The sequence below is a fragment of the Anaerolineae bacterium genome, assembly GCA_013178165.1.
Lineage (GTDB): Bacteria > Chloroflexota > Anaerolineae > Aggregatilineales > Ch27 > Ch27.
In genome coordinates, this window is record JABLXG010000016.1 from 1 (window position 1) to 57,671 (window position 57,671).

General features: G+C 60.8%; 44 protein-coding genes (1 of these 44 running past the window's edge). 12 read left to right on the plus strand and 32 right to left on the minus strand.

Annotated elements, in window-relative coordinates; all coding sequences use genetic code 11:
- Positions 1–161: 161 nt before the first annotated feature.
- Genes csm3 through csm5 form a run of 3 tightly spaced genes read left to right on the plus strand, consistent with a single transcriptional unit; the run spans position 162 to position 2,978 of the window.
- Complete coding sequence (gene csm3 / locus HPY64_11045; GenBank protein NPV67671.1) at positions 162–770, plus strand: type III-A CRISPR-associated RAMP protein Csm3; 609 nt, start codon at positions 162–164, stop codon at positions 768–770.
- Between the two features lie 3 nt (positions 771–773).
- Entirely contained in the window at positions 774–1,841 is a 1,068-nt protein-coding gene (gene csm4 / locus HPY64_11050) for a type III-A CRISPR-associated RAMP protein Csm4 (GenBank protein NPV67672.1), read from the plus strand.
- Positions 1,842–1,844: 3 nt separating this feature from the next.
- Positions 1,845–2,978, plus strand: a complete 1,134-nt coding sequence (gene csm5 / locus HPY64_11055; protein NPV67673.1) for a type III-A CRISPR-associated RAMP protein Csm5 — start codon at positions 1,845–1,847, stop codon at positions 2,976–2,978.
- A gap of 184 nt (positions 2,979–3,162) precedes the next feature.
- Here csm5 and HPY64_11060 read toward each other — a convergent pair whose 3' ends face one another.
- The 5 genes from HPY64_11060 to HPY64_11080 form a co-directional block, all read right to left on the minus strand.
- A complete protein-coding gene (locus HPY64_11060) occupies positions 3,163–5,160 on the minus strand; it encodes a beta-galactosidase (GenBank protein NPV67674.1) in 1,998 nt (665 codons plus the stop codon).
- A gap of 81 nt (positions 5,161–5,241) precedes the next feature.
- Positions 5,242–6,084: a carbohydrate ABC transporter permease gene (locus HPY64_11065; protein NPV67675.1), complete on the minus strand. Its 843-nt coding sequence runs from the start codon at positions 6,082–6,084 to the stop codon at positions 5,242–5,244.
- Positions 6,085–6,129: 45 nt separating this feature from the next.
- Positions 6,130–7,077, minus strand: a complete 948-nt coding sequence (locus HPY64_11070; protein NPV67676.1) for a sugar ABC transporter permease — start codon at positions 7,075–7,077, stop codon at positions 6,130–6,132.
- Between the two features lie 69 nt (positions 7,078–7,146).
- Positions 7,147–8,460: a sugar ABC transporter substrate-binding protein gene (locus HPY64_11075; GenBank protein NPV67677.1), complete on the minus strand. Its 1,314-nt coding sequence runs from the start codon at positions 8,458–8,460 to the stop codon at positions 7,147–7,149.
- A gap of 57 nt (positions 8,461–8,517) precedes the next feature.
- Positions 8,518–9,501, minus strand: coding sequence for a LacI family DNA-binding transcriptional regulator (locus tag HPY64_11080; GenBank protein ID NPV67678.1), 984 nt, complete (start codon positions 9,499–9,501; stop codon positions 8,518–8,520).
- Positions 9,502–9,612: 111 nt separating this feature from the next.
- Here HPY64_11080 and HPY64_11085 point away from each other — a divergent pair, with 111 nt between their 5' ends.
- The 8 genes from HPY64_11085 (at position 9,613) to HPY64_11120 (ending at position 23,494) form a co-directional block, all read left to right on the plus strand.
- A complete protein-coding gene (locus tag HPY64_11085; GenBank protein NPV67679.1) occupies positions 9,613–10,314 on the plus strand; it encodes a hypothetical protein in 702 nt (233 codons plus the stop codon).
- Between the two features lie 283 nt (positions 10,315–10,597).
- Complete coding sequence (locus HPY64_11090) at positions 10,598–11,584, plus strand: hypothetical protein (GenBank protein NPV67680.1); 987 nt, start codon at positions 10,598–10,600, stop codon at positions 11,582–11,584.
- Between the two features lie 147 nt (positions 11,585–11,731).
- Positions 11,732–17,347 carry a pyridoxal phosphate-dependent aminotransferase gene (locus HPY64_11095; protein NPV67681.1) on the plus strand — a complete coding sequence of 1,872 codons (5,616 nt, stop codon included), beginning with the start codon at positions 11,732–11,734 and terminating at the stop codon, positions 17,345–17,347.
- 259 nt (positions 17,348–17,606) lie between these two features.
- Positions 17,607–18,374, plus strand: coding sequence for an IclR family transcriptional regulator (locus HPY64_11100; GenBank protein ID NPV67682.1), 768 nt, complete (start codon positions 17,607–17,609; stop codon positions 18,372–18,374).
- Positions 18,375–18,438: 64 nt separating this feature from the next.
- Complete coding sequence (locus tag HPY64_11105; protein ID NPV67683.1) at positions 18,439–19,884, plus strand: aldehyde dehydrogenase family protein; 1,446 nt, start codon at positions 18,439–18,441, stop codon at positions 19,882–19,884.
- Between the two features lie 8 nt (positions 19,885–19,892).
- Positions 19,893–21,434, plus strand: a complete 1,542-nt coding sequence (locus HPY64_11110) for a sugar ABC transporter ATP-binding protein (GenBank protein NPV67684.1) — start codon at positions 19,893–19,895, stop codon at positions 21,432–21,434.
- Positions 21,421–22,416, plus strand: coding sequence for an ABC transporter permease (locus HPY64_11115; protein NPV67685.1), 996 nt, complete (start codon positions 21,421–21,423; stop codon positions 22,414–22,416). The genes HPY64_11110 and HPY64_11115 overlap by 14 nt, the downstream gene beginning before the upstream one ends.
- Before the next feature lie 124 nt (positions 22,417–22,540).
- Positions 22,541–23,494 (plus strand): substrate-binding domain-containing protein, encoded by a 954-nt coding sequence (locus HPY64_11120; protein ID NPV67686.1) that lies wholly within the window; start codon positions 22,541–22,543, stop codon positions 23,492–23,494.
- 197 nt (positions 23,495–23,691) lie between these two features.
- Here HPY64_11120 and HPY64_11125 read toward each other — a convergent pair whose 3' ends face one another.
- From HPY64_11125 to HPY64_11185, 13 genes are all read right to left on the minus strand, one after another.
- Positions 23,692–24,546, minus strand: a complete 855-nt coding sequence (locus HPY64_11125) for a carbohydrate ABC transporter permease (protein NPV67687.1) — start codon at positions 24,544–24,546, stop codon at positions 23,692–23,694.
- Positions 24,547–24,580: 34 nt separating this feature from the next.
- Entirely contained in the window at positions 24,581–25,516 is a 936-nt protein-coding gene (locus tag HPY64_11130) for a sugar ABC transporter permease (protein ID NPV67688.1), read from the minus strand.
- A gap of 111 nt (positions 25,517–25,627) precedes the next feature.
- Positions 25,628–26,899 carry a sugar ABC transporter substrate-binding protein gene (locus tag HPY64_11135; protein NPV67689.1) on the minus strand — a complete coding sequence of 424 codons (1,272 nt, stop codon included), beginning with the start codon at positions 26,897–26,899 and terminating at the stop codon, positions 25,628–25,630.
- Between the two features lie 62 nt (positions 26,900–26,961).
- Complete coding sequence (locus tag HPY64_11140; protein NPV67690.1) at positions 26,962–28,683, minus strand: hypothetical protein; 1,722 nt, start codon at positions 28,681–28,683, stop codon at positions 26,962–26,964.
- A 30-nt stretch (positions 28,684–28,713) separates the two neighbouring features.
- Entirely contained in the window at positions 28,714–29,745 is a 1,032-nt protein-coding gene (locus HPY64_11145; GenBank protein ID NPV67691.1) for a LacI family DNA-binding transcriptional regulator, read from the minus strand.
- Between the two features lie 270 nt (positions 29,746–30,015).
- Positions 30,016–31,182, minus strand: a complete 1,167-nt coding sequence (locus HPY64_11150; GenBank protein ID NPV67692.1) for a DUF362 domain-containing protein — start codon at positions 31,180–31,182, stop codon at positions 30,016–30,018.
- Positions 31,183–31,317: 135 nt separating this feature from the next.
- Positions 31,318–32,616, minus strand: coding sequence for a hypothetical protein (locus HPY64_11155; GenBank protein ID NPV67693.1), 1,299 nt, complete (start codon positions 32,614–32,616; stop codon positions 31,318–31,320).
- Positions 32,617–32,677: 61 nt separating this feature from the next.
- Positions 32,678–33,943 carry a DegT/DnrJ/EryC1/StrS family aminotransferase gene (locus HPY64_11160; protein NPV67694.1) on the minus strand — a complete coding sequence of 422 codons (1,266 nt, stop codon included), beginning with the start codon at positions 33,941–33,943 and terminating at the stop codon, positions 32,678–32,680.
- Between the two features lie 28 nt (positions 33,944–33,971).
- Positions 33,972–34,880, minus strand: coding sequence for a carbohydrate ABC transporter permease (locus HPY64_11165; protein NPV67695.1), 909 nt, complete (start codon positions 34,878–34,880; stop codon positions 33,972–33,974).
- 13 nt (positions 34,881–34,893) lie between these two features.
- Positions 34,894–35,808, minus strand: a complete 915-nt coding sequence (locus tag HPY64_11170; protein ID NPV67696.1) for a sugar ABC transporter permease — start codon at positions 35,806–35,808, stop codon at positions 34,894–34,896.
- A gap of 89 nt (positions 35,809–35,897) precedes the next feature.
- The gene (locus HPY64_11175; GenBank protein ID NPV67697.1) at positions 35,898–37,190 is read right to left on the minus strand and encodes an extracellular solute-binding protein; all 1,293 of its coding nucleotides are present in this window, start codon (positions 37,188–37,190) and stop codon (positions 35,898–35,900) included.
- A gap of 90 nt (positions 37,191–37,280) precedes the next feature.
- Complete coding sequence (locus tag HPY64_11180; GenBank protein NPV67698.1) at positions 37,281–38,276, minus strand: ATPase; 996 nt, start codon at positions 38,274–38,276, stop codon at positions 37,281–37,283.
- 3 nt (positions 38,277–38,279) lie between these two features.
- The gene (locus tag HPY64_11185) at positions 38,280–39,011 is read right to left on the minus strand and encodes a GntR family transcriptional regulator (protein ID NPV67699.1); all 732 of its coding nucleotides are present in this window, start codon (positions 39,009–39,011) and stop codon (positions 38,280–38,282) included.
- A gap of 127 nt (positions 39,012–39,138) precedes the next feature.
- Between HPY64_11185 and HPY64_11190 the strand changes: the two genes are divergently transcribed.
- Positions 39,139–40,380, plus strand: a complete 1,242-nt coding sequence (locus tag HPY64_11190) for a hypothetical protein (GenBank protein ID NPV67700.1) — start codon at positions 39,139–39,141, stop codon at positions 40,378–40,380.
- 138 nt (positions 40,381–40,518) lie between these two features.
- On the opposite strand, the gene HPY64_11195 is transcribed toward HPY64_11190, so the two are convergent.
- From HPY64_11195 to HPY64_11260, 14 genes are all read right to left on the minus strand, one after another.
- Positions 40,519–41,541: a Gfo/Idh/MocA family oxidoreductase gene (locus HPY64_11195; protein ID NPV67701.1), complete on the minus strand. Its 1,023-nt coding sequence runs from the start codon at positions 41,539–41,541 to the stop codon at positions 40,519–40,521.
- 24 nt (positions 41,542–41,565) lie between these two features.
- Positions 41,566–42,393, minus strand: coding sequence for a carbohydrate ABC transporter permease (locus HPY64_11200; protein NPV67702.1), 828 nt, complete (start codon positions 42,391–42,393; stop codon positions 41,566–41,568).
- A complete protein-coding gene (locus tag HPY64_11205) occupies positions 42,394–43,242 on the minus strand; it encodes a sugar ABC transporter permease (protein ID NPV67703.1) in 849 nt (282 codons plus the stop codon).
- Positions 43,243–43,393: 151 nt separating this feature from the next.
- Positions 43,394–44,890: an extracellular solute-binding protein gene (locus HPY64_11210; GenBank protein ID NPV67704.1), complete on the minus strand. Its 1,497-nt coding sequence runs from the start codon at positions 44,888–44,890 to the stop codon at positions 43,394–43,396.
- Positions 44,891–45,228: 338 nt separating this feature from the next.
- Complete coding sequence (locus tag HPY64_11215; GenBank protein NPV67705.1) at positions 45,229–46,200, minus strand: Gfo/Idh/MocA family oxidoreductase; 972 nt, start codon at positions 46,198–46,200, stop codon at positions 45,229–45,231.
- On the minus strand, positions 46,200–47,195 hold the full coding sequence (locus tag HPY64_11220; GenBank protein NPV67706.1) for a Gfo/Idh/MocA family oxidoreductase: 996 nt from the start codon (positions 47,193–47,195) through the stop codon (positions 46,200–46,202). The genes HPY64_11215 and HPY64_11220 overlap by 1 nt, the downstream gene beginning before the upstream one ends.
- Before the next feature lie 308 nt (positions 47,196–47,503).
- The gene (locus HPY64_11225) at positions 47,504–48,040 is read right to left on the minus strand and encodes a hypothetical protein (protein NPV67707.1); all 537 of its coding nucleotides are present in this window, start codon (positions 48,038–48,040) and stop codon (positions 47,504–47,506) included.
- 67 nt (positions 48,041–48,107) lie between these two features.
- Complete coding sequence (locus HPY64_11230; GenBank protein ID NPV67708.1) at positions 48,108–49,592, minus strand: hypothetical protein; 1,485 nt, start codon at positions 49,590–49,592, stop codon at positions 48,108–48,110.
- Between the two features lie 11 nt (positions 49,593–49,603).
- Positions 49,604–50,629, minus strand: coding sequence for a methylenetetrahydrofolate reductase (locus tag HPY64_11235; protein ID NPV67709.1), 1,026 nt, complete (start codon positions 50,627–50,629; stop codon positions 49,604–49,606).
- Between the two features lie 3 nt (positions 50,630–50,632).
- The gene (locus tag HPY64_11240; protein NPV67710.1) at positions 50,633–51,316 is read right to left on the minus strand and encodes a hypothetical protein; all 684 of its coding nucleotides are present in this window, start codon (positions 51,314–51,316) and stop codon (positions 50,633–50,635) included.
- 148 nt (positions 51,317–51,464) lie between these two features.
- Positions 51,465–51,893: a hydrogenase iron-sulfur subunit gene (locus HPY64_11245; GenBank protein ID NPV67711.1), complete on the minus strand. Its 429-nt coding sequence runs from the start codon at positions 51,891–51,893 to the stop codon at positions 51,465–51,467.
- A 19-nt stretch (positions 51,894–51,912) separates the two neighbouring features.
- Positions 51,913–56,427 carry an FAD-dependent oxidoreductase gene (locus HPY64_11250; GenBank protein ID NPV67712.1) on the minus strand — a complete coding sequence of 1,505 codons (4,515 nt, stop codon included), beginning with the start codon at positions 56,425–56,427 and terminating at the stop codon, positions 51,913–51,915.
- 60 nt (positions 56,428–56,487) lie between these two features.
- Positions 56,488–57,006, minus strand: a complete 519-nt coding sequence (locus tag HPY64_11255) for a hydrogenase iron-sulfur subunit (GenBank protein NPV67713.1) — start codon at positions 57,004–57,006, stop codon at positions 56,488–56,490.
- Positions 57,006–57,671, minus strand: partial view of a CoB--CoM heterodisulfide reductase iron-sulfur subunit A family protein gene (locus tag HPY64_11260; protein ID NPV67714.1) — the 3' end only. Its footprint extends 2,493 nt past the window's final position; only the last 666 of its 3,159 coding nucleotides appear in the window; its start codon lies beyond the right edge, outside the window; the stop codon is at positions 57,006–57,008. The genes HPY64_11255 and HPY64_11260 overlap by 1 nt, the downstream gene beginning before the upstream one ends.

Consider the following 57,671-nt stretch of genomic DNA (forward strand, 5'->3'; position numbering starts at 1 on the left):
GTCAATAGCCAGTTGGAGAAGATGGGTCTGCAACGCCTTCATGCTCGTACCAATGCTGGTGTTGCCCTGAAGGTCTTGGCCTCGCTCATCGCCTTGGCCTTGACCAACGCTAACTAGCAATCAAGGTACCATATATTCCGGGGTCAAGTCTGCGCGGCAAGATGCGCTCCTCGCTGGAAAAGGCGATGGGGTTACCTCTGAACCAGAAGATCGGGCAATGGGTCACAATCCATAGCGCGAAAAGTCAGCAGGATTATGACACCTCCCCCGTGTGCCAGCTCTTTGGCGTCACCGGCGAGAATGAATGGTCGCGCCCATCGCGCCTGCTGGTAAGGGACATACCGCTGTCAGAGGAAACGCGTCTGGCGATGGCAACGCGCCGGCTGGATATGCCCTTCACCGAAATCAAAGTCGAGGTTGCCATCGACCGGATAACGAGTGCAGCGGTGCCGCGCAACCTCGAGCGCGTGCCGGCGGGTTCTGTATTCGCGCCCGGGCAGATGGTGCTGAATGTCTACGAGAACGATCCTCCCGGTCTGTTCAATGTGCTTTACAACGGCATGCTGCTGGTTGAGGATGGATACCTGGGTGGCGGAGGATCACGTGGTAACGGTCAGATTCGGTTCCGCAACATCGTGATCAGCGCGCGCGCGACCACCGACTCCCAGGGTAAGTTGGCTTATGCGGAACGCAGAGAACTGGCCAAAGCACCTTCACTCGCCGATTTCGGCCCGGTGATGGACCTGCCGAAACTGCTCGGCGGAGGCTGAGCGATGGACGCACACGTCTACCGCCTGAAGTTCTCCGGCGGACTCCATACAGGGCGGCGTGGAGTTGGCCTGGAAGCGACCGATCATCGCCTGGCTTCCGATACAATTTTCGCCGCATTGCTCACGCAGCTCGCAGAGCGCCATCCGGCCCTCGCCGATGAGCTGGTATCAGCGTTTCCGCGTCGAACCGGGGCGGATGGCACGACCTATAAGGCAGGTGATGCGCCATTTCTGATCAGCTCGGCGTTTCCGTTTGCAGGCGATGTGCTGCTGTTCCCTATGCCGGCTATTTCAAGAGTATCAGCGCCCAGCGCTGATAAGACGTTGAAGAAGGTGCGATACGTCAGCCAGGCGATCTTCCGCGCCGTACTCAATGGCGCAACGCTAGCCGATTTCGGCACGAAAGCCAGATCATACCAGCATGGCACAGTCTGGATCGCGACCGGCGACGAGCCAGGATTGCCGGGTGAATTACATCCGCACGAAGAAAACATAGACATCTGGCGCGTACGGCAACGTCCACGGGTGGCCGTTGATCGAGAGAGCTGGCGTTCCGCCATCTTTCATCATGGGGAAACGGTTTTCCGCCAGGGATGCGGACTGTGGTTCGCCATCGCCTGGCGCGATCCTGACAAGCGCGTTGGGGGATATTCACTCCGTGACCTGGTCGATAGCCTTCTGCAGGACCTTCAGGCGTTCGGAATCGGCGGCCTGCGGAGCTGTGGGCTGGGCGCGTTTGAGTTCGGCGATCCGCTAGTCTTGAACCTGCCGGATCCTTCCCCTCACGATACGGTAGTGACCCTAAGCCGTTTTTACCCGGCGCCGGATGAATTGCACTACCTGGACCATCCGCAGGCGTCCTATCGCCTGACGCAAATTAGCGGCTGGATGCGGGCAGCCGGTGTCCCTGATCGTGAACGGCGCACGGTCACCATGATTGAAGAAGGAGCCATCCTGACCAGCGGGCCGAAGGGTGGTGGATGTCTTGTGGACATCAGCCCGGACGGCGCACCGCATCCAAGCTGGCGTTACGGGCTGATGTTTCCGGTCGGACTGGCGGGAGGGAACTAGACAATGAGCGCCATCCAGAAGATCTATCGCCATTTCGACGTAACACTGCAAGCAATCACACCGCTGCACATTGGCACCGGCAATGTGTTGATGAAGGGAATTGACTTCATTGACGATGGCAAGACCACCTGGCGGCTTGATGTGGATCGAATCCTGGCCGACCTGTGGGCGCCTGAATTCGGCAACGCGCATCCCGCTGAACTGCTGGAAAGCATCCCGCAGGCTGAACGGGACCAATACGTGATCTATTCTGCTAAGGGTGCGATCCGCGCCCAGCAGACGTCATCGAAACTCCGCGAGTGCATCAAAACCCCGGACTACCAGCCGTACATCCCGGGATCGTCGCTCAAAGGCGCCTTGCGCACGGCGCTCGCCTGGGCGGGATGGCCGGAGCAGGTAAAGGCAGTCCAGGCAAACGACATCAGAAAGAGCAAATCCTGGGCAGGGCAGACGCTCGAAGACCGCCTGTTTCGCCCAAAACGCAGTGATAAGGATGGCCCTAACAAGGATTTGCTGCGCGCGCTGCATATCGGCGACCTGCACCTCCAGACTGAGGGCGCGGTCTGGCAGATATTGAATATCCAGGTGGCCAAGAGTAGTTCCTTTGACAGTCCAATTGAGGTCGAAGCCATCGGCGCAGATACGGTATTTGCGGGGCGACTGACCATCGATGACCACCTGTTCCAGCCACAAACAGACAGTGTTTTGGGTCTACATAGTTTGGAGCCATGGATCGTCACCGAGCTGGCACAGCGGGTTAATCAACACACGCTGGATCTCCTAGATCGCCGCATAGCGCGTAGTAGTCGGATGCAGCAGAATGGTGCTGCTAATGTCCGAAGATTTTTCACCGATTTGCGTGGGTATGTAACTGGATTACCCGCTAATAAATGCGTTATCTGCCTGGGCTGGGGCGGCGGCTGGGACAGCAAAACCTTCGGCTCCCGCCTGCAAGGCAACCCAGCCTTCTTTGAGAAAGAGATCATCGACCGTTTCAAGCTGCACCGCGGCAAGGTAGCACGCAAAGCCGGTGATCCCTTCCCGCGCACACAGCGGCTGATCGTCCGCCAGCGGGATAATGCCACAACCATTCGGGGCGCACTGGGTTGGTGTCTTCTGACCCTAGTTCCGCACTAGCTGTAAGGTTTACAGCTATTCCTCTTGGGCAGAGTTTATCTGCCTTGTAAGGCACGCCGTTTTCAGTGGGCCTGCAACGAGAATCGGTTGGGCCGCGCATGTTTCGCGCGGCCCAACTGTCATTCCGCCAATTGGTCTATGCCTCTTTTCAACGAGTGGTAGCCTCACGGATTTCAGACTGCGCTCAAGATCGGGTTTCCCCTGGCGCCAGGATGGCCACGCCTTTCGGAGGCAGGGTTAGCACCGGGCCGACAGGCTGGTCGGTGATCAAGTCGACGTAGGGCTGCTCAAGGGCCACCTCGCGGGTGTCGCTGCTGTGGTTAAGCGCGAAGATCAGCGGTTGATCAGCCTGCCAGCGCAGAGCAATCTCAACGTCTTCGGGCGCCTTCAGCGGTGGGCGGATGTTGAGGGCGCTCAGCACATATCTCACCACCGAGTCTACCAGGCGTCGGTCACCGACTGTTCCTACATAGAACGCCCGCCCTTTACCATAGCGGTTGAGGGTAATGGCCGGGCGACCCATGTAGAAGTCGCTCCCGTATGTCGCCAGAACCTCTGCCGTTTCAGGAACCAGGATGTCACACCATACGGTTGCCGCGCCGGTGATGCCACTGTTTCCAGCCGCCTGGATCGGAATGCTGGAACCCTGGTAAAGCGAGTCGTATTCGTCCACTGTAGCTCCACACAGGGTACTGAGCAGGCCTGGCAGGGGCCGGTCAACGACGGTGTTATGGAAGTCCTTGACACCGCTTCTGGTGGTAAGCACCACTGTTCCCCCACCTTCAACGAAGGCCTCCAGTTTCTCTGCCAGGTTGTCTGGCAGAATGTACAGCGCCGGGACAATTAGCATTCTGTAGCCAGAGAGATCAGCATGTGGCCCGACAATATCAACGGCGATATGCTGGCGGTGTAGAGCAGCATAGTAGTCGTAAAGATGTGTTGCGTAGTCGAAGTCCGGGTTATTCGGCTGGATCTGGAAGGCAAAGCGACTGTCGTACGACAGCAGCATAGCGACTTCTGTGCGGGTCTCCGTTGCTTCCAGCGCCGCGGCAATACGCTGCAGTTCGCTGCCCAGAGCGGCAACTTCGGCGTAGCGGCGGCGCGGCTGTCCGTCGTGATCGAGGATGCCATGCCAGAACTGCTCCGCGCCAAAGCGGGCAGTCCTCCAGCGGAAAAATACGATCCCATCTGCACCATGGGCAATAGCCTGATACGCCCATAACCGGATCTCGCCAGGGCGGGGAGCGGCGCCCATTGTCTGCCAGCCAGTGATCCCACTCTGGCTTTCCATCACCCAGAAATTTTGCCGCTTCAAACCGCGCATTGTCGCATGGCTGAGGGCCAGCAGTGCAGGAGGAGCGGCCTCATTGCTCCAGAAACCGCGCGGATAGTTATCCCAGGTGACCAGATCCAGAGGCTCGGCCAGATCAAAATAGTCCAACTTGTCATACTTGAAGCCCATGAAGTTATGAGTGATGAACTGATCCGGACATCTCTGGCGCAGGATAGCGATCTGCTCCTGCTGTAAGGAGACATAGGTAGCCGAAATGAAACGCCGGTAGTCGAGATCGAGGCCAGGGTTGGAGATCACGGCGTTGGCCAACGGTACAGGAATCTGTTCCCAGGCCGTATACTCATGACTCCAGAAGACTGTTCCCCAGCATCGGTTGAGCACATCTAGCGTCCTGTACCTTGCCCGGAGCCAATCCTGGAATGCCGCGCGGCAGTTCTCGCAGTAACAGCGATCCCCGAACTCGTTGTCGATCTGCCAGCCGATTACGTTCGGATTGGCGTGGTAGTGTTCAGCCATGGCCTGGGCGATCTGGCGGGCATGAGTCCGGTAGAGGGGATGGGTCGGGCAGTATTCTCGCCGACCGCCATAGGTTGCCCGGCTATTGTCCTCCCGGACGAGGAACAATTCAGGCCGGTTATGCATCAACCAGGGGGGAGGCGAGGCCGTTGGTGTGCCCAGAACGACACGGATTCCATGCGCCGCCAGCACGTCAATTGCGCGGTCCAGCCAGGCAAAGTCATAGCGACCGGGTGCGGGTTCCATCTGGCTCCAGGCGAACTCTGCCAGTCGAACCACGTTAAAACCGGCCTGCTGCATCAGTCGGGCGTCTTGCGCCCAGCGATCTTCCGGCCAGTGTTCGGGATAGTAATCTGCACCGTAGTAGATCATGACATTCTCGTTTCCACAGGCAGGTCTGCACAGCCACTATATGAAATTGCCAGCAGGCCCAACAGAAGGCAGGAATCTGGATCAGCCTTTGATGGCCCCGGCAGTGATGCCTTCCATGAAGCGACGCTGCAAGATAAGAAACAGGATCAGGAGCGGCACGACGCTGACCACCGCCAGACCCATCATCTCCCGGTAAGCGGAATATCCCGGCGGGCCAGAGAAGGTCATCATCTTAAGGGGAAGGGTAAACAGGGTAGGGGATTTCAGGTAGATCAGCGGGCCGAGATAGTTGTTCCACGATCCAAGATAGAAGATTAGGCCCAGGCTGGTCAGGCCAGGGGCAATGATGGGCAGCACTACCCGCCGGAAGACCCCGAATTCGCTACAGCCATCAATCCGGGCGGCATCAAGAAGTTCGTTGGAAACGCCGCTGATGTACTGGCGCATGAAAAAGATACCAAAAGCGTTGGCCGCCCCCGGCACAATCAACGGCAGGAACGTGTTGATCCAGCCGAATTCCTTCATGAGTACGTAGGAAGGTACCATGGTTACTGCACCAGGGATCATCATTGTTCCCAGGAGAAACATGAACAGGATACGGCGACCGGGGAAATTATACTTGGCAAAGCCATACCCCCCCAGGGAGCAAAAGAACAGGGCGAAGGCTGTGCTGGTGGTAGCCATGAATAATGTATTCCAGAAGGCTCTGAGCGCTCCAGCTTGCTCAAAAATGTATCGATAGCCATCCAGACTCATGTTCTCGGAGATCAGGATTGGAGGGCGGGCGAAGACCTCCTCCTGCGGTTTGAAGGAGGTGCTCAGCATCCAGACAAAGGGGAGAATCATGAAGATCGAGATGGCAATCAGCAGGATGTGGATGCCGGCATCGATAAGTAGATTTTTGAGGCGGTCGCTTGTGGTCATGGGCCAGATCCCCTTTCTGGTGCAGCAGCCGGTATAGCGGGGGTGTTAGCCGGTATCACGATCAACGTACTTGAACTGGAGGTACGTCAATACGAATATCAACAGAGCGTAGACATAAGCCTGGGCGGAAGCCCGGCCAAAACGAAAGTCGCCGAAAGCAACGTTGTAAATCTGTACCAGCGGCGTTGTGGTTGCCCGTACAGGACCGCCATTGGTGAGCGACATCACTTCGTTGAAGAGGCCAAACGTGCCAATGGTGGACAGGACAACCGAAAACAGGATGATCGGACGGAGCAGGGGAATGGTGATCCGAAAGAACGCCTGTACTGCTGAAGCGCCGTCAATCATGGCGGCCTCGGTTAACTCATGGGGGATGGTTTGCAGGCCGGAAAGCATCAGAACCATGTTGTATCCTAGCCAGCCCCAGACTACGAGGATGCATAACGACACGCGCGCCCACCAGATGTCTTCCAGCCAGGGTACAGGGTTGAGGCCGATGCCCTGTAACAGCAGGTTGAAAAGCCCACCATTATGCTGGAACATCAGGCCAAAGGTGATGCCCGCTGCGATCATGGTCGTGACGTAGGGGGCGAAAATCAGCGTCCGGTAGACCTGAAAGCCCTTCACCCGTGGCGAATTGAGCAGGACTGCCAGCACAATGGCCGTAAATGTCATGATGGGCACGTACATGACGAACAGGATGAGGCTGTTGGTGATCGACTGCCAGAAGACGCGACCGCCCGCACCCAGCAGAAACTCAAAATTCTTCAGCCCCACAAACTCCATCGGCCGGACGCCGTTCCAATCCTGGAAAGAGAGAAACAGCGAGAATCCCACCGGGAACAGGCCGAAGATGATGAACAGCACATAGAAGGGCGAGATAAACACATACGCCCAGCGATTTCTGACTATCTCACGCCACAGGTGATGCCACCTGCCGTGCCCTGACAAGGCTTGAGGTGCGACTGGTGAAGTGATCGGCTGTTGATCCATGAGTTCCTCCCGCCCGGAGAGGTGCTAGGAGGGGGGCCGCGCGGCCCCCCTCAGGCCGACAGGCGAGGGTTATTCGAGGTTGGCTGCAATCTCTTCCGCCGCCAGATCAAGCGCTTCCTGCGCAGACATCTGGCCGCTGGCGTACGATTGGATAGCCACGGATACCGCCCCGTTCATCATACTGTAATTGGGGCCGTAGACCGTGCCATCCGGGATTTTGTGCACAACATCGGCGTAGATGAGCTTGGTCTGCTGACCGGCAAAGAATGGATCGGGTTCGGCAAAGGCCGGATCGTCGTAGGTTGTCTCCAGAGCAGGCACGAAACCGCTTTGTCGGAACATGGCAATCTGGCTCTCTTCGGTGCCGACAGCGAACTGAATGAACGCCCAGGCAGCCTCCTTGTTCTGCGACTGCTCAGGGATCACAAAGGCCGAACCGCCGTCATTGGAAGCCCGTACCTGGCCCTCTTTGACCGCTGGCATATAGGCTACGCCCCACAGACCTTCAGTGCCGGGGGCAATCCAGCTCTTGAGGAAAACGTCCATCCACGAGGCCTCGATCAGGGTGGCGACTGGCGTGCCGCCCTCTTCAGGCAGAGCTGCAAATTCGGCGTACCAGGCGTCTGTCCATTCCAGATTATCGGTAACCAGATCCTCTTCCCAGAACTTGCCCAGCAGTTCCAGCGTGGCCACGTTCTCCGGGCTGTTGACCGTAATTTCACCGGTCTCGCGGTCGTAGTAGCCCAGGCCCTGTTGCCACAGGATCATCTCATAGAGACGGCCGTAGTTGTTAGCTTTGTTGTGGGCAAAGCAGTAGAACCCCGTCTCTTCCTTGATGGTCCGGCACATGTCTAGGTAGCCATCCCAGGTGGCTACCATCTCGGAGACAGCTTCAGGATCGCTCGGGAGTCCGGCCATGTCGAGCACATCACGGCGGTAGTACATCACCACCGGCCCGGAGTCCCAGGGCATCCCATAGTAACGGCCGTCCAGTTCTGCATTGGGCCAGCGGTAGGCATTGGTAATGGGGAGGTAGGGGGTAACCCATTCAGTGAGGTCGGCCAGCCCACCCAGGTGGACGAATTCACTCAAATGGCTATCTTCAACCAGGCAGACGTCGCATGCGCCCTCACCGGCGGTCAGGGCCAGCGGAAGGTTGGTGTATACGTCCGCAGGCGGATAGTATACGATCTCCACTTCGACATTGGGGTAGGCTTCATTGAAGGCGCTGAGGACCCCGGCGGCTTCTAGGGTGTCGCGGATGGCTGCGGTCCAGCCCCAGACCACAATTTTCCCTGAGACATCGCTGCTTTGAGCACGGATTGCTATCGCAGGAACCACGACAGCAATGACGATCAACAACAAGGCCAACTTTCTGAACATGGTGCTCTCCTTCTTGCCTAGATCGGGCAGTGCCCAGCAACCGCAGGTGAGAATCGTTCAGGCCGAGGATCGTCTGATAAACTGCGTCTTGAATACAATCTCCTTTCTGTCCATCACTGGATGGCGAATTCTTTCCAGCAACGTACGGACGGCGAAGCAGCCGATCTCGCGCATGGGCTGCCGTATGGTGGTCAATGGTGGGCAGGCAAAAGCTGCTGCCGGGATGTCGTCAAAGCCAACGACGGCGACATCGTCCGGCACCTGGCGATTTGCATCACGCAGAGCTTGTATGGCCCCAATAGCCATCTGGTCATTCTGGGCAAAGACGGCAGTCAGGTCCGGGGCGATGCGTAGCAGGCGTTGCATGGCATCATAGCCGCTTTGGTAGGACCAATCTCCCCCCTGGACAAGGTCTGGCTCAAACGGTAACCCAGCTTCTGCCAGGGCGCGCTGGTAGCCAGTGGTACGACCATTGTCCACACCCGGGATCGTCCCGATTCGGCGGTGGCCTTGGCTCAGGAGATAACGGGTAGCCATGTATCCGCCTTCGATGTTATCGACGTTGAGGGTGATCAGGCCGGGTTGGGGAGGGTGAGCTACTGCGACAACCGGTATACCCTGCTCGATCAGCCAGTCGATATAGGCGCGATGGCTTAACTCAGGACTGGCGACAAAAACGCCATCGACTTGCCGCTCACTCACCGCACGCCATTCCTCGGAATCGGGCTTAGCATCCGGCTCGACAATCGATAACAGAAATACATAGCCATGGCGTCGCGCCTCTTGCTCCGCGCCAGCCATGACCTGCACATAGAAGTCCTCATCCAGGCTGCTTGAGATCAGGCTCAAGGTGTGCGTGCGTTGGGAGACCAGACTGCGGGCTACAGAACTGGGGCGATAACCCAGCCTGTCAATGATCTGTTGAATGCGGTCACGGGTTTCCGGGGCGACATCTGGTTTGCCGTTGATAACGCGGGAGACTGTCTGGTGGGAAACGCCTGCCTGCCTGGCAACATCCTGAATGGTCACTCTTTTAGGCATAATGCCCAATCCAGTGTCTGTTTCTGGCTCCGTTAACGTTACCGTGAACGTTAACAGTTTAACATGATTTGATTTTTTGAGTCAACTCTTTGGTCAGGATATCCATGTCGGATGGAACGGGTTGAGTACAACCACTCAGGACATCTTTTCCCATACCGTCTAAACTGGCATTGTGGTTGGCAGGTGGCGATGGCAACTGTTCTGTTGCGGGCGAGGAGGCGAGCCGATATGCCAAATGCATTTGAGGAGTACCTGAGGGAACACGGCGATGAACTGCTTGCGCCGCTCAAGCAGGTGGTGAACTTCGCAACGACCCGCCGCTACGTGGCGGCTGCCTGGGAGGCGCTGGATATGCAGTCAGAGCCGCCACAAGACCTCCTCCAGCAGATCCAGCAACAGGTTGCCGAGTGTACGGCGTCCCGTCTGGTCATACAGTTGCTGCTCGAAATCGGCGGGAACGAACCGGTGTTCATGGGTTTCCTGGATGATATCACCGGGCGGTTGATGCTTACCTGTTCTCGGGATGATCTAATCGCGGCTGTGACTTTTGCTATCAACACTGCCTTCCTTGCCGAGACGCTGGCGGAAGAAGGGTTCGGCCTTCAGCAAGGGCTGGCAGGTTACCGCCGGGCCTTCATGGACCTTGGCAGGGCCGCCGCTGAATTGATCTCCGCCGGGGACGACGCTGCAAAGTCCCGGGCCATGGCGCGCCTGTCTGAGACTGTCAGGGCTTATCTCCCGCTGTTCACGGCCACCATTCAGGAAGAAGCTGAGCGCCAGGCTGGTGACGACGAGTCCGGCGAGTCTGGCTGACGGCGTTCGTCACTCCCACAAGGGCATAATCTCCAGTCCGATCCGGGCAAACTGCTCAAGTCGGATTCGACTATCTTCAGGTACAATAAATTCGCTTCATCAGCATTGCGGAGGCTGCGACTGCTTTGCCAGCTGGCCGCCGGATCTGATAGGTCCCTGACCGGTGTACTGAGGCAATCGAGCGGGGTGGACACACCCGGATTTCTGACGCTTTCAACAAGCCGCCAGTCGGATCAATGTAACCGTTGGCAGCCGGTTCCTTCGCTGCCGGAGGTGCAGAGAGATGGATGTCATCCCCGGTATCATCATCGGTGTGTTGCTGGCAGGCGGCCTGCTGGTAGCTCTTTTTGAGCTTCGCCTCCGCCAGCCCGATGTGATTGTGCTCTATGAGTCCAAGGGGCGGATCGGCGTCCGCAGGGGGCTGCTCTATCCGCGCCATTTCAGCCTGCCGCTCAAGCGCACGACTAGCCCGCTCCAGTTGACGGTTGAGGCCGCTGCGCTGGGGAACCTGACGGTCCGGGTCAAGCTGGTTGGCTCGGCTGCGCCATCGGTCGAGCATATCCAGGCGTTGATCCGGGTTGGCGGGTGGGATAGCGAGGCAGTCTCGCGCGCCGTTGACCAGGTCAGAATCCTGCTGATGGGGCTGGTCAAGGAATATACCGAACGCTCTGAGATCCATGCGATTTCCTCTCCTGCCCTGCAGAACCACCTGAACGAGCACCTCAAGCTGATTGAGGAGCGTTATGGTGTCGAGTTGATTTCGCTGGCCGTCCAGTCGCTGGAACCGACGGATCCGAAGATCGCTGAGGCGCTAAGCCAGCAGGAAGCGGCCCGGTTGCTGGAGCAGACCGAGCAGCTCAACCACCAGGCGCGGGTTGCCGCCGCCAAGGCTAAGTACAGAGCGGACGAGGAAATCGCTGCGATGGAGCACGCCCTCGAACTCAAGAAGTCCGAACTGAAGAAGGAGCAACTCCGGAGCGACGCGGAACTGGCCCGCCAGCGAATCGAAGAGGAACTGGCGCGTAGCCGCCTGCGCCTTGCCTTTGAAAAAGAGGAACTGGAAGTGCTCCGCCGCAACCCGGAGCTGTTGATGCTAACCCCTCAGGCCGCCCGCCTGGCGGAAGCCAGCCAGAGCCTGAAGAACGCCAGAACAGTGATCTCACTGACTCCACAGGAACTGGCCAATGGTTCGGCGCTCTTTACCCTGTTCCGCAACCTGCTGCTGAAGGACTTGGAAACCAAGGACCTGGAAATCAAGGATGAGACGTAGCCTGAGCATCCATCTGTAGACTGGCTTGGGCGGAAGGCTCATTGCCCTCTGCCTGAGGCCAGCAGACTCTTTGATCTCTGAACCCGAGGCGGCCATCATTTGCTGCCTGCCAGCACAACGGAAGCCCTTCCTGCGAGTGGCCATGCCATGCCCCACCTGCCTGATCCCATGTCATTCTTCCGCCTGAAGCCGATCCGGGCGGCACGTGTATCGGAAGTCAGCGAGACCACCGCTGCGGCGCCGGTTCCAGCTGAAGAACGCATCAACTTTCACATCGGGAACCCGCTGCAGGACCCGCGGCTTTCGTCGGCGTTCCTGCGCACGGCGCTTGGCCTGGACATCGGCCAGGTGGAACTGAATGACGCGGAACCAGACGCGATTCTGGAGCATCTGGGGTGGGACGAGGCCGACAAACCCAAGCTTGAGTTCCTGATCCGCACGATTCGCAGAAGTGCCCCGTATATGCCCCGTGGCGGGTATTCGGTCAAGGCTCCCCATGCGCTGGTCAAAACCTTCTGCTCCTGGCTGGAACACCAGCAGGAAGCGCTGCACTATGACACCGGGGAACAATCCGGGCGGCGGGAGATCATCCTGGCTTCCGGCGGGGTTCAGGAAACGCTGCGCGTCATCCTGTTCACGTTGTCTTCCAGCCTGGAAACGCTTCCGGCTCGCATCCTGTGCTACGGCTGTGATCTGCTGCCGCCATTGAAAGCGATCCCCGGCCTGCTGTTTGAGAATCTGCCGGCGGATGAGCAGCGGGCCTGCATGCAGATCGAGCAAACGCTGGCGGCCTCCCCCCATACGCCAACGGTTGTGGTACTTGGTAGCGTGCCGGGGGAGGTGACGCGGCGCCGGCTGCGCGTGATGAGCCTGGAGCAGCCTCTGTTCTTCATCGAAGCCAACAACGCCCCCAACCACCTTTCCCTTGCCCGCGAGGCCAAGCTTGTCCAGCGCGTCATCCGGATTCTGACGCCAGCCATTTTCTCGCCGCGCTGGCACACCCTCTCCACCGTATTTGTCGTGGGCAACGCCGACTTTCTCAGCGCGATTGAGAATGTTCATTTCAACCTCAAGGGGACACCCTCAGCGTCAGAGATCGAACTGCTGACATTTCTGCTCGACCAGCAACCTGCCAGCCCTGCTCAGGATTCCCCGCTGGCTATGCCACAGGCCAGGCCATCCTTTGAAGGGTTGGCGTTGAGCGGCGCTACGGAGGCGGCTCTGGTGCACCTTGCTCATGAAGCTGGGCTGCACCTGGAGGCACTGCTGGATGTTCACAACCAGACGGTCGAGCGCTCGCTGAAAGTGCTGGAGGAGAAGACCGACCTGTTTGCCCGGCGGATTCAGGGCGCCTGGAAGGACCGCCTTTTTGATGAATTCGCCGGTGTTGAGGTCAGAGAACTCCTCGATCTGGTGTTGCACAACCTTCATCGATCGGAAACCAGCCAGGCGCTTTTGCGCAGTTTCCTGAGCGTCTTTGTCAGGCATCAGCCACAGTACAGGCCGGAATCTTGCCTGGTCACCAGCGGCTCATCGCGCACGGCGCTGGGTATCCTGGGCTTCCACTGCGGGATCACCGAGGTGGTGATCCCCGATCTAAGCTGGTCTTACGAGCAGTGCTTCCCGCGCGTTCATGCTGTGCCGCTGACGGAATCGCTGGAGCTTGACGCCGAAGCGATGATCGCCAGGATTGAGGAGTTGTGCTGGCGCGATCCGTCATGGCCGCGGCGCGGCGCGGTGGCCATCAATAACCCGCATAACGCTACCGGACGCATCTTCCGCGAGGAGGCGGTCCAGCGGCTGGTTACCTACTGCCTGGAGCGCGGTATTTATGTCATTGACGATCTGGCTTACCAGAACGTCGCGCCGGTCAACGACCTGCCTGAGATCAAGACGATTCGCCAGATCGCGACCGAACTGGTGCAGCTGGGACTCGTCGATGAGCACCACGCCGATCGGGTGATCACCGTGCATTCCATGTCGAAGACCGACTGCCTGGCCGGGGCCAGGCTTGCTGTCGTGGAGATCCGCGACTCGGAATTGCGGCAGCGTTTTGAAGAGGTCAATGCCCACATCCAGCCGAACCTGGCTGCTGTGTTGATCTGCTATCTGTTCTATCGCGGCACAACGCAGGCGGTGCGTACCTACTGGCATTTGCGCAATGCCATCTACAGTGAACGAACCCATGCCCTGCTGACGGCCGTGGCCAATCTCCCGCCCGATCGCAATCCGTTCCAGTTGTCCATCATCCCGCCGACGGGGAGTATGTACCCATTGCTACGCATCGCGTTGCTCCCTGCCGGCCTGTCGCTGGACTGGCTGGCTTCCTCGCTGGCGCGGCGCGGGATTGGCCTGTTGCCCCTGGCGACCTTCGCCCGCACGGAAAAGGGATTCGAAACCGGCAGGACGACTTTCCGCCTGACTCTGGGCGGCGTAGATAACGCGGCGACGCTCCTGGCCAAGACGCGCCGCCTGCTCATCGATCTCAACCGGCTGATCGCGGAGGAGGAGGCCCGCTATAACCGCAAGCGTCTGCCGGTCCGGGTACCGGAATCGGCGGGTAGTCGGTCCGCGGAACTGGCCCAGGCCATGGATGTCATCGCCCGGCGTCTCCTGCAGCATTGCGCTCACGATAGAACCTGCCGCCATCTGCTGGCGCTGCCGCTGCTGGACCCCGAGCGGGCGCAGCGCGACTTCCTGGAGCGCTATGCCCCGGAACGCCTGGAAGTATTCCGTCTCCGTTTGCTCGATCGGGCGCTCATCAACGACGAGCTTACCCGGCAGGCGCTGGCTAACAACGGCACCTGGCTTGCCGAAAGGTTGCAGCGCGAATTCATGAAGGACTCGCTGGAGCGTCGCCAGCAGTTGTTCCGGCTGCGCTCCTACGACCGGACTGTCCATCCCACGCAGATGTACTCGCTGCAGGCGGAGCTGGCCCTAGACGCCATCCTGAACGCGCTGATTGCCGGTCAGCCGGTCGCCCCGGTGTTGATCGAGCGGGCGGCGCAGGAACTGGTGAAGGAATATTTGGGGCTGAACGTTAGCGTCAATTCGCAACAGGAAGCCGACGAAATCCTGCTTGATCTCGCCGCGCTCACCGCTGGTGAGCAGTACAGCGAGTTATTCACTGATGCACCGCTGACCTCCTTTCTATCTTTCTGGAGCGATTGGGATGGCAGCAGCAGACCGTCGGGGCAGGGGCATCAGCTGGCGGCAGCTGTAGTCATGGAGAATGTGCAGCGGATGGCACGCATCTTCAACCTGTTGCGGCAGGTTGACCCGGATGTTGCCGTCAGCCCTGAACTGCTGGCGGAGCTTGACCAGCTAGCGCAGCGTAACCAGCGCTTTAAGCGGCTCCTGAACGCCATCACCCAGCTTACCCAGCAACTGGAAGGTCGTTACCGGGGCGTCCTGCCTTTTGCTGTGGAGTCGACGCCGCTGCAGCGCCTGGCCGCGCGCTGGCACCTGCGCCGCGATCCGGCCAGGGCGCTATGGCAGCACAACGACCGCTACGAACAGAAGATGCTGGAGCTGCGCCGGGAACGACGCCGGACGCTGGAATATTACTTTGCCCTGAACAAGCAACTGCGCAAACAACTGTACGCCCTCATTCCGGCTATTCAGGCAAACCGCGCTGCCGAACCTCTGTTGCGGGAGGTGGTGGGCTACCGGGATATTCTGCAGCGCGTGGTGATCACGCCGCGCATCCAGCAGGCCCTGATTACCGCCCGCGATCAGTTTGCCATTGATACAACCGTGTATAACATGCATGAGATTAATACCCTCTCCGGCAAGTACGGCAATCCGGGGATGACCCTGGCTGTCCAGATCAGCCTATCGACCAGACCGGACGCCTTGATCTCGCTTGACAGGAAGATGCGCACGCAACTGGAGCAGGCGCGGCGGGAAAACCCGGCGGTTGACCTGCCTTCTATCTGGCTGATTCCGCTGTTTGAAGACAGGGAGTCAGTCCGGAATGTGCGCGCCTATCTGGATCAGGTCTGGGATTACGCCACCCAGAGCCGCCACACGGCTCAGTCCCCGCAGAACCGCTTTGCCGAGATGATTGATGAGATCTTCATCGCCGGTTCTGACCTGAGCCAGCAGATCAGTCAGGCTACAGCAGCACTCCTGTACCACAGGGCCAAGTACGATGTCCAGCTGTGGCTGGTGGAGCATGGCGTTGCCGAGCATGTGCGCATCAAGATGGGCAGCGGTGAGCCGATGCAGCGCCAGGGCGGGTACTACTCCCGTGTGGCAGGTCTGCCTGCTTTCCGCAATTCGGCGGAAAATCAGCACCGGTTCTCACGGCATCTGCTGGCGGCGGCGCGCAAGAGCACGGCCTATGCGGTGACGCCGTTGCAGGGGGTCTTTCTGGGCGGCGACCTGAGGACGTTTCAGAGCAATCTATCGGAACAGTTGCGTTTCCTGCCCGTGCGTGATTTTGTCAGCCTGCTTCATCATGTGCGGGAGTCGCAGGAGATTCACCGCCGCGACCTGATCCGCGCTGCCGAGATGACCGCCGAGAGCCGTCTGGTGGCCCAGAGCCGCAGCCTGCAGGAACTGGAACGGCTGACCGTCGGGACGATAGAAGCTGTCTACGAGCAGTTTCTGGCGGAACTGACCGATAGCTTCCGGCACATTCTCTATGGCCGGGAAGAAGATGTGTTTGGCATCCACATCATCTCCTACTTCATCGGTCGTTCCATCCCTCAGTTGCGTGACCGCCCCACCAGCCGGCGAACGCTGGAGACCGGCGCGGAGCGCGGGCAGCGTATCCTGGCGAATATCGCGGAAATCATCCCGCTGTCCAAACAGGGGAGTCTGTTGCGGGCCATCGCGCATAACCAGGCGCAGACGGCAGTGCTCGGCGTCAACCAGCTCACCACCGGGCTGTTCCGCGCCCTGGAACGCTTTGCCCAGAAGACCTTCGTGGCAGCCGAGCAGGAGCGCATGATCGGGGAGAGGTTGTTGCCGTATCTGCCCGTGTACGAGATTCTCAGCACCCTGCGCGTCTACCACGACTACCGGGGTGAGTTTCTCCGCACCATCGAGACGGCCTTCCCCGCTGGCAATTCCGCTTTTGTGGCGCTGCGGGAGGATAACGACGCCCTGCAGCGTTATCTGCCGCTGTTCCAGCAGGAACTGCTGCGCCGCCATGGTGTGAATGTCAGCGATTTCTTTGCCAATGGCGTCTTTATCCCCGATCTGCTGCCTACCCTCCGGCCCGATCTGGCGGTGCTGTTGCAGAAGGACCTGTTCAACACCGATCTTGAGGTGATGCTGGAACAGGTGTCCGGTCGGATCGCGGACGACTGGCGGACGGAGGTTGACCGGCTGCTACAGGTGCCGCGCCAGGTTCACTACTGGCGTTCGCTCATCTGGGAAGTGATCGGCGAATCGATCTACCAGCGTGTGCAGAGCTTCGGCGAGCTTGCTACCGCTCTGTACGCCTTTGCTGCTACACGCTCGTTCAGCGCCACACCGCCGACTGTCCGGGGGGCCAAGCTTTCGCCCGCCCTGGCAGGATTCTTCCGCACCGCCCGCGCTGATGACGAAATGCGCGACCTGCTGATTGGCGCGATCGAATATCTGAACGCACTGACGGAAGGTAGCTTTGAGATGCCCGTCAGCATCATCAGGGCGATGAACGACGTGGAGCGCCTGGCCCAGATTGAGGAAAGCGCCCTCCCGCCGGAAAAGCAAAACCTGTTCCGCCATTGCCTGCTGCAGATTGCCCGTCTGGTTGGCGAGAACGGGTAACGCCCCCGCCGGAAAAATTGATCTCCAGGTTGCAGACTGGCTCGCCTGCGCGGTGATGTGAGGAAAACCGCGCCGGTGGCCGTTCATGCCTGATTGACATGCAAAATGTTGCTATTCTATAATTTCAAATAGAGTTCGGAATTTTGCCATACTTGGCCCGTGTGGCCTGGGGCTGCGTCGCTCATCACGCTCAGGCATCCCTCCCCGCTCTTCTCTCCGTCCCCATGTCCCGGTTCCCTTAGCCCGGCGGATGGAAGCAATGAGCACACAGTACAAGACATCCACGACTGTGGCCAAAGCCTTTGCCATCCTCGAATTGCTGGCCTCGGACCCCGGCGAGACATTTTCGCTGTCACAGGTGGCGGCTTCCCTGCAGGTTTCCAAGAGCACCGCCCACCGCTACCTGACGACGCTGGAAGACCTCGATGTGGTCACCAGAGATGAAAATGACAACTTTGGGCTGGGTCACAAACTGATCGAGCTTGCCGGGGCCTTGCTCAGTGACTACGACCTTCGTAAGGAAAGCTTGCCCTTCCTGACCAGTCTCTCGGCCCAGACCCAGGAAACCGCCCACCTGGCTGTGCCATCCGCCAATGACGTTGTCTACATTGCCAAAGTGGACAGCCCTCATTCCCTGCGGCTGGCTTCCCGGATCGGCGCTCGCAGCCCAATGCACTGCACGGCGCTGGGCAAAGCCGTGCTGGCGTATCTTCCCCCGGATCAGCTGGCGAAAAGCATTCAGCAAGGGCTGCCTAAACGGACACGTCACACGTTGACTTCACCTGAGGCGCTGTGCGCCGAGCTTGAGCGGGTGCGGCAACAGGGCTACGCCATCGATGACCAGGAGAACGAGATCGGTGTGCGCTGTATTGGCGCTCCGATCTTTGACTATACCGGCCAGGTTATTGGTGCCATCAGTGTGTCCGGCCCGGTCAGCCGGATCACGGTGGAAAAGAGCCTGGAGTTCGCCCTGCTGGTGAGACAGGCAGCGCAGGCAATCTCCAGACGTATGGGATACCAGCCATAGTTGCGCTGTCCTGACCTTTGTGGTTCGTGAGCCAGAACATCCAGATGGAGGAAGCGGTATGAAGATGCTGATCGACAGCCAATGGGTCGAAGCCTCTGATGGTCGCTGGAAGGATGTGATCAACCCGGCCACCGGTGAGGTTATTGACCGGGTTCCCCTCGCGACGCTGGAGGACGCTGCGCGGGCGCTGGAAGCTGCCCAGCGCGGCAAGGAAGCGATGCGCCGGTGTCCTGCGCATGTGCGATCGGCGATTCTGGACCGCATCGCCGATGCGCTGACAGCCAACCTGGAGTCGCTCAGCCGGTTGCTGGCAGCGGAAAACGGCAAGCCCATCCGGCAGACGCGGGAAGAAATCGGCGCAACAATCCGGATCTTCCGGGGATTTGCTGAAGAAGCGAAACGCATCATGGGGCGTGTTGTGCCCATGGATGCTGTCCCAGGGCAGGAGCGCCATCTCGCCATGACGATCCGGCAGCCGTTGGGGGTGGTGGCGGCGATTGTGCCCTTTAACTATCCGGTTGAGCTTTATGCGCACAAGGCGGCCCCGGCGCTGGCAGCAGGGAACGCGGTAATCACCAAGCCGCCCAGCGATTGCCCGTTGACGTTGTTGAAGATCGCCGAATTGATGGAAGAAGCGGGGCTACCCAGGGCAGCTCACCAGGTCCTCACCGGGCCGGGGCAGCTTATCGGTGATTTTCTGGCGCGCAGCCCTGGCATCCAGATGGTCACAGTGACCGGTAGCACGCAGGTCGGTATCAGGATCGCGGAACTGGCTGCCAAGCATCTCAAGAGGGTGCATATGGAGCTTGGGGGGAACGATGCAACCATCATCCTTGAGGATGCCGACCTGGAAAAAGCGGCAGAGGCGGTCATCCTGGGACGCCTGGCACGCGGCAACGGGCAGATTTGCTGCGCGGTCAAACGCATCTTCGTTCACGCTTCGGTTTATGAGCGCGTCGCCGAGCTGCTGACGGCCAAAGCCAAGGCCCTCAAGGTTGGCGACCAGTTGCAGGAAGATACCGACGTGGGGCCGCTGATCAACGAAGCGGCAGCCATCCAGGTTGAAGCCGTGATTCGCGGCGCCGTTAAGGCTGGCGCTGTGGTGAGGGCAGGGGGGACCCGCCAGGGAGCTTTCATCACCCCGACAGTGCTCACCAATGTTCCCCCCAGTGTCGAGTTGTTCCGGGAAGAGACCTTCGGCCCGGTTGCTCCGCTGGTCGCCTTTGATACGGTGGATCAGGCGGTGGCCATGGCCAACGATAGCCCCTATGGGTTGCAGGCGGCGGTGTTTACCCGCGATATCTCCCGCGCCTTTGATATCGCCTACCGGTTGGAAGCAGGGGGAGTCATCGTCAACTGGTCATCCGCCCTGCGCGTGGAGAGCCTGCCCTTCGGTGGCATCAAGATGAGCGGCCATGGTCGTGAAGGGCTGCATGACACCCTTGACGAAATGACAGAGCAGAAGGTGATTCTGGTGCACAACGCGCTGACCGTGTTCGACCAGCAGTGAGGCGCAGGATGACAGACTCTCCTTTCCTCCAGATGAGGGGGATCAGCAAGAGCTTTGATGGCACCCAGGCGCTGCGCAAGGTCGACTTTTCAGCTTCCAGGGGAGAAGTCCACGCCATCGTCGGCGAGAACGGGGCGGGCAAGACCACGCTCATGAGAATCCTTGCCGGTGCTCTGCGCCCGGATGCTGGCGAGATTCGGCTGGCAGGCAAGGTGGTGGAATTGAACACGCCCCATGACGCCTTCCGGCTGGGCATCCGTACTGTGTACCAGGAATTCAGCCTTATCCCCCACCTGACCATCACCGAGAACATCCTGCTCGGCCAGATGCCGGTGAGCAAGTTGAGATGGTGGGTGGACTGGGCTGAAGCTCATCGCCGGGCGGAGGAAATCCTGCGGGAAATCGGCTTCACCGGCATTGATGTGCGGATGCCGGTGTCCCGGTTGAGCGTGTCGCGCCAGCAGATGGTCGAGATCGCCAAGGCGGTAGCCGAACGGCCATCCATCCTGATCCTCGATGAGCCGTCCGCTGTGCTTTCCCAGGAGGAACTGAAGCTTCTTTTCACCCTCATTCATAAGCTCAAGGAGGAGTCCGCGCTCATCATCTACATTTCCCACCGTCTGGATGAGGTCTTTCAGGTTGCCGACCGGATCACTGTGCTCAGGGATGGCGAGGTGATGGGTACGGTGGTCGCCCGCGAGACGGACGAAGCGCAACTGATCCGTATGATGGTCGGTCGGACGCTGGAGGAGTTCTACCCGACTCGCCGGGCCACACCCCAGCGCGAGATTCTGGCGGTCAGGCGTCTCAGTCGCGAGGGCGAGTTCAAGGATGTCTCTTTTTCGCTTGCCAGCGGTGAGATCCTGGGGTTGTTCGGGCTGGTGGGCAGCGGGCGCACGCAGCTGGCGAGGACCCTCTTTGGCGCCGATCCGCTGACATCCGGGGAGATCTACCTGGATGGCGCACCGTTCCGCCCGCGTTCGCCGGGGGATGCGGTGGCGGCGGGGATTGCGCTGGTGACTGAGGACCGCAAGCGCGATGGGCTGGTGATGAGCTGCTCGATTCTCGACAATACCAGTCTGCCCACCATGCAGCGGATGAGCCACGGAATCTTTCTGGATCGGCAGAAGCAGCATGGTCTGGTGCAGGCAAAGGTAGAGGAACTGAATATCCGTCCCCCGGTCGTTGATCGGCTGGTACGGACGCTCAGTGGCGGTAATCAACAGAAGGTCGTCCTGGCCAAATGGTTGCTTTCCGAAGCCAGGGTGCTGATCCTGGATGAGCCGACGCGCGGGGTAGATGTTGCCACCAAGGTTGAGATCTATCGCATCATTGGTGACCTGGCCGACCGGGGCGTTGGCATCCTGCTGATTTCCTCCGAATTGCCGGAGATTCTGGGGATGTGCGATCGAGCGCTGGTCATGAGGGAAGGCCGACTCGTTGGGGAGTTCGCTAGATCGGAGGCCAGTGAAGAGGGCTTGCTGGCAAGCGCCGCCGGGGTGATGCCAGCCATGCTGCAGACAGGAGGATACACCAGTGCCAACCGGTAAGCCTGTTCAGCCGTTGCAGAATGCGGGCAGCGTACCTGTGCTGGTGAGGAAGTGGCTCGCTGGATGGGCGCATCGTCGCTGGGTTGACTATGCTTTCGTGGTGGGGCTTGTCATCCTGGCCATTGTGGTCGCCAGCGCCACGGATGTTTTCTTCACCCAACGGAACATCAGCAATCTGTTCCGGCAGATCGTTACAAATGGGCTGGTCAGCCTGGGGATGCTGGTGGTCATTCTGACTGGCGGTATCGATCTGTCGGTTGGCCCGATCGTCGCCCTGACCGGCATCCTGGCCGCTGGCCTGACAGACCGAATCGGATTGGCGCCGGCGTTGCTGGTGGCGTTGCTGGTCGGTCTGGTGGCGGGGGCTTTGAACGGCTTCCTGATTGCCCGTTTCAAGTTGCCGCCGTTCATTGTCACCCTGGCAACCCTGAGCGCCTTCCGCGGCCTGATCTATGTTTACTCGGAGACTCCCCAGACGCCTCAGAACCCCGCCTTTCGCAGCCTGCTGGGTGGCGGCTTTGTTGGCCCCATCCCGGTGGCGGTCATCGTCATGTTGATCTGCTACCCCCTGGTCTGGATATTCCTGAACCGGACGACGGTGGGACGGGCGATCGTGGCACTTGGTGGTAACGAGGAAGCAGTCAGGCTGGCGGGCATCAACGTCCGGCGTCATATCGTGCTGGCGTACATTATTTCCGGGTTCTTCTCGGCCATCGCGGGCATTCTGCTGGCTTCCCGCCTGGGGATTGCCCAGCCTAATGTCGGGAGCGGCTATGAACTGGACGCCATCGCGGCTGTTGTGATTGGCGGGGGTGTTCTGGGCGGCGGCGGTGGCGGGGTAGTCGGCACTTTTGGCGGCGTCCTGGTGCTGGGGGTGATTGATAACCTGCTGAACCTGTTCAATGTACAGTCCTACTACCAGCAAATTCTTAAGGGGCTGATCATCGTTTTTGCGGTGTTGGCCCGTCGAAGAGAACAGTAGACCATCGCTGGCAATAACCACGCCTGTGTGGCGCGGGAAAGGAGGGGGGCTATTGCAGTAAGGGTGTCCTGAGAAAAATGTACCGTCAGCTCTGTAGAGTCTCAGTTAAGGAGGAGGATACGCAATGAACAAGACCCGCATCTTGGGACTCTTGTTGGTGGTCGCCCTGGTTGTCCTGGGTGGTCAGGCCGTGGCCCAGGAACCTGTTACCATCAGGATCGGGATGGTCAACTTCTCGCTGTGCTGCCCGTACTTCATCGGGATGTCCAAGGCCGTTGAAGAGGAAGCAGCGTACTACGACAACATCCAGCTGCTCATTACCGACGCCAATGGTGACGCTGAGAAGCTGACATCCGATGTTGAAGACCTGCTGGCGCAGGATGTTGACGGGTTGATTGTCAGCGGCGCCTGGCTGGAGGCAGCCCCGGCTGCTCTGGATGCCATCCAGCAGGCGGGTGTTCCGGTCGTCCTGGTTGACCGCAAGCTGAAGGGCGGCGACTATACCAGCTGGGTCGGCCCGGATAACTACCTCATTGGCGTGCAGGATGGCCAGTATATCGCCGACAGGCTCGGTGGTGAGGGCCTGCTGGTTGTCCTGCGCGGCGGCCCCGCGGACAACTCGATCGGTCTGGACCGGACCAACGGTATGCTCTCTGTAGTTGAAAAGACTAACATCCGCGTGGAGATGGCCCCGGACTTCGGCGGTTGGAGTTCCGATGGTGGCTTCACGCTGATGGAGGATATGCTGGCCCGCTTTGACAAGATCGATGCTGTCTTCTGTGAAAACGACTCGATGTGCCTGGGCGCGATGCGTGCCATCGCTGATGCAGGCCGCAGTGAAGAGATGTTCCTGTGCGGCGTCGATGGTGAGAAGGCTGCGCTGGAAGCCATCATGGCTGAAGGCTCCAACTACGCTTGCACTGGCCGCAACAACTCGGATCAGATCGGTCGCGCGGCGTTCCACCGGCTGATGGCCATCCTGGCCGGGGCCAACCCGCCGCATGACACCGTGCTGCCTTCGCCGTTGATCACGATTGACAACGTGATGCGGCACTACGATCCGGATAGTGTCTTCTAGGCAGAGGTTCGCTGTTTGAGCAGCAGGCGCCGGGAGCAAAGCCCTGCGCATAGCCCGGCCAGAAGATCGATCAGCCCCCGCAGTGTTGGCACGTTGGCCCCTGCGGGGGCTTCATGTTGCAGTGACGTTCAGCGGGAAGATGCAGTCCGTGCCGGTTGCGCCGGGTGGCGTGTACCGGTTCAGGCGTAGAGTCCGGACTACGCCTTTACCGATCCGCCGGTGAGACCCTGAATATAGTAACGCTGGAGCATCAGGAACATCAGGATGCTGGGCAGGATCGAGATGGTCACGCCGGCCTGCAATGCGCCCCAGTCCACCGCCCCGTACAGCCCGGTATTGACGCTGTTGAGCAGGATGGGGAAGGTGAACATCGATTGCTGGTTCATGAAAATCAGCGCGGCTAGAAATTCGTTCCACGCATTCAGGAAGGCGTAAATCCCTGCTGTGATGATGCCGGGCAGCACAATCGGCAGCATGACGCGGTAGAGCAGGCTGACCGAGGAGCAGCCGTCCAGGAGGGCGGCTTCCTCCAGTTCCCGCGGGACAGTGTCAAACGAATTGCGCATCACAAACACGCCAAACGGCAACTGGAACGTGATATAGACCAGCGCCAGGCCGGGCAGCGTGTTCTGCAGTTTAAGGCGAGTCAGGATCAGGAACAGCGGCGTGAGGATAGACTGGAACGGGATCATCAGCGTGGCCAGGATCATCAGGAACAGCACACCCTTGGCCGGGAATGAAAAGCGGGAGAAACCGTAACCGGCCAGTGTGCTGAGGATGATCGTCCCGACAACAGTCATCACCGAGACGCTGATGCTATTGAACAGGTAGCGTCCGGCGCCGGCCCCGAATTCGTTTAGCTTGAGGTAGTTATCCCAGGTGATGCGCGAGGGCAGGCCGGTCGGCGGGATGGCCGCCGCTTCCGCGGGGGGCTTGACGGACGTGATCACCGACCAGGAGATCGGAAACAGGAAGATCACCGCCAGGCTGATGAACACCAGGTATAGCAACAGCCTGGAAACCAGCCGCCGCCATGATATGGATCGACCCATGAAGAGAGAATGTGCAGTCATAGGCAGGGCCATCTCAATAACTGATCTCGCGGTGCAACAGGCGCAACTGCAACATGCTCAGGATCACCAGGAAACCCATCAGGACAAGCGACAACGCCGCGCCGTAGCCCATCTTGAAGTAGGTGAACGAGTTGTTGAAGATCCAGTAGACGACGGTGATCGTCTGGTTGCGCGGGCCGCCGCGGGTCATGATGTAGAACTGGTCAAAGGCCAGGAACGATCCGATGACCGAAAGCACCAGGGCCAGGGCGATGGTCGGGCGTAGTAGCGGCAGGGTGATATGGCGCAGCCGCCCCAGGTAGCTGGCACCATCCACCATAGCGGCCTGGTAGATCTCCTGAGGGATGGCCTGCATGCCGGTTAGCAGGAGCACCATGGTAAAGCCAACCGTCTTCCAGACTACTGACACGATGATGGCAAATAGAGCCGTGTCAAACGATCCCAGCCAGACCAGCGATCCCTGAAGCAGGTTGACCTGCCGCAGAATGGTATTGAAAGGACCAACACGGTCGTTGAGCAGCCAGACCCACAGCAGGCTGGATGCGCCAAGGCCGATCACCACAGGGATGAAGTACGCCGTCCGGAACAGGCCAACCCCACGCAGGGGGAGGTTGACCAGCAGGGCCAGCACAAACGCCAGGATGAAAATCGGCGGGGTCACCAGCAGGGTGTAGCGGATGGTGAACCCCAGGCTTGTCCAGAACTGACGGTCGGCGGCGAGGGTGTCGTAGTTGCCCGAACCAATGAAGCTTGGCGTGCCGATCAGCGGCCAGTCGTGAAGCGACATCCAGATGGTCATCAGCAGGGGGATGATGAAGAAGAGCAGGGTGAAGGTGACCGCTGGCAGCACAAAGAACAGGCCGGCCAATTGCCGGCGAGAAGGCAGGTGCCTTGCCCGGTTACGTCCCTTGACAGCGGTTTCTGCGGGTCTGTTCCTGATGGTCTCCATTTCGCTCATCTCTACTGCATTGCCGGGCCGGAATGTGGCCAGCAACTGGGTTTGACCCCCAAAGGCGGCCAAACCCAGTTGCGTTCTTAAAGGTCGAGCAGCGGGGCCGGGCTAATCCTGGACCTGAGCCATGATCTCCGTGAACTGCTGCTGAGCATACGCAATGGCCTCGTCGATCTGGCCGTCAAAGACTGCCTGCTGGATCATCGCCAGCCAGGGGCCATTGGAGTCGTTAAAGAGCTGGTTGTAGACCAGGCTGTAGGGCGTCCGGCCAAGCGCCATCGCCTGGGCGTTGGTGGTCAGGCGCGGGTCCTCTTCAAAGTACTTGTTCTCCGCCAGGTCGGTGCGAACCGGCAGGGAAGCCGTCCGGGCGAACATCTCAAGCTGAACTTCGTCTGAGAGCACCCACTCGATAAACTCGAATGCTTCCTCAGGATACTTCGAACCGGCAGGAATGCCAATCGAGTCGCCACCGGCGAAGGAGGAGACGCCCCCTTCCTTGCCGGGCAGGAAGGTGATGCCAAAGTCGATCTCTGGATGTTCGTTCTTCAGGGTGCTGATCGAGAACGCGCCAGAACCCATCATCCCGATCTTGCCGGAGAAGAACGCGCTCAGGAATTCTGCGCCGGCGTCAACCAGGGCGGTCTCTGGCATCAGCCCCTCAGTCCACATCTGATGGTAGAACTCCAGCGCTGCCTTGACCATCGGATCGGTCAGTGTCGCTTCGGTGGCGTCTTCATTGAGGACATCACCACCGCTGGCCCAGATCAGGGGCAGGAAGGTGAAGGCGTTGCAGCCTGCGCAGGCGCCGGAGAAGTAGAAACCATCGATATCCTCACCCAGGGCGGAGATGGCTACTGCAGCGTCGTAGATCTCCTGCCAGTTAGTCGGTGGCTGCTCAGGGTCCAGGCCGGCTTGCCGGAACAGGTCCTTGTTGTACAGCAGCACCGAGGCTTCCGCGTTGAACGGCAGGGCGTACAGGCCGTCTTCATAGGTAGCCAGACGGATATGCGAAGGGCTGAGGGTATCAAAGAACGGCAGCCCGGCAGCAAGCTCGCTGATCTCGGTTAACTGCCCGGCAGCGGCGAACTGTGGCACGTAGATCAGGTCGATGGCCAGCAGATCCGGCGGCTCGCCAGCCGCGATGGCAGTCCCCAGCTTGGTGATGTATTCCGCAGCCGGGATCAGGGTGACTTCGATCTGGTTGTCGTGGGAGGCGTTCCAGGCGTCAGCCAGGGACTGCACGAGTGCTGCGGCTGAGTCACGCGACCAGAAGGCGATGGTCACCGGCTCCTGGGCTGAGGACGGCAGGGACAACGCAAGGGTGGCCAGGAGGATCGCCAGCACGGCGACGACTCTGGCATGGCGGGACAGGCGTTTCATTTTCCACTCTCCTTATCACTCAACTAACGTTCTTTTCGCGATGGTCGGGCTGGCCGGGGCCATTAACCATCGTGACTACCCTCTGCTATGGCGCGGCAAACCCGGACGACTTCGTCACGGTAGCGCTCCAGGGTGTCATCCACGATGCCCAGGGCGCGAATATGGCCGAAGGTCGGTTCGCGCATCGGGGCAAAGGTGAAGCCGCGCTCGTGAACGCCGGTGCTGACCGGGCCGGGCGCTCCTTCGGCAAGGTGTCCTAGCGCCCGTGCGTAACGGGTCAGCAGCTGCGGAAAACGATACTGCCGATCGACACCGAGCCAGCTCTGGTTAACCGGCAACAGGGCCAGCAGCGCATCCCACCAGCCCTCGCCAGCAATCAGCAGGCCCGGATGCCGCTGGTGCAACTCCGCAATCAACATCCGGTAGCCGTCGTAGAGGTTGTAGCGGGGATCGTTGAACCAGCAAGCGGATGTATCCAGGAAGACGCCCGGCACATTGTAGTCGTGTACTACCGCGCTGACCTGTTCCAGCAGATGCTGGCGAAAGACCGGCTCGCCAGGGTTCAGGAAGACCTGATCTTCCTCACCAAACCGATCGGTGTCCCAGTCCGGGCAATTCACCAGCTTGATGTACGAATCAGTGCGGCTGCGGAAGGCGGAACGCTCCCAGTCCGGGTAGACCTGAATGTTGGCCCCGTGCATCCCGAACATGGGCATGACTTTGACGCCCAGTTCACGGGCTGTTTCTATGAGCTGGCGGAAGGCTGCCTCCCCGCCCAGGTCGGGGCCGGGTCGGTAATTGGGATAGGCGTAGTAGTAGCGTCCTTCCCAGCCGGGGATATAAGCCAGGATGTGCTCGCCGGGGATGTGCCGGGTGACGAAGCGCAGGGTTTCCGCCATCCGGGCGAAGGTGTTGAAGACATACCCCGTCCAGTGCTGGCCGTGCAGGTTCAGTACCAGCCGGATATCCCGCATCCAGGCCGGGACGTCTGGCCGGGTTTCCCAGCGTTGCAGGCCATAGGCGCTTTCAAGAAACGCCAGATGTCCCTCAAAGTCGGCTTCGACTTCCGCAAAGGTGTCGCATACGCGCAGGCGCATGTCGGGCGTATCGATCCGGTCGCCCCAGCGGGCAGCGTCTTCCTCAAAGATCAGTTCGACGATGGGTCGCTGGTGATTGTATGGCGGCTGGTGAACGTATAGCCGTTTGGCACGGACTTCCGGATCGCGGATGCTGACGCAGACAAACCCCTGGTCGTCGGTTTCGCCGGCGCAGGCCCAGGGCGTCAACCATTCCGGCCATGGATAGCGCCAGCGCAGAGGCCGCAACGGCGTGGTTCGCCAGACCTCATTGGCTTCGCTGATCTGATCAGCCCCGAAACTGGCCTGGGTGGGCTGCGGGTTATCTGCCTCGCGAGTTTCCCTGGCCGCCGAGGTGGGCTGCCACCAGCCCGCGGCCAGCGCCTTCTCCGGCAACCCCCGCAGCAACAGCTTGACGACCTTGAGCGGCTCGGTGTGCCGGGCGGAAATCCGCCAGTTCCACGCGCCATCCTGGCGGGTAAGGTAGACTTCGACGCGGCCATGGGCGCGTTGCTGTTGCCCGCCCCAGCTCAGCCCATCACATACCAGATGCAGGGATTGCCCATCCTCAGTAAGCCTGATCTGGGCCGGGGCCAGTCCGTACAGGTTGCGGGTCGTGAAAATCTGGACGCTCCACTGGGCGCCCGGCAGGCCCGGCAGGTCGAAGTACGGATCGCGGGGATCGTAACTGAGATCGTAAACAGTCACGGCCAGTCTTCTTTCCACAGCGCCTGCCGGTCAATCCGGCGGCGCTCCACAGGAGAGACGCTTAACCAGCGTGCAGGGCACGCGGTGAATGACACGGTGGGGTGGTTCCCCCTGAATGGCCTTTAGCAGCAGTTCGCCGGCCAGCGACCCCATTTCGTAAAGGGGCAGGGCGACGGTCGTCAGGGGCGGGCGTTGATAGCCGGAGAAGTAGCGGTTGTCAAAGCCGACAACCGCTACATCCTGCGGGATGCGCAGTCCGAGTTCGTGCAGGGCATCCAGTGCGCCGGCGGCCAGGCTATCACTGGCGCAGAAGATCGCGTCAGGCGGCTGCGGCAGCGCCATCAACTCGTGGGCCAGTTCGTAACCGCTCTGTTCGTTCCACTTGCCTGTTCGCACCAGTGCCGGGTCAAATGGGATGCCGTGGTTTCTGAGGGCCTGCTGGTAGCCAATCAGGCGTTGCTGGCTGGCTTCGAAGTGCAGCGGCCCGTTGATGAACCCGATACGCCGCCTGCCCAGGTCCAGCAGGTGCCGGGTGCCCAGCGCTCCGCCGCCCAGGTCATCCGGGATGATGCAGGGCACGTCGACATCTCTGGTGTACTGATACAGGTAGACGACCGGCACGCGGCCTAGTTCCAGCGCTGGCGCGCCCCGTTCGCGGACCTTGTAACCGCTCATCAGGATGACGCCGCTGACCTGCTTGGCCAGCAGAACTTCCAGGTGAGCGCGTTCGCGGGACATTTCACCATAGCTATTGCAGAGAAAAACGCTGAACCCCTGGGTACTGGCCACTTCCTCGATGCTGCGCATCATGGCCATGGTGAAGACACCCTCAAGGTCGTCGGTGATCAACCCGATGGTCGCCGTGTGGCTCTTGCGCAGACTGCGGGCGATTACATTCGGGCGGTAGTTCAGCTTGTCGATCGCCGCCAGCACCCGTTGCCGTGTCTCTTCGCTGACATAGGGCACGTCATTGATGACTTTGGAGACGGTGGCCGGGGATACCTCAGCCAGCTGGGCGACATCGTGTATGGTGACGGCGTTGGCGGAACGCTTGCGACTCATGGTCATCTTCGCCAGGGAGGTTGAACCATAAATCGATTTACTATCTGTAGTGTAGGAAGATTTTGGTGTGATGTCAAGCAATTCGGAAAACGTTTTATATTAGAGGTGTTGAGGGGGACACGGAGGGAGCCTTGCCAGGATTTCGCGGGTTGGTGCGCTGGGTACTGCCAGCATTCCCCACAAAAACAAACGGCATCGCCTGCTGGCGATGCCGTCGGCGATGCCGTTTTCAGTTGCGCCCGGCCTGACTTCCCCTGGCGGGCCTGCCACCTACTTCGGCGCGGCTGGGATGTAGGTCACCCGCTTGAAGTCCGGCTCCCTGACCGGCATAACGTCGACCAGCGTGTACTCGCGACTACCCAGACCCATGGCCTCGGCCATCGCCACCTGGGCGTATACGTCTTTGTATGGGCCGTGGATGTGCTGGAAGGGGTGGCCTTCCCGGGTGACGATCTCCATCATGCCCGGCAGGTTCTCCTCGATGATCGGCGTCTTGGCCAGCATATCCAGCGTGGCTTGCTCCAGCGCCACCAGATCGTCGGAGCCAAAGACGCCAGCGTCCGGCAACACCGGCAGGCCGGTGAATCCGAAGCAGTCGCATACCGGGGTCATCTGGGTCGCCAGGTTGATGAATACCGCCTGGCCTGGCTCGAAGGTATCCAGCACCAGCTTGGCCGCAATTACGCAGACTTCCAGGAAGGCCAGGAAGTTGCTGCGCTTGATCTCAAAGGCGCCCTTGGCGACGGCCTGGCAGCGCATGCACTGATTACACTGGTTGTAGTGCAGGTGCAACGCTCCGGGGTCTTGCTTGTCGTCCACAATTGCGCCATAGGGACAGGACTCTTTGATGGCGATGCGGGTCGCCTCGTCCGGGCAAAGCTCCTTGTGGAAGTATGCGTCAAAATGGCAGGTGTCGTGCATCGCGCTGCGCGTCTTGCCGGCGAAGCAGCCCAGGGCTAAGTTTTTGAGGGCCGCACCCCAGCCTGAATCCGGGTGACCCTTGACATGCGCCAGGTCGATCAGGAAGTCGGCCTCCTTGATCGCGCCGCCCAGGAGGAATTCAGTCACGTTGCGGTAATGGTAGGGGATCCGCTCGACCCACTTCTCATCGAGGCCGGTGCTGGGATACAACGGACAACCCAGCGTTTCCGCCGTATAGCCGCGGGTGTGTGCGTCCGCGACCGCGTGGGGCAGATCGGTGACAAACGGCTTACCGCCGCCATCCAGCACTGCCTGCACCACCCGCCGCACAAAGACCGGATGCACCATAGAGTAACCGACATTGCCTCCCAGGTGCATCTTGATCGCCACGCGCTTGCCGCGCACCCGCTCGCGTAGCTTGAGTTGCTCCAGGATGAGGTCCAGTTTGGCCGGTAGGGTTTCCGCGCTGTCCAGTTGTACCTGCCGGGGCGATCCCCAGTAAACGATGTTAGCCATGTAATCCCCCTTTTCCAGAAGCGTTATTGCTCAGAGTATCCCATGCCTGCTCCGATTCGGACAGGGGAATCTGTCAGGAATCTTTTGCGCCAGATCGCCTGACCGGATGTCGACTGGTTGGCTCTCAGCCAGGGGTCAGGCGCGTACCAGTGCCAGAGCTGACCTGACCAGCCGCTCGGCAATATCCGGCTGGAAGGGCGCGCCGCCGTAGACCGCTGCCGCCAGCCTGGCTGCATACCCTCCCCGCGCAAATTCACGGGCCGGAGGGATGTAGCCGACGATGCCATTAGCGTAGCAGGCCAGCAGGGTGTGCTCGAACGGTGCCTCAGCGCGGATGGTCATGCCCTCAGCTGTGTAGACCTCGGCGGGGACAGCAAGCAGGACTCCCTGCTCGCCCAGGCAGAACGCCTGCAATTCCGCCTGGCTGTGGGCGGGCAGGTCGTTGGCGAGCAGGCGGCGTTCCAGGCTGCGGTAGTAACCCAGCCAGAAGCGCGGCATTTTCACCTCACCGGTGACTTCCTCAAACCGTTCCGGTTGCCTGCCAAGCTGCCGGGCTTCCGCCTGGAAATGGGCGATCTGCGCACGCACTTCTTCCAGTGAAGGCACCGCATAGGCCATTTTCAGCGCACCCTGCCGCACCGCAATCCGGGGCGGCTCGACGGGAGTGGCCTTGCTGGCGGCGATCCACGCTGCTTCAGTCAGGCCCGCCCCGGCGGCATCGACATCGTCGAACGTACCCTGGCCCCACACCTCCCGGTTGGTGACCGGATCGATGTCGCCGCAGGCGCCGTTGACGAACAGGACGACCGCGCCAGGATAGCGCTGCGCCAGGTGCTGCCGGAGTGCGCCGGGATAATCCGCCGAAATGATCGGTTTTGGCCCCAGGATGACCGGGTGACAGGCATAATGCACCAGCAGCGCCAGTGGTTCCCCTGCGGCGCTTTCCACCCGCAGGACTTCCACCGTCGGGTCCACGACGCCGTCTCCGGTACGGTTCCAGGCCAGCGCCTCGTGGCGCCCCCGGCCAAAGCTCAGATGGGCGGGTTGCAGCTTGAGCGTTGCCGCCACAACCGCCCCGGCCAGATGCCGGGCGGCCATCCGCACGTAGCTGCGATCCGGCGATCCCCAGCTCTGGAACTGCTGGGTGGTGGGGGCAGTGTGGCTATGAATACAGGCGACCATCACCTGCGCCGGGGGAATACCTGTGCGCCTGTGGACAAGCTGCCGCACCTGCCGGACAAATGCCTCTGACAGGGCGATCAGGTCGCAGGTTACGATGGCCACCCGCGTCTGGCCGTCATCCATGACCAATGCCTGGCCCATCAGGTGGTCGTGAATGTCGGTCGAGTAGCGCTGCAGGTTCGGCCCGTAACCCGCCAGTTCCACCCCGATCGGTGGCGTGATGCACACTTCTGCTGCGCCAGCTTTGAACATGGTTCCCCTCCACATATGCGCTAACTGGGCGTTTCCGCCTGCTGGACGCTGGCCCGGCGCTTTACAACCCCAGATCCGCCGCTGCCTGGCGGAAGATGGCGATCAGGTGGTCGCAGGCTTCGTCGGTCAGGGCTGGCGGTACGCTCAGCAGGCTGGTGCGGCTGAACAGGTCGTCGGCCTGCTTCAGCGTGCCCCGTCCGTAGGTGTACCCGGCGGCAAAAGCGTTGGCAGGATCGGACCACGGCCGTCCGGCAGAATTGACGCCGCGCTTCTGGGTCAGGCTGACGTTGTTGTAGTAGAGGTGCAGTCCCCACTCTGTCATGGGGATGTTGTTGATGCCCAGCGGGCCGGTGACCACGCCAGCGGCGCGAGTCGCCGCGACCATCCGCTGGCAGGTTTCTGCATCAGGCCAGATCAGCAACACGAACGGCCCGCTGTCGCCTGCCGGGTCAAGTACGCGGCGGGGCCGCAGGCCAGCAATGCCGGCAAGGCCAGCATACAGTCGATGGTTCAACCGGCGCATGGCTGCTGTGATTGTGTCCAGCTTGCGCTCCTGGGCCACCAGCATCGCCGCACTCAGTTCATTCATGCGGCTACCCTGACCCCACAGCTGGTATTCCGGCTGGTCGGTAACCAGTCGGCCCTGCGCGTTGCGCGGGTAGCCCAGATCATGGAATGCCACCGCCCGATCATAGAGGATTGGATCATCGCACACGATCATCCCGCCTTCTCCGGCGGTCATGTTTTTGTTGAGCTGGAAGCTGAAGATCGCCATGTCGCCAAAACTGCCCAGTGGTCGCCCGCGGAAGGACGCGCCATTGGCCTGGGCAGTATCTTCCAGGACAAGCAGGTTATGGGCATGGGCGATCTCGACCACCCGATCGATATGGCCGGTCGTGCCGCTCATGTTGATCGCCATCACGACTTTAGAGTGCGGGGTGATCTTGCGCTCCAGGTCGTCAGGGTCCATGAAAAAGGTGTCATCGATATCGACCAGACGAGGGATAGCCCCGGCGCGTACCACCGCAGAGATGCACGATACCCACAGATAGCCCGGCAGGAGTACCTCGTCGCCGGGGCCGACATCCATAGCGCTCAGGGCAATCGACAGGGCTGCCGTGCCACTGTTGACCGCCAGGGCGTGGGCGCGTCCCAGCCGCTTGCGGTAGGCATCTTCAAGCTGGTCGACGTAATGCTGCAGGTCAGGCCCATAGAAGCGGAAAGGGCTGCGGGCCAGCAGCACTCTGGTGACCGCCTCGATTTCCTCTTCGCCAATGTAGTAGCTGCCGGGCCATTCGTAAGGAAGGAGGGGTGACTTTTCGGACATCGCTAGGGAACCTCTGATGGTAGGCCGGTTAACCTTTTAGACCGGAGAGCACAAAACCCTCGATGAAATAGCGCTGGAAGAAGATGAACAGGACCAGGATCGGCAGGGTAGCCAGGGTGGAAACGGCCATAGCGACGGCCCACTGGGGCTGTGCGGAATGGGGCTGGGTGAAAACCGTGATGCCCACGGGCACCGTGGTGATCGCCTCACTCTTGATCACGATCAGGGGCCAGAGAAAGTTGTTCCAGCTGAAGAGGAAGATGATCACCGCCAGGCTGGCCGACGCCGATGACAGCAGGGGGAAGACAATTTGCCAGAAGATCCGCACCTCGCTGGCCCCGTCCATGCGGGCTGCATCCAGTAATTCGTTCGGGATGGCGTAGGCAAACTGGCGCATCATGAAGACGCCAAAGGCGTTCATGATTCCGGGGATGATCAGGCCGGCATAGGTGTCGTCCCAGCCCATGGAGTGAATCTGAATGAACAGCGGAACCAGCAGGATCTGGAAGGGCACCATGATCGTGCTGAGTACGAACAGGAAGCACAACCGCTTGCCCGGAAAATCAAACTTGGCGAACCCGTACCCTGCCAGTGCTGAGAAGATCACCGTCACGACGACGTCGATGCCTGCCATCAGGAAGCTGTTGAAGAAGTAGCGGGCGAGGGGAATCTCGGCGAAGGCTCGCTGGAAGTTGGTCAGCCCCTGGAAGTCCTGCGGGACCCAGTGCACCGGCGAGGCGAGCACCTCCTGATCCGCCTTGAAGCTGCTGCTGACCATGAAGTACAGCGGCAGCGCGAATACCGCGGCCACGAAGATCGCCAATAACACCAGCAGGATACGCTGCGGGTGCCGCCGGAGATCATCCCACCAGTGCGCGAGCCGCAGGGAAAGCGTTGGTTGGGACGAAAGCGTTGCGACGGGGGTCAGTCTGGTCATAATCCTTGTGCTCCTACTCAAGTGAGTACTGCTCGCCCCGGCTCAAACCCAGCTGGAGGACGGTTACCAGCAGGATCATAGCGAAGAGCACTACCGAGACCGCTGCAGCGTCGCCCATGCGGTAGAACTGGAACCCGTATTTCCAGATCAGCAAGCCCATCGTGGTATTGACGTCAATCGGTCCACCGCGCCCTGGCGATATGGCCCATTGCAGGGTAAATGCCTGAAAAGCGTTGATCGAGGATATCGCTGCCACAAATACAGCCGTCGGACGCAACAGTGGTAGCTCCACGTGCAGGAATGACTGAACCCGGTTTGCCCCGTCGACCAGCGCTGCGTCACGTAGCTCGCTTGGGATTCCCGTCAGTCCGGCCAGCCAGATCAGCATATAGAAAGGGATAGTTGTCCAGTCGTTGATGATAATCATCGAGATGGGCGACAGGTCAGGTCTGCTCAGCCAGTTGACTTCCCCCAGCCCGGTGAAGGGCCGGGTCAACTGCGTCAACAGCCCGTTGGGTTGCATCAGGATTCGCCACACGATCGCCACAACGATCAGGGACGGCAGCACTGGCGTGAAGAACAACGTTTTGGTGAATTCGCGACCCGGAAAGCGCTGGTAGAACAACAGCGCGGCCAGCAACGATAGCACCCAGACCGGGACCGTGGTGCCAACCACATACCCCATGGTGACGCTCAACGACTTTAGAAACAGCCGGTCCTTCAGCAGGTCCTGGTAATTCTGCAGCCCGACCCAGACCGGCGGGCGCAGCAGGGTGAAATCGGTCAGGCTGAACAGCAGACCGCTGACGATGGGGTATAGGAAAAAGATGATGAAGAAGATCACCGTGGGCAGTACGAAGATCAACCCCCAGACCTGCCGCCGCTGGACGGAAGAACCTCTACCCAGGCTACGTAACGCTGAGAACAAGGTACTCTCTCCCTGAATAATGCCGAGCGTTGTGTCCGGAACAAGGCCGGGGGTGGGCGGTAGCCCACCCCCGGCAAACACGGCATCGATTATCGACCGGCAGCGCGGGCCAGAATGTCGTTGACTTCCTGCTCCATTTCGGGCAGTACGACATCCATGCTTTCGCCGCCGACAATGATCCGGTCACGCCCACGCATCAGCGCATCCGTGACTTCGAAGAAGGCCGGGATGCGCGGATGGTACTTGCTGACGCCCATGTCCGCCAGGAAGGTGGGCATGATCTCGTTTTGCTGGAAGTACTCGGATTCCACAAAGTCCTTCTTGGACTGGAACAGGCCGGCGACATCGAAGTACCGCTGCGGCTCTGAAGTCAGGAAGCCGGCCAGCTTCCAGGCAGCAGTCTGCACTTCCGGCGCGGCGTTCGCGTTCACCATGAAGAAGTAGGCGTAGTTGGCCATGGCATTGTTGCTGACGGCATTGGCCCAGCGCGGTTGTGGATGGAGCGTGTAGTTGATGCCAGCCTCCTCCACCTGTGGCACACCCCAGTTGCCCATGTCGCAGTCCATCGCCAGGTTGCCAGCCAGGAACGCGTTGCGTGTGAACTCATATTGCGGGCCGCCCAGCTTCCAGGTGTTGACCCAGTCATTCCAGTAGCTCATCACCTGCCGGACTTCCGGCGTGTCGATGTGCGCTACAAGATTGACCTCGTCGATCATGTCGCTGCCGAGCTGTTGAACCATCGGGTTGAAGATCAGCAGCATGAAGATCGAGTTGCTCCAGATGAAGTCGAAGCCGCGCTGAACCAGGGCGCCGCTCTCGTCACGGATGGTCAGCTTCTCGGCGACTTCTCTCATCTCTTCCCAGGTCTTGGGGAAGTCGGCCACCGGGTCAAGCCCGGCTGCCTCAAAGAGATCGTTGTTCGCGTAGCAGCCGTAAGCGCTCAGTTCGGTGGGCAGCCCATACAGCACGCCATCGAACACTGCGCCGGCCAGCAGGGACTCACCGAAAGCGTAGGCGTCAAAGATGGCCTGCTGATCGGCGTAGCCCGCGGCGACCGGATCAACCGGCGCCAGGATGCCCTGGTTGTAGAAATCACCGATGGCAAAGGTCGCCTGGTTGAACAGGTCCGGGCCACCGCCGCCCGCCAGCGCGGTCGCCAGGGCGGTATCCCATTCCTGGTCAGGGATGGTGGTGTATTCCACGTTGATATCGGGATTTTCCGCTTCAAACTGGGCGATCAGTTCTTCATCCAGCGGAACCCGCGGCGGATGGACATGCATCCACAGCTTGACGGTGACGGGGCCTCCCTGGCCATAGACGGTTGGCACCATCGCTGCGATCAGAAGAAGGGCGACTGCAGCAAGAACCAATCGACGGAACATAAGGCACTCCTCCTTTAGCTAACGGACTTCTGCGGTATACGTGGACAGAGCATCTGTGCAGTTGCTTGAAGGGTTCCCGGCACCTCCAATCTACTCCGTATCGCTCTTTGAACGCGCAGCAGCGGGCAGGCTGGCCCGGATCGCCTCAATGGTTGTCCCGCTGATGCTGACACCGGCCTGCTGAAGCGCCAGCAGCAACGCTCCGACCACTGGCGCGAAAGCCGCCTGCCGGACGCTGGAACACGGTGACGCATCACGCAGGGACGCCGCAAAGGGTTCCAGAAGCAACGGGCCAGCCTGGAAGACCCCGCCGGTCGGGTAGACCGCCATCCCACTCTCAAGCATCTCCAACCGGGCCAGCACCGCCAGGGCTGCGCGGGCAAGGGCCTGCCCGGCTTCAGCCAGCAGCATCCTGGCGACGCCATCACCATCGGCAGCCGCCTGTGACACAACCCTGGCCAGGGCGGCGATCTGCGGACGGCTGACGGCGCCGCTGTAGATCAACGTGTGGAGTGCGTGCAGGTCGCCAGCGCCAAAGTACCCCGGAACAGCGTCCATCAGCATGGTGGGCGCGCCCCGCCCATCGGCGGCCTGGGTAGCAGCCCGCAGGGCCTGGATTCCGAGGTCGTAGGCGCTGCCTTCGTCGCCCATCAGGTACCCCCAGCCGCCGCTTCTAGCCCGCCGGCCGTCTGCAGTTTGCCCGTAAGCGACTGCGCCGGTTCCGGCGATCACGACAACACCGGGCCGGGCGAGGCTGGCGCCGGCCAGTGCAGTGACCGTATCGTCGTCGGCACGGAGTCGGTCGCAGACAAGGAATTCCCGCACGATTCCGGGAACGACTTCAGCACCGCCGGTCATCCCGAACCAGGCGCTGCTGACCCGATCGGCCGCCAGCCCGGCCTGCTGGAAGGCTCCGCTGATCGCTTCCTGCAGGGCGCGAGTCATGCGGGCCATGCCCCCCGGCTCGTGGACATGGTTGGCCGGGCCGCCCAGTCCGGCGCCCAGAACTCGCCCATCGAGCGTGGCAATGAGCGCCAGCGTTCGGGATTGGCCGCCATCGACAGCGAGCACCAGTTCGTCCGCCATGGATTATTCTCTCTTCAGATGCACGTAGTAATCGTAGCGCTCCCCGCAATACCGTGAATAACCGCACTCAAAAGGCTTGCCCTCTTGATCGTAGGCGATGGTTTTGACCAGCAGGGCGGGGCTGTTGGGTGCAACGTTCAGCAACCGGCTTTCTTCTTCGCCGATCAGGGTGGCGCTGACGCGCTGGGTGGCGGTGGTCGGAATCACGCCATAGCGAGATTGCAGCAGCGCGTACAGAGAAGTCTCCGGAGTCCAGTCCAGTTGCAGCAGATCAGGGAAGCGGGCATGCACAGTCAGGGAGGTTTCCAGGCCGATCGGTACATCTCCTACAAAGCGCAGACGCTTGAGCAGGTTAACCGGGGCGTTCCGTCGCACCTGCAAAGCTCTGGCGGTTTCGCGATCAGCGGGCATGATTTGGGCATCAAGGACCTGGGAACGGCCTATAAGACCACGCTGGCGCAGAATATCGGTGAATCCGTACAGGGCACCGGTGACCCGCGTGACACGCGGATCGGAGACGAATATCCCGCGGCCATGCGCGATCTCCACGACTCCCCGCGCCTGCAGGAGTCGCAAAGCTTCGCGGACGGTACTGCGGCCCACTTCCATCTGTTCCACCAGCCTGTCTACCGGCGGCAATCGTTGACCGGGCTGGTAGTGTTCGGCCCGGATTAATTCCAGCAGATCAGCCACGACCTGATCGGTCAGGCTGTTATGGCGTCGTGAGCCAGCCATTGCGGATTTGCCCATATGGATTCATGTCATCAGGTGATCTGATCTATACTATAAGGAGTATCCTGAGGGCCTGTCAAGCAAAGGCGCGAATATGCTATCGGTCGGTGCAGCGCGTGTGCCTCTCCCGATGCCTATAGGCCTGCCGCTGGCCGGGTATCTGAACCGGGTCGGGGGAGCTACCGCCATCCATGATCCGCTGTATGCACGGGCTTTGGTGGCCAGTGATGGGCTGGAGATGGTCTGTCTGCTCAGCGTCGATATCCTGTGCGTTGATGCCGAGTTCGTGGCCGGCGTCAGGGACAGGATTGCCGCCGCCAGCGCGATTCGTTCGGAAACTGTTATGGTCGCCGCCACACACACGCATTCGGCTCCGGCGGGTATCGCCCGCTTCGATCTGGATCGCGCTTCGGCTCTTTACCTGGGCACGCCGAATCCTGCCCTGCGGAGCCAGGCGCAGGCGGCGCTGGTACAGGCCGCTGTGCTGGCGCTGGCTCACCTGGCGCCCGTCCGCCTGTACAGCGGCAGCGGACACGCTGAGGATGTCGCCCGCAACCGGATTGCGGCCAATGGACCTTACGATCCGGAAATCCCTTTTGTCGTGGCTGTCAACCGGGATGATGAGGTTGTTGCAGCGGTTTTCAGCCTGGCTATCCATTCAACAGTTCTGGGGCCGGGAAATCTGGCTTACTCCGGTGATCTGATCGGGGAAGTCTGTCACATTCTGGAAAAGCGCTGGGGTGGCAGCGTGGTGGTTGGGCTGGCTGGTGCTGCGGGGGATATCAGCACGCGCTTCACCCGTCGGGAGGCGACATTTGCGGAGGTACAGCGGCTGGCTATCAGCGTGGCCGATGCCATTGCCGCTGAACGAAAGAGCCTGGAAATTGGCTATCCGGTCAGGGCAGGGCGAGAGCTGGTGCGCCTGTCGTTACAACCCGCCGAAAGTCGGGATGCCCTGCAACAGCGGCTGACCAGTGCTGAAAGGAGGCTGGCCGATCTGGCAACATCGCCTCCTGCAGAGAGGCGTCCGGTTGAGGCGGAGATCGAAGGCTTACAGGTGGCGCTGGCGGCCGACCGGCAAGGGCCGGATCATGTGTGGACTGAAGTGCAGGTGCTCAAGCTGGGCCGGGTGTTGACGGTTGGCTATCCGGGGGAGATGTTCGTGGAGTTTGGACAGGCGACGCGCCAGGCGCTGGCCCCATACCATGTACTGGTCGCCGGTTATGCGAATGACTACATCGGCTATGTCCCAACGCCGCAGGCCCACCGTGGATATGAGTCCACTGTCGCCCTTGTTGCTGCTGATAGCGGGGAGAAGCTGGTCGAACTGGCGTGTCGACTGGCAGGCGGCGAGGTTGCCGCCAGGACATGAAAGCAGCCTGAAGGTCAGTCTGCTGCCCGAATGCCGCACGGCCTGTTCGCTCCGGGCCGGCAAAGCCCGGTTCGCCGCAGCGGTACTCTGTGGCCGGGGCAGATTGTGGTTCCGCCCCGGCCATCAGAGCACAGACGATTACAGATCGACGGGCAGGCCGGTTTCTGTTGACTGGATGATCGCGCGCAGAACGCGTGTCACCAGCAGGCCATCTTCGCCTGTCGCCAGCACCGGGCGGTCATGGACAACGGCGTCCACAAACTGGCCGATTGCTTCCAGGACGAATCCCCCGATGCGCAGCGGGCTGGTGGGGATGACGCCCAGCACGTCAGGAAGCGAGCTGGTGGTGGCGGTGTACTTCTCCGTAGCCCGGTGGTCAGAGGTATTGGCGTAAATCGATCCCGCACTTCCAAGTAATTCGAACTTGAAATTGAAGACCATCGGCTCTGTCTCTGGCAAGATCCAGGCGTTCTCCAGGGTAGCCACAGCGCCACCCTTGAACTCAACAATGGCAATGTGGAAGTCCTGGGTATCTATGCCTTTTGCTTTCAGGATACCCGATCGGGTGACCGCATAGACACGCTTTGGCTCATCTTCCAGCAGCCAGTGCACGAGATCCATCACATGGCTGCCCAGGAACCACAGCGCCGAAGTCCGGCTGCCCCAGCTCAGCATCTGCGTGGCCACATATGTGGTGTTACTCAAGCGAGCGTAGACATACACCGGGCGGCCAACATCGCCAGCCTGAATAGCCTGTTTGGCATTGGTGAAGGCCGGGTTACAGCGGTTGTGAAAATCAACCATCAACTTAACGCCAGCGTCTTTGACGGCGGCCAGGATGGCCTCAGCATCTTCAACGGTGGTGGCCAGGGGTTTTTCGACCAGGATATGCTTGCCGGCCCGGGCGGCGGCGACGGCAATGTCCCGATGCGCAAAGTCTGGCGTGGCGATCGAGACTGCCTTGATCTCCGGATTAGCCAGCAGTTCGTGGTAATCAGTCGTGTAGGCGCTGGCGCCATACTTCCGGGCGACTTCTGCAGCTCTCTGCTCGTTAAGATCACAGACTGCGACCAGCCTGGCGTCTGGTAGACGACTGTAGGTCATGGCGTGAAGCTCGCCAAAGATGCCCACCCCGATGACACCGAAACCGACCTGATTCATAGAGACAATCCTTTCTTGGGCTGCTCAGCCCTTGACAGCGCCGAAAGTAAGACCACGCACAATGTAGCGACCAAGAAGCAGAAAGATGATCATCGGCGGAATCATCGTGACAATCGCTGTTGCGGCGATGTAGTTCCAGGTGACGCCGGTTGTGGCAAAGTAACTGAGTGTCCCCAGCGGCAAGGTAGCGGTGCGCTGGTTACTCAGCACCAGCGGGAAGACCGTATTGTTCCAGCTAAAAACGAAGGCAAACATGGAAGTGACGATGATACCTGGCAACGCCAGGGGCAGGGTGATACGCAGCAGGGCCTGCAGGCGGTTGGCGCCGTCAACCAGAGCGGCTTCTTCCAGTTCGTCGGGGACTTCATCAAAGAAGCTCTTGAGCAACCAGATCGAGAACGGAATAGTAATGGTTTGCAGCACGATAATCATGCTGGCATGGGTACCTACCCAGCCCAGACGGGCCATCACCACGAAGTAGGGGATCAGAAAGACAATGGGTGGGGCCATCAACAGGCTGATATACCAGAGCATCAGGAAACGCTTGGCCCGTAACTGGAAGCGCGATAGCGCATACGCCGCCGATACTGAAAAGGGCAGGCTCAGCAGGGTTGCCCCGCTGCTGACAATGACGCTATTAAGTAGTTGGTTCCGGTTATTGCCTGGCTCAAGAAATGTATACTCAAATGCCTTCAAAGTTGGCGTGAAGATGAACTGCGGCGGCACGGTAAAGGCGGTTTCCGGGGGGCGCAACGCCAGGGCAAGGAACCACAGAATGGGGCCAATGAAAAAGAGCAGGACCGGAAGCAGCGCCAGATAAACGAGCAGTTTTTGCTGTATTGAAGTGCGCATCTACCACTCCCAGTCTTTGAAGGCAATGAGGATGTACACGTTGATGATGATGGTCACGATCACCACAATTAACCAGGTCATGGCCGCAGCCAGGCCAATGTTGTAGTTGACCAGCCCTTCATAGTACAGGTTGTAGCTCAGCGTTCTGGAGGCAGTGCCGGGACCGCCGCGAGTCAGCACAAAAACCAGGTCAAACATGTTAAAGAGCTGCATGAAGCGAATCATGATGATGATCACGGCGGTGGGCTTGATGAGCGGCAGGATTATTCGCCAGAACATCTGAACTCTGCTGGCCCCGTCTACGCGTGCTGCGTCAACGATCTCCTCCGGGACAGACAGCAAACCGGCATACAGCACAATGGCGAAGAATGGCGTCCACTCCCAGATGTCAGCGACAGCGATGCTGGCCAGGGCAGTCTGCGAACTACCCAGCAGCCCGCGCTCCGGTACAGCGAAGCCCAGGCTGGTCAACAGCCAGGAGAACAGGCCGCTGCCTTCATAGAACATGTAGCGGAATAGAAAGCCTACCACAATCGGGGCGACAGTCGTGGGCATGATCAAAATGGTGCGGGCGATGGTCATGCCCCGCAACTGGCTGTTGAGCAACAGCGCGATCCCCATACCAAACCAGAACTCAATGAAGGTCCCGCCGATGGATAGAATGAGGGTATTCCTGAGCGAATCTATGAAGGGCGTGATCTGGAACACCATCTGGTAATTGCTCAGGCCGATGAATTGCACGGGGGATGGGCTGGTCTGCAGGTTCCAGAAGTAGAAGCTGTTGACCAGGGCAAAACCCATAGGGTAGATGATCAGAGAAAACAGCACAATCACAGACGGGGCCAGCATCAGGTAGGGCAACGGCTGGCGGGGTAAACGCTTGCGCACGCCATCGCTTCCTTTCGGTTGGCACGCGGCGGGTGAGATAGAATGGCAGGGACGGCCACTGTGCGGGGAGGCGTGGCAGAACGCCTCCCCGCTGATGGTTGTACAGCCAGGACTATGCCTTGAGCGACTCGATCAACGCGATGGTGTTCTCCAGCGTGTCGTCGTAGCTCCCCAGCAGGTAGTTGGGCACGTACTGGTTCCCGGCCAGAATGTTGTTGAACAGGACCTCGGTGGTGGCCAGGGCCTCTTCCGGTGAGGCCTCGCCGCTGAGCACGCGGTTAAGCTGCAAGCCGTAGACGCCTTCCAGCGAGGTATAGATCGGGATGGGCGGGCGCGGGATCTTGCCATTGCCCTGGCGCATGATCTCCAGCTGGGCAGGCAGATATGGATAGATAGCCTGCAACTCGGGGTCCTGGTAGAGTGATAGACGACCGAAGTCGCTGAACTGGTAGTTGTAGTCTGGCACCAGCGCCATGGCCTTCTGGCCTTCGAAGCTGGTAGCCCACTTGACGAATTGCCAGGCTTCGTCCTGATTGTCGGAATATCTGGGGATGCCCAGGCTCCAGCCACCCAGGCTGACCACCTGCTGGCCGCCAGCTTCCAGGGTGGGCAGCACGCCGACATCGTACTTGTCGATGATCTCGGACGGTGTGCCGGTCATGTAACCGCTGTTCTTGACCAGGTAGAAGTAGGGCGTCCACCAGTAGAACATGCCAATATCGCCCTGCGAGAAGCGCGTGCCGGCGTCGAACCAGACATAGTTGATCGCTTCAGGCGGCGAGGCGTCATAGAGCTTCTTGTAATCAGCCAGCGCTGCCTTATTGGCCTCAGAATTGATCGTCGTGGTGAAGTCCCAGACGCCGTTCTCGTTCACCTCCGGGAAGCTGGCGAACCAGCGCGTACCGTAGCTGGCGGCCAGCTGCGTGTACATGTGGACGATGGGGATCGGTTGGGCGCCACAGACGACCGTGCCGTACATCCTCTTGTCCCCCATGGTCATCCCATTGAGGGTGTTGATGTACTCCATATAGCGCGCCCAGGTCCACTCACCTGCTTCTGCGGGTGTCTTGGGCGGCATTGGCAGGCCAGCAGCCTCGAGCAGGTCCGTGCGGAAGATCACGCCCTGGCCATAAGCACCGATAGGCAGCGTCCACAGGCGACCGCGCCAGGTATTGAGCGAATGCAGCACCTGAGGGATGAAGTCGTCGATCTGCGTATCGGAGTCAGCCTTCGCGTAGTCGTCAAGTGGGATGATCCAGCCATTGTCGGCGTACTGGCTGACCCACATCTGGTCGACAGTTACCACATCAGCATCGGGCGTTTGGCTGACGAACGAGGTGATCAGGCGTGCCTGCAGAGCATCGTATGACAGGTTCTCCAGGTTTACGCTGATGCCGGTCTTCTCAGTAAATTGATCGAGTACTTTGTCCAGAGCGAATTGGAAGGGGTCACCAACGACAAGAACGTTGATGGTCTTGGCTTGTTTCTTGAGGGTTCGCTTAGCGGTCGGCGCAGAGACCTGTGGAAACCGCGCGAAGGTCAGGGCGCCGCCAGCCATACTTGTCAGCCGAAGGAACTCACGCCGGCTGATGCCTTTCATGCGAGCCATATCCTCCTCCTTCTATCTATTATTTTGTTCACAGGGCGTTACAGATAAGTCTCAGATTGAGTGGAACCTTCCTTTCCCCTGTTCTCAACAGAGAGTTAGTGTGAGAAGCCACAGGACCACCTGTCGATACCGGTCGGGGCGATTTGCAGGGGCGGCAACGGTGTCTTTGCTCTATCCCATCCGGTTGTTGCTCCCGACCTGCTATTTTGAATCATACTTGATTCCGCGAATCACTGTCAATCGTGATGATGCAGTATGCGCAACATGGCTGTGATGGTGACTGTGACAGGACCTTTGGCGCCCCCCATGACAGCTGAGGAAGCCGGTTCCGGGAGCCGCTACTGGTGAAGTTTTACCGGTGTTCCCGTCACCGAAGATCGCTGGGCAGCCATCACAATCACCTGAGCACGCAGGGCCATCTGTCCGTCAAGCTCAGGAAAGCGCCCGGCTGCAACTATGTCCAAGAACTGGCGGAGCATCTCGGCGAGTGGATCGGTGCCCCAGTTGACCCAGCGTGTCGACGTCGTATGCAGGTCAACGTGTTGCCGAAAGGCGTCTACCCGGATCGAGCCAGCGTCGCCAATGATCTCGAGCTTCAGGTTTTCAGGAGCCGGGTAGGCTTCTGGCAAGGCCCAGCTTACGTCAGCGGTCGCATATGCGCCGTTGGCCAGGCTAAACGACAGCATACCGACGTCTTCTATGCCGGGATTGTTGCCCAACAACGCCATGCCAGTCTGGGCATAAACTTCGGTGATCTCGGTGTTCAGTAGCCAGCACAGCAAGTCAATGATGTGTGGCCCGCGGTAGAAGATCGCACTGGCCGATGGTTCAGGCTCCGGCAAATCCATAGAGCGCTTGCCATGATAGCTGATCTTGACACTCAAGACCTGCCCGAGTCTGCGTTCATCCAGGACTTGCCTGAGCGTGCGCATGACCGGGGCATAGCGCAAGTACAGGGTTGGCTGAACCATTGTCCCATGTGTTTCACAGGCGGCAAGAGCAGCCCTGGTTTCTTCAAGCGTTGGGGCAAACGGAATGTCACACAGTAAGCAGGGTGTCGTTCCGGCAGCCAGGCGGATCAGCGCTGATCGGGCTGCTGGCTCCGCGCCCACGATCACGGCGTCCACGCCCTGGTTCAGGATGTCTCCTGCTTCCTCGTATGGCGTGATCCTGAACTCTGCGCCTAATGCCTGTGCGCGAGCCGGGAGAGAGTCACTGACGCCAACGATGTACACGTCAGGACAGGCGCCCAGAATCCGCAGAGTCTGTCTGGTCTTGGCGCTCGCTGCGCCCAGCAACCCAATGCGCATCACACAACCTCCAATCGGACAGGTTGCCCGGTACGCACAGACTGCAGTGCGGCGACTGCCAGGCGGACTGCCTCGATACCATCACGAGGTGAGACCCGGAACTCCTGATCTTTCTTCAGGCAGGTCAGGAAGTGCTCTAGCTGGGCAAAATAGGGATCGTCATGTTCTGCCAGCGGTTCCTGGGGAAGCAGGGGGACACGGCGGTCTTCGCGCAGCGAAATCGCGAGTTGTTCGGCGGGCAGGCTATCATATTCCAGCAAACCGCGATCGCCAGCGATCAGGAAGCTCTGCCGGAAGCGACCGTCCGTAACCATCCAGCTTCCTTCGATATGCCCCAGCGCCCCGTTTTTGAAACGGAGGATGACCAGGATATGGTCACCGGGGAAGGGCAGTGTCCTGTAGGTGATCCCGCGGGCAAAGACATGTTCCACCTCGCCCAGGCACCAGCGGGCATAGTCCAGATCGTGGACGCCGCCCTCCATGATTGTTCCACCGGCCTGTTCAACAGACTCAAACCAGGAACGACCCTGGGGGCCGGTGGGATGGCCTGCGCCGCGTACCAGGCGGATCAGGCCAGGCGTCCCGATCAGGCCTTCGTCCAGTAGCTGTTTGGCCCGCACATACTGGCGGAAGAAACGTAACACCTGCCCGACATACAATCGCACGCCGGCTTTTTCACAGGCCTCAGCCATAGCCTCGGCGTCAGCGGGGTAACGCGCCAGAGGCTTTTCGCAGAAGATATGCTTGCCCAGTGCGGCGGCCAGCAGTACGGCTTCTTTATGGAACGGGGTTGGCGAGCAAACGGTGACGATATCGACTACGCTGATCAGGTCTTCCAGGGTGGTGAAAGCTTTGCCGCCAAAATCTTCGGCAGCCCGGCGGCAGCGGTCTGCATCGGTATCGTAGAAACCAATCAGTGCAACTGGCAGACGCTTCCAACGCTCAGCGTGCCAGCGCCCGATCCAGCCAGCACCGACGATGCCCACTCGTAACATACGCTCTCCTTTGCCGGAAGCGGATCTTGTAGCTTTATGATGATGGTATCATCGATACGCTGCCGTGTTGCACATCGGCCGCAAACTGAGGCCATCGGTGAAGACAACCGCCCTTGATGGAGGACATCAGCGCATATACGCGCGCGGGCGGGGACGATAGCGAGCGATGGTCAGCGGCCTTCAAGAACTGGCGGCGGGTGTTCATGAAGGCGGCGAGGGGATTCGTGTCAGGTTATTCCCCAACACGGGTTGAGTGTATTGGAATTCTCCGTTTACCGACTCCTTGTTGGCGCGCAAATCGGGGCAAGTCAGCCTTCCTCGACAGGTTCAAAAGGCCGGTGGCAGGCGTGGCAGATGATTTGGGTCGCCTCGAAGACACTGTGGTTGACCAGGATCAACCGCGGTGGCTGGCAAACGCAGCGCGCCAGCACCTGCGTTTTGTCGGAAGGAGTTACAACGGGCAGGCCATCAAGCAGTTCGGCGGCTTGAATCAGGACGGTGCTGCGGGCTATGGCCGTCCCCAGCGTGGTGAGAAACCGCTTCCACTGGCGCACAGCCGCCGGTGATAGTACCCAGCGGGCGACCCGCTGCGCCGGGCGGTCGCTGGATAAGACCAGGCCAAACGCTTCCGCAGGCAGTTTGTAGCACGGTGAGAACCGCCCGATGCGCTCGATAATCTCGGAGAGCATATTGGCGAGCACGATTTCCGCAGCCTGGTCGGGCCGGTTGAGGTCGGCTTCAGCGAACAGCAGGCCGATCTCTGGCAGTTCCGCCGTGACATCATAGGCGTCGCACAGGATGCCCCAGATCTCTGTGAGCGTGTCGACCAGGTCAACGTAGAGCACGATCAGGCTCCCCTGTTGTGGCCGCGTTGCCGGAGGGCCGTGTGGCAGGATCCCGATGCCATGTGTCTTACTCCCCCCGGGACCAGGCCCTCTTACCATCCCGGGGGCCTTGCTGGTGTGAAGGCAGAAAGCCCTTTTCTCCCAGCAACGGACGCGGATCAACCAGATTCTTGTGCAACGCGGCGGCTTTCTCCGGCAGTCCCAGGGCCAGCGCCATCAACTGGGTGAAATACAGAATGGGCATGGGCTGCTCAAGGGTCATCTGAAACTGGCGGGCGTCCAGGTTGGTGTGGCAGAGCGGGCAGGCGACCGCGATGGCGTCAGCGCCAGCTTCCTGAGCATGCCTGATCAGTTCGCCGCTCAACCTGATCACGATTTCCGGGCGGGTCAGGGAGTGGGCTGCGCCGCAACAACTTGTCTTGTACGACCAATCCACCACTTCCGCCCCCAGGGCAGCCATCAGCTCGTCCATGTCGGTTGGATTTTCCGGGTGAGGGGCTTCGGTGACCTGCGGCGGGCGGGTGAGCAGGCAGCCATAGTAGCAGGCTATCCGTAGACCGGTCAGCGGGCGCTGTATCCGTTCGGTGATCTGACGCGGTCCAACATGGGTGATGATGGTCTGGAGCAACGTGCTGACGCGGACAGTATCCCGATAGGAAGCGCCGGGCACACTGGCAGGGGCGGCGGCCTGCTCAGCGTTGTGCCGGAATTCGTACTGGGCGGCTTTGTGCCGGTTAAAGCACGCCGCACAGGGCATCGTCACTTCTGTGAAACCGCTCTGCTCAACGAGGGCCAGATTCTCCAGGGGCAGCCGTAGGGCTAGCTCAGGATCGGCGCGGTGGGCCGCTGAGCTGCCACAGCATGTCCAGCCGCGTGGCTCGATCAGGGTTAGCCCCAGCGCCTCGCACACCGCCCTGGCGGAAACATCGAACTCCGTGGCTGTGGAATGGAGCGAACAGCCAGGATAGTAGGCGATGGCCCCGGTTGCACCGGGTACGGGGGCGATTTTGCGCCGTGGACGGCCTGTTCTGGGCAGCAGGGAAACCTTGCCTTTGCGCAACATCTTGACGTAGAGGTCAAGATCCTCGGTGAGCGCCTCCGGATGCCGGGCGCTCAGGGCACGCAGCTTCAGTTCCACCATCAGTCCTGGCTCGTAAGCCCGCCCCCACAGGCGCACCTCCCGCAGAAAGGCTTTGTTGAAGGCATCGACTTCAGGGATCGGCGGCTTGATGTTCCGCACCAGCGCCTCGCGGGTCAGAAACTCCATGATCCTGGCGATGTCCAGGCCCTGCGGGCAGCGCGTGGTGCAGGTCTGGCAGGAAGCGCACAGCCAGGGCGTTTCTGCCTGCAGGGCGATATCCTCCTGGCCCAGCTGCAGGGCGCGCATAACCTGGTTGGGCTGCCAGTCGAAGAAAGCGGCGACCGGGCAGCCGCTGGTGCACTTGACACACTGATAGCATAGATAGACGTTTTGCCCGATCTCATCCATGACCCGGCGGGCTAGACCGGGGTTGATTGACCGCTGTTCGCCAACCTGCTGCTGGGCGCTCATAGGCTTGCCCCCTAACTTACCGGTTCGGCAATGACCGGGCGCGGCAATAATCCCGCGCCGCGGGTGATCGGCTCAACGGCTTCCTCCCATTCGATGGCCATAATGTGCACGCCGGCCACGCCTTCGATGGTGCGGATTTCCTGGATCAACTCGATGCAGATCTGGATACCTTCGGCTTTCCATGCTTCGGCGCGGGCTTTTCGTTCTTCTTTGGTCAGTTCGTCCTTGCCCTTGCCGGCCCAGGGTGCGCCCGCCGCATTCATGCGCTCGATCAGGGCGTCGGGTACCAGCAGGCCAGGCACATTCTCCTTCATGTAACGCGCCATAGCCGGGCTTTTCAGGGGGCCGACTCCTGCCAGGATGTACGCCTGTTCGTGCAGGCCCAGACTGCGCACCTTCTCCATGAAGCGCTTGAACGCTTCAATATCGTAGATCAATTGAGTCTGGATGAAGTTCGCGCCGGCTTTGATCTTCTTGGCCAGACGATAGGGGCGAAAATCTACAGGCGCGGCGAAGGGCGCCGCTGCCGCCCCGATGAAGAAGCGCGGCTCCTGGCCGGTGAACTTGTCGCCGCACTGGAAGACGCCTTCATCGCGCATGGCGGCGACCATCCGTACAAGCTGGATCGAATCGATGTCGAAAACGTTCTTGGCGGTGGGGTGGTTGCCAAAGGTTTGGTGATCACCGGTAAGGCACAGCACATTGCGCATCCCTAGGGCGTAAGCTCCCAGCAGATCGCTCTGGATGGCCAGGCGATTGCGATCGCGGCAGGTCATCTGAATGACTGGCTCCAGCCCGGCCTGGAGCACCAGCGCCCCCGCGCCGATGCTGGACATGCGCACGATGGCCGTCTGGTTATCGGTGATATTGACGGCGTCGCATAGCCCCTTGAGGAGCGCCGCCTTGTTGCGGATCACCGCCGCATCTGCGCTCTGCGGCGGGCCAAGCTCCGCCGTGACAGCGAAGTGCCCTGCTCGCAGGACACGCTCCAGGTTGGAGCCAGCGAGATACCCATTGCCTGGTGCAGTGCCGGTCATATGCTAGTCCTCCTCGGCAGGCAGTCGCAGGTCCTGGCGGACAATCCGGCGTGGCCCGCCATCGCGCGCGGCGCGCCAATTCTTGGGCGGCTGGAGTTCCAGCAGCGTATCGAGCCGGTTCATGGCGCTCAGGCGGTCGTAAATCAACTGCCAGGCGCAGGGGATGTCCGGGCTGACTTCGCAATGCCCGCCTTCCGAGCCGCCGCAGGGGCCGTTGAGCAGCGACTTGGAGCAGCGGGCGATCGGGCAAATGCCACCGGTGATGCCCAGGATGCAATCGCCGCAGGCAGCGCAACGCTCTGCCCAGACACCCTGTTCGGTGGGCAGGCCCAGGAAACTGGTGTTCAGACCCGGCACAACCCACGCGGCTGGGAAGTGTTCCACCATCGCCTGGACGCCAATGCCGCAGCCAAGCGAAACTACCACATCTACACTGCCGATTTCTCCGGCGATGGCATCCAGATACTCCCACTCGCACTGGCGTTGCACGGTCACATCGGTGACTGCTTTGGCGACTCCATCCAGACGGCTGGACATGCGCAGCGACGCCGCCAGGATAGCGGCTTCCCGCGCCCCGCCCGCAAAACAGACGGTGACGCAGGTGCCGCATCCGACTACAAGGACGCGCTGCGCCTCCCCGACCAGTGATTTGATCTCCTGGAGAGGCTTTTGTTCGGCGACGATCACGTTCGCACCTCCTCACGCACTACCTGCGGGCAGTTTTTCCGGCGTACTTGGCTGGAAATGGCCGACTCCGGTTGACCAGCCCATGCATCATCCCTCATCAACCTGCCCCAGTTTCCGATCTCTGGCGGCAGGACTGCACACCACATCCTCAGCCGTGGCCGGGCGGGCGCTTCAGCGGGTTGGGGCCAAGCGCTGCAACCTGCGCATGCATCTGCTCAACAGCTGCCACAAACTCTGCAGCCATGGCCGCCGACAGATTGACCATCCGCACCCGTTCCGGCTCCAGACCGATCTGCCTGAGCAATTCCTGCAGGTGTGCTATCCGGCGTCTGGCGTTGGCATTACCTTCCAGGTAATGGCATTCGCCGGGCAGTCAGCCCGCTACCATGACGCCGTCGGCGCCCTGCTCCAGGGCGTGCAACAGCAGCAAAATATCCATCCTGCCGGTGCAGGGGACCTGCACAATCTTGACGGCCGGCGGATACTGCAGGCGCAACCCTCCGGCCAGGTCCGCCGCCGCGTAGGCGCAATGCTCGCAGCAGAAGGCTACAATGTGGCACGGGTCAGTCTCTGGCATCGCCACCTTCCTTCCTGTTTCATGTCCCGGCGGCCAGGGCAACGCTCCCAGGGAAGCCCCGCAGGAGAGCGCTAACCTTGGCCCTCATCTGAGCGTCGGTGAAGTGCATCAACTGGATGGCCTGGGCCGGGCATTCAGCGGCGCAGGAGCCGCACCCCTGGCAGACCGCAGGCTCGATAATCGCTGCGCCGCGGATGCCGCCAACGCCGACCAGTTCCGGCTCGATTCGCGGCACGCCGAACGGGCAGATCCGCACGCAGGTCAGGCAGCCGGTGCACTTTGTCTGATCGACTACCGCGATTCGCCCGCCTGCAGTCAGGGTAGCCTGGCTGAGCACCCGCGCCGCCCGCGCCGCCGCTGCCTGAGCCTGGATCAGCGCTTCATCGAGCAGCTTGGGGTAGTGGGCCATCCCGGCCATGAAGACTCCATCGGTGGCAAAGTCAACCGGGCGCAATTTGACATGCGCTTCCAGGAAAAAGCCGTGGCTGTCAATGTTCGCCTTGAACAGATTCGCCAGTTTGCGGGCATCCTCACGCGGGATCACCGGCATGCTCAGCACCAGCACGTCCGGCTGCAGGGCCAGCGTGCGGCCCAGCGCCGGGTCATGGGCGCGGATGAGCAGCCGATCGGCGCAGGTGACTTCCGGGCGGTGTTCGTCATCGTAGCGGATGAAGATCACCCCCTGTTGGCGGGCCTTGTTATACAGGCGTTCCTTAAAGCCGTAGGTGCGGATGTCGCGGTACAGCACGACAACCTGAGCATCTGGTCGGCGCGCCTTGAGGGCCAGGGCGTTTTTGAGCGCCACTGTGCAGCAGATGCGGCTGCAAAATTGCTCGGCTGGCCCTACGCACTGGATCATGACCGCCGACTGTGGCAGGTCGTTCCCGGCCGCCAGACACACTTCGAATTCCTGCTGGGTGAGGATGCGCGGGTCGGAGCCATAGCCATAATCCGGCCCCCGGTATTCCTGCGCGCCGGTCGCCAGGATGGTGGCCCCGTGGTCGATCCGGTGCTCCTGGCCATCTGCCCTCCGGATAGTGCTGTGGAAGTTGCCCATGTGCCCGGCGGTGGCGCTGACCACGCTGCGCAGATGGACTGTGATCGCCTGTTGCGCCTTCACCTGCGCGATCAGATGGTGCAGCACCTGCTGAGGGTCCCGGCCATCCCAGGCGGTGAACACGTGGCGCAGGTTGCCGCCCAGTTCTCCCTCCCGTTCGACCAGATGCACCGCAAAGCCCTGTTCCGCCAGCGATACCGCCGCCATCATCCCCGCTGCCCCGCCGCCGACAACCAGTGCCGTCTGTTGCACGGACACCTCAACCGTGTGTTGTGGTTCCAGCCGCGCCGCGCGGGCGACCGCCATCCGCACCAGATCTTTTGCTTTGGCTGTGGCTGCCTCGCGGTCATGCGAGTGCACCCAGGAACACTGGTTGCGGATGTTGGCCATCTCAAAAAGATAGGGGTTCAGGCCGGCGGAGCGCAGGCAATCCTGAAAGAGCGGCTGGTGCGTCAGCGGGGTACAGCTTGCCACGACCACCCGATTGAGGCGGCGGCTGGCGATCTCCCCGGCAATGTGGCGGATGCTATCCTGCGAGCAGGTGTACAGGTTCGCTTCCGCATGGCAGACTCCGGGCAGCCCGGCAGCATACTCGGCGACCGCGGGCACATCCAGATAGCCGCCGATATTCGATCCGCAGTGGCAGACAAACACACCAATACGCGGCTCCTCGCTGCTGACATCACGCTCCGGGGGGTACTCAGGGGTCTTGGTCAGGCTGAAGCGCGCTGCGCGGAGGCGGGCGGCGGCGGAAGCTGCAGCGCCGCCTGCTTCCACAACTGATTCGGGGATATCCTTGGGTTCGCGGAATGGCCCGATGGCATAGATCCCCGGCCGGCTGGTTTCCAGCGGGTTGAACTGCACCGTGTGGCAAAATCCGTAATCATCCAGTTCGATGCCCAGGCGGCGGCCCAGCGCGCGCACCGATTCGGAAATCTCCATGCCTACCGACAGCACCACCAGGTCGAACCGGCCGCTGGTGGGCAGGCCATCATCCGCTACATAGTGCAGGATCAGGTCCTGCGTTTCTGCATCTTCCTGCACGGCACTAATACGGCAGCGCGTATAGCGGATGCCGTAAAGGTTGCGGGCACGCTCAAAGTACTCCTGATAGCCTTTAGAAAAGGCGCGCATGTCCATCAGGAAGACCTGGATATCCAGGTCCGGCGCGTGCTCCTTGGCAATTACAGCTTCCTTGCTGGCATACATGCAGCAGACGGCGGAGCAATAATCATGCTGTTGGTCGCGCGAGCCAACGCATTGCAGGAAAGCGATTCGTCGCGGCGTGCGGCCGTCTGAGGGACGCCGAATCTGGCCCATCGTCGGCCCGGAAGCGGAGAGCAGCCGCTCAAACTGCAACGCCGTGATCACGTTCGGAAAGCGCCCCAGGCCGTATTCCTGTGAGAGTGTAGCGTTGTAGGTCTGGTAGCCGGGCGCCAGGATCACTGCGCCGACCTGTAGCGCCTGGTCTTGAGCGATCATGTCGTGGTCGATGGCTCCCACGCCACAGGCGAACGTGCAACTCATGCACTCCGAGCAGACACCGCAGGCCAGGCAGCGTGCCGCTTCCCGCTGGGCTGACCGGTCATCGTAGCCGCGCTCAACCTCCTCAAAACTGCTGATGCGCTGTGCAACCGGCAGCTCCGGCATGGGCACGCGAGGCTGCGGCACGATCTCCCCGCGCGCAATACGGTCCTGGATCTCCTGAGCCGACAGACGTACCACCGGTAACTCTGGTCGGTGTGGCGGTTCGAGGTGTTCTCCCTGCAGGTAGCGGATGATCGAGCGGGCAGCAGTGTGGCCGCTGGCGACGGCTTCGATCACGAATGCCGTGCCGGAGACGCTATCTCCGGCGGCAAAGACGCCCTCCCGCGTGGCGGCAAGGGTGTTGGGATTGACGGCGATCGTCCGCTGGCGGGTTAGCCCCACGCCGGCGTCGTCGGGGATGAACGCCAGGCCGGCCCGTTGCCCGACGGAGAAGATCACCGTGTCGCAGGGGATGATGTGGTTGGAATCCGGCACGCGCTCCACCGTCAGGCGTCCGGCGTCGTCGAAGTGGAAGGAGGCCACCCGCTGGCACTCAACGCCGCAGACATGCCCGCGCTCATCACCCACGATGCGCTCAAAAGAGCGTCCGGGGTGCAGGACGACACCTTCCGCCTCGGCAGCTGCGATCTCCCAGGGATGCGCTGGCATCCGGTCGCGCTCCTCCAAGCAGGCCAGGTGGACCTCCCGGCCCAGGCGCAGGGCGCTGCGAGCGACGTCGATGGCGACATTGCCGCCGCCCAGCACCAGCACGCGCTGACCCAGCGGCGGGGCATCGGTTCCGCCCCCGGCGTAGCGCCCCAGCCGCACATCGCGCAGAAAGTGCGTGTTGATCAGCACACCGTCCAGGTCGGCGCCGGGGATGGGCAAGCGGATGCCCTCGTGCGCGCCGACGGCGATCAGCACGGCATCGAAGCCCTCATCAAACAGATCGTCCAGGTTGTTGACCTGATGATTGAGCCGCAGGTCAACGCCGAGATCGATGATGTCCTGGACCTCGCGTTCGATGATCGCGGTCGGCAGGCGGTACTCCGGCACGCCCAGCCGCAGCATTCCCCCAGCGACGGGCATAGCCTCGAAAGCGGTGACGCCGTAGCCTGCCAGGACGAGGTCCTGTGCGGCGGTGAGTCCGCACGGCCCCGCGCCGATGATCGCCACGCGTTCCGGATGCAGGCGTGGCGCTGGCGCAACCGGCTGGCGCGGCATGGCGTAAACCTTGTCCGTGACGAAACGCTTGAGTGCCCGGATGTTGATCGGCTCATCCACTAGACCACGGTTGCAGGCCGTTTCGCAACGGTGGTTGCAGATGCGCCCGCAGATGCCGGGGAAAGGGTTGTCCATCTTGATCACGCGCAGCGCATCTTCCCAGCGGCCCTCACGGATGAGGGCGATGTAGCCCTGGGCACGCTGTCCGGCGGGGCAGGCGTCTCGGCAGGGAGCGATACCGCGCTTTTCGATGGCGTAGGCGTTGGGTACCGCCTGCGGGTAGAGCTTGTAGGCCGCCCGCCGGGTTGATAGCCCTTCGTTGAACGAATCAGGGACGATCACCGGGCAGACTTTGGCGCAGTCGCCGCAGCCGATACAACGTGCCGGGTCGATATAGCGGGGATGCTGGCGTACATACACCGAAAAATTCCCGGCCTGGCCCCTGACCTCCAGGACTTCCGTGTTGGTCATCACGGTGATATTGGGATGACGCCCAACATCCACCAGGCGGGGGGAAATCGTGCACATGGCGCAGTCATTGGTGGGGAAGGTCTTGTCCAACTGGGCCATCTTGCCGCCGATAGCCGACTGCGCCTCCACCAGATAGACCCTGAAGCCCTGCTCAGCCAGATCCAGCGCGGCCTGCATACCGGCGATACCCCCGCCGACAACCAGCACGGCCCCCACTGGCGAGTTGTTGGGATGTTTGCCATCGGGGTTGCTCATGGGGCATCCCCCTTGCGTTGATAGCTCGACCGGTTGTGGTGTGTTGGAAGCGGATTGGGGTCAGCGCCGCCCAGGAAGCGATCCGGTGCGTCTGCCCCGCCAGCCAATCTCGTCGTCGGGTTCCGGTTCAGAGGGGTGGGGTGCTTCGCCAGCCTGGCTGGCACGCTTAAGTGGATTCGGGCCAAGCGTCCTGATGCGGTCGGTCATCGTCCGGGCTGCTGCGGCGAAGGCCTGGGCCTGGCTGCCGGACATGAAGAATATCTCCAGCCGGTCCCCGCCCAGACCGATAGCGTCGAGGATTTGCCTGGCGCGTTGTACCCGGGCCAGCCCGCGCTCGTTGCCGCGCACATGGTGACAGTTGCCGATGGGGCAGGCGACCAGGTAGACGCCGTCAGCCCCTTGCTCAAAGGCTTCCAGCAAATAGCGGATGTCGGTCTTGCCGGTGCAGGGCAGCCGCACGAATTTGACATTGGCGGGATACTGCACGTCCATGATGCCGGCAGTGTCAGCGGCCATATAGCCGCAATAGATGCAATAAAAAGCGGTGATCTCCGGCTCAAACGGCTGTTGAGCGCTCATCAGGTGGCCTCCCCCGGCATGGCGGCGGGCAGCCAGCTCCCCAACCCGCCGATGGGCCGGAGCATCATCTGGTCATCGGTGTAATGGACAAGCTGGATGGCGTTGGCCGGGCACTCAGCGGTGCAAGTGCCACAGCCCTGGCACTGAGCCGGATCGATGAACGCTGCGCCGCCTAGCCCGCCAACACCGGTCCGCCCCTCCTGCTGGATGACCTGGGGGATGGCAAAGGGACAGACACGGGTGCAGGTCAGGCAACCGACGCATTTCTGCGGATCGACACGAGCGACCACGCCGCCCAGGTAAAGTGATTGCTGGGCCAGGAGCGGCAGCGCCCGCGCGGCGGCGGCCAACGCATGGCTGATGCTCTCCTCGATGAACTTGGGGTAATGAGCCATCCCCGCCAGGAAGATCCCCTCGCGCATAAAGTCCATGGGCCGCAACTTAATCTGTGCTTCGGCGAAGAAGTGTTCACTGGAGAGCGGCACGCGCAGCATCTTTGCCAGCGCTTCCGTGCCTTCCGCCGGGGCAATGGCCATGCTCAGGGGTACCAGGTCAGCGGGTAGCTCCAGATCGCAGTTGAGCGAAAGGTCACGCACCCGGACGCGCAGGCGCTGACCATCGTGGATGACCTGCGGTGGGGCATCATCGGTATAACGGATGAATAC

Excerpts from the sequence above, each read along its gene's own strand:
- csm3 (NPV67671.1), top strand. The coding sequence starts at position 162 with ATGCGCTCCTCGCTGGAAAAGGCGATGGGGTTACCTCTGAACCAGAAG.
- csm4 (NPV67672.1), top strand. The coding sequence starts at position 774 with ATGGACGCACACGTCTACCGCCTGAAGTTCTCCGGCGGACTCCATACA.
- csm5 (NPV67673.1), top strand. The coding sequence starts at position 1,845 with ATGAGCGCCATCCAGAAGATCTATCGCCATTTCGACGTAACACTGCAA.
- HPY64_11060 (NPV67674.1), bottom strand. The coding sequence starts at position 5,160 with ATGATCTACTACGGTGCAGATTACTATCCCGAACACTGGCCGGAAGAT.
- HPY64_11065 (NPV67675.1), bottom strand. The coding sequence starts at position 6,084 with ATGACCACAAGCGACCGCCTCAAAAATCTACTTATCGATGCCGGCATC.
- HPY64_11070 (NPV67676.1), bottom strand. The coding sequence starts at position 7,077 with ATGGATCAACAGCCGATCACTTCACCAGTCGCACCTCAAGCCTTGTCA.
- HPY64_11075 (NPV67677.1), bottom strand. The coding sequence starts at position 8,460 with ATGTTCAGAAAGTTGGCCTTGTTGTTGATCGTCATTGCTGTCGTGGTT.
- HPY64_11080 (NPV67678.1), bottom strand. The coding sequence starts at position 9,501 with ATGCCTAAAAGAGTGACCATTCAGGATGTTGCCAGGCAGGCAGGCGTT.
- HPY64_11085 (NPV67679.1), top strand. The coding sequence starts at position 9,613 with ATGGAACGGGTTGAGTACAACCACTCAGGACATCTTTTCCCATACCGT.
- HPY64_11090 (NPV67680.1), top strand. The coding sequence starts at position 10,598 with ATGGATGTCATCCCCGGTATCATCATCGGTGTGTTGCTGGCAGGCGGC.
- HPY64_11095 (NPV67681.1), top strand. The coding sequence starts at position 11,732 with ATGCCCCACCTGCCTGATCCCATGTCATTCTTCCGCCTGAAGCCGATC.
- HPY64_11100 (NPV67682.1), top strand. The coding sequence starts at position 17,607 with ATGAGCACACAGTACAAGACATCCACGACTGTGGCCAAAGCCTTTGCC.
- HPY64_11105 (NPV67683.1), top strand. The coding sequence starts at position 18,439 with ATGCTGATCGACAGCCAATGGGTCGAAGCCTCTGATGGTCGCTGGAAG.
- HPY64_11110 (NPV67684.1), top strand. The coding sequence starts at position 19,893 with ATGACAGACTCTCCTTTCCTCCAGATGAGGGGGATCAGCAAGAGCTTT.
- HPY64_11120 (NPV67686.1), top strand. The coding sequence starts at position 22,541 with ATGAACAAGACCCGCATCTTGGGACTCTTGTTGGTGGTCGCCCTGGTT.
- HPY64_11125 (NPV67687.1), bottom strand. The coding sequence starts at position 24,546 with ATGGGTCGATCCATATCATGGCGGCGGCTGGTTTCCAGGCTGTTGCTA.
- HPY64_11130 (NPV67688.1), bottom strand. The coding sequence starts at position 25,516 with ATGGAGACCATCAGGAACAGACCCGCAGAAACCGCTGTCAAGGGACGT.
- HPY64_11135 (NPV67689.1), bottom strand. The coding sequence starts at position 26,899 with ATGAAACGCCTGTCCCGCCATGCCAGAGTCGTCGCCGTGCTGGCGATC.
- HPY64_11145 (NPV67691.1), bottom strand. The coding sequence starts at position 29,745 with ATGAGTCGCAAGCGTTCCGCCAACGCCGTCACCATACACGATGTCGCC.
- HPY64_11150 (NPV67692.1), bottom strand. The coding sequence starts at position 31,182 with ATGGCTAACATCGTTTACTGGGGATCGCCCCGGCAGGTACAACTGGAC.
- HPY64_11155 (NPV67693.1), bottom strand. The coding sequence starts at position 32,616 with ATGTTCAAAGCTGGCGCAGCAGAAGTGTGCATCACGCCACCGATCGGG.
- HPY64_11160 (NPV67694.1), bottom strand. The coding sequence starts at position 33,943 with ATGTCCGAAAAGTCACCCCTCCTTCCTTACGAATGGCCCGGCAGCTAC.
- HPY64_11165 (NPV67695.1), bottom strand. The coding sequence starts at position 34,880 with ATGACCAGACTGACCCCCGTCGCAACGCTTTCGTCCCAACCAACGCTT.
- HPY64_11175 (NPV67697.1), bottom strand. The coding sequence starts at position 37,190 with ATGTTCCGTCGATTGGTTCTTGCTGCAGTCGCCCTTCTTCTGATCGCA.
- HPY64_11180 (NPV67698.1), bottom strand. The coding sequence starts at position 38,276 with ATGGCGGACGAACTGGTGCTCGCTGTCGATGGCGGCCAATCCCGAACG.
- HPY64_11185 (NPV67699.1), bottom strand. The coding sequence starts at position 39,011 with ATGGCTGGCTCACGACGCCATAACAGCCTGACCGATCAGGTCGTGGCT.
- HPY64_11190 (NPV67700.1), top strand. The coding sequence starts at position 39,139 with ATGCCTATAGGCCTGCCGCTGGCCGGGTATCTGAACCGGGTCGGGGGA.
- HPY64_11195 (NPV67701.1), bottom strand. The coding sequence starts at position 41,541 with ATGAATCAGGTCGGTTTCGGTGTCATCGGGGTGGGCATCTTTGGCGAG.
- HPY64_11200 (NPV67702.1), bottom strand. The coding sequence starts at position 42,393 with ATGCGCACTTCAATACAGCAAAAACTGCTCGTTTATCTGGCGCTGCTT.
- HPY64_11205 (NPV67703.1), bottom strand. The coding sequence starts at position 43,242 with ATGCTGGCCCCGTCTGTGATTGTGCTGTTTTCTCTGATCATCTACCCT.
- HPY64_11210 (NPV67704.1), bottom strand. The coding sequence starts at position 44,890 with ATGGCTCGCATGAAAGGCATCAGCCGGCGTGAGTTCCTTCGGCTGACA.
- HPY64_11215 (NPV67705.1), bottom strand. The coding sequence starts at position 46,200 with ATGCGCATTGGGTTGCTGGGCGCAGCGAGCGCCAAGACCAGACAGACT.
- HPY64_11220 (NPV67706.1), bottom strand. The coding sequence starts at position 47,195 with ATGTTACGAGTGGGCATCGTCGGTGCTGGCTGGATCGGGCGCTGGCAC.
- HPY64_11230 (NPV67708.1), bottom strand. The coding sequence starts at position 49,592 with ATGAGCGCCCAGCAGCAGGTTGGCGAACAGCGGTCAATCAACCCCGGT.
- HPY64_11235 (NPV67709.1), bottom strand. The coding sequence starts at position 50,629 with ATGACCGGCACTGCACCAGGCAATGGGTATCTCGCTGGCTCCAACCTG.
- HPY64_11250 (NPV67712.1), bottom strand. The coding sequence starts at position 56,427 with ATGAGCAACCCCGATGGCAAACATCCCAACAACTCGCCAGTGGGGGCC.
- HPY64_11255 (NPV67713.1), bottom strand. The coding sequence starts at position 57,006 with ATGAGCGCTCAACAGCCGTTTGAGCCGGAGATCACCGCTTTTTATTGC.